The sequence below is a fragment of the Faecalibacterium sp. i25-0019-C1 genome, from assembly GCF_042854225.1.
GTDB classification, from domain to species: Bacteria; Bacillota; Clostridia; order Oscillospirales; family Ruminococcaceae; genus Faecalibacterium; species Faecalibacterium taiwanense.
In genome coordinates this window covers 511384-569054 of sequence record NZ_AP031428.1, presented here as the reverse complement: position 1 = coordinate 569054, position 57671 = coordinate 511384, and the positions used below count along the sequence as shown (strand labels likewise).

Here is a 57671-nt window from a genome sequence, read left to right as displayed (position 1 = left end):
AACGAAGTTTTTTAGTAGGAAATTGCGTTTTTTTATCTTGTGCGCCAGCCGCGGACATGGTAGAATAAGACAGCATTATTTATAAAGGAGGTGCGGCAATGAACAGCCGCGAGGTTTTCCCGGATGAAGAACTGCGCCGCCGCATCATGGATTTTATCATGGCGGCGGGGCAGACACTGCTGGAAAACGGTGCCGAGGTGTTCCGGGTGGAGCAGACCATGGAGATCATGGCCCGGTCGTTCCATCTGCGGGAGTTCCACGTTTATGTGCTGACCAACGGCATCTTTGCCAGTGCGGGCACCGCCGAGATCAGCGAGGTGCGCAACGTGCCCAGCCGTACCACCCATCTGAGCCGGGTGGCGGCGGTGAACGCCCTCTCCCGCGAGATCGCCGAGGGCAATATGACTCTGGACGAGGCCGAGAGCCGCCTTGTGCTGGCACGGCGCATCCCCTTCCCCAAGGACTGGGTGCAGCTGGTCTCCGGCATGTGCGGTGCATTCTGCTTTGCGCTGATCTTCGGCGGCACACTGCGCAGTGCACTGGCGGCGGCACTGGCAGGCTTTCTTGCCAGCGGCTATTTGCTGCTGTGTGAGCAGCACGAGCTGCCCGGCGGCTTTTGCAAGATCAGCTGTGCTGCGCTTATCACGCTGGTGTGCATTCTGGCCTGCCGAGTGCTGGGCACACCGGCCAGTCACTCTATTATCGGCTCGCTGATGATCCTGACCCCCGGCATCGCCTTTACCATGGGCATCCGCGACTTTGTGCACGGAGATTACCTCTCCGGCACCATCCGCATGATCGATGCGCTGCTCATTGCAGCCAGCATTGCCATTGGCACCGGCCTTGTGCTGAGCCTTTATACATTCTTTACGGGGGTGGTCGTGGCATGATGTTGACCAGTACACAAATTGGGGAGCTGGCCGCGCAGTTCTTTATCGCCGGCGCAGGCACCCTGAGTTTTGCCGTTCTGTTCGGCTGTCCGCGCAAAAGCCTGCCCTTCTGCGGGCTGGTGGGTGCCGTGGGCTGGTTTGTCTACGAGCTGGCCGTGATGCTGGGGGCAGACAGTGCCGCAGCCTCCCTGCTGGCGGTGATCCCCCTCACCCTGCTCACCCGCGTGTTTGCCATTGTGCTTAAAATGCCGGTAACGGTGTTCCTGCTGTCCGGCATCTTCCCGCTGGTGCCCGGTGCGGGCATCTACTACACCGCCTACTATTTTATACAGGGCAACAATGCGCTGGCCCTCTCCAACGGCATCAGCACCTTTAAGGTAGCCGTTACGCTGGCCATCGGCATCACGCTGGTGCTCAGCGTGCCCATTCCAAAAAAGCGGCGAAACTGACTATAAGTGTAAAAAGGCGGCAGTTCAATATGACTGCCGCCTTTTTTGTGAACTTAGTTTTTGAGCTGTAAAAGCCAGCTCAAATTATTTGTGCATCTTGATCGTTGCAGTAACAGCAACTTCGCCCTTGCCACCGCCCAGATCATTGATGCCGAACGGGCCATTCGTAGTAGGAACAACATCAAACAGATAACCGCTGCTCTCAACGGTTGCACCCGGCAGCTCAGCCTTGGTCAGAACCTTCTTGCTCATGGGAACGTCAACGGTAGCCTTGGTAATGACCTTATTAGAGCCCTCATAACGATAAGTAACAGTAACGTTTCTCATTTTTCCGCTGCAACAGGCTTAACAGACATCACAACGCGGTTATTTTCGCTGATCTGGTTCTTGCCGTTGTCGATAATCTCGTAGCCGGGCAGAGATTCCTTCAGATCGGTCTTGTAAACAAACTCAGCATCCGATGCAACGTTAATCGTCATGGTGGTGCTCAACATAGCCTTGTTGACGGTATCGTAGAATGCAACCGTAACAGGCTTAGTGGTAGCAATCTTCTTCAGGGTGACAAGCACGCACTCCTTGCCGTCGATTTCCTGAATCTTCAGCTCACCGGTGCTCTCCACAGTATAGCCCTGCGGGATCTGCTCAGCCTTAATCTGGGAGACCAGAACAGTCTTGGCGTCCTTTTTAACAACAACAGAACCATCCTTGCCAGCAGTTGCGCCGTTGCAAATAAAGATGACCTTAACTTCCTTGGTCACTTCGGGAATCACAGGAGCATCCCCATTGGAGCAGCCAGTCAGCACACCGGCAGCAGCAACAGCCAGAGCAGCCACACCTGCACCCTTGAGGAACTTACGACGAGAAATGTTAGACATAAGAATCAACCTCACAATCTTTTTGCATGCCCCCATCACTTTTTTGTGGAGCCTGCTTTTCCTATATAATACCCTCCCCGGTAACTATTTGTCAAGTAAAATTTCAACAAAAAAACAACACCAATAGGGCGGAGACCTTGTTGGCCGCCACCCTGTTGGTGCTATTTGAGTTTTTTCAAAAAACTTCCGTGCCAGGAAATCAGAGCTTGGTCACAATGAAGACAGTCCCGAAGGGACGAACCTTCAACAGCTCTTCCTCCGTGTCGTAGTCGGTGCTCAGCTTGTAGCCGTCCGGCAGCTGAATATCAGCAGCGCTGACGCCAGTTGCATCGACTGCAACCTCAGCCTTAGCCTCAATGAAGTTGTTCGGCAGCTCCAGCAGTTTGACATCGATGGTCTTCTTGGTCGGAGTCACAGTCACATCAGTCACGAAGACGATGATGTACTCACCCTTGCTGTCGTCCTTGCGGACTTCAACAACAGCGTTCTCGTTCTCCAGATGGTAATCTTCGGGAAGCAGCTTCTTATCGATGTCAGCAACCTTCACAGAGTTCTCGGTCTTCAGAACATCAATCTTGGCAGTCTCACCCACAACGTTGGTCTTACCATCGCCTTCATCCTTCATAAAGATAACCAGCACAGGACGAGTGGTCACACCGGGGACATCGGGGACATCGGGGCCAGCGTTGCCAGAGCAGCCAGCCAGAACACCGGCAGCAGCAACAGCCAGAGCAGCAACACCTGCGCCCTTGAGGAACTTACGACGAGAAATGTTAGACATAAGAATCAACCTCACAATCTTTTCTGCATGCCCCCATCACTTTTTTGTGGAGCCTGCTTTTCCTATATAATACCCCCCCCCCCGTAACAGTTTGTCAAGTGGTTTTTGGCATCTTTTTCCGCCGGATGCAGAAAAGCAGGAGCGACCAAGAGAAAATCGTAAGTTCCGTCAAGCCCAGCAAAAAGGGCCGCTGCACAGCATCCCGTACAGCGGCCCTTTTTGTTCTCCGTTATTTTCATTCATTCTCAACATGTCTTGTTTTCATCTTCTGTCTGCTCGTCCTTCTCCTTTGCCGCCCGCATCAGCCCGGCAAACAAAAAACCCAAATTGACCCCCAGAATAAAACCCACGATGCCTGCCGCCAATACCATTGCGCCGCCTCCTTTCTTCTACCATATTTTACCATGTATCATTTGTCGGATGCAATCGCAGCCTGTCGCAAAAGGCAAGATCACTGTCCAACGTGCAAGCTTTTTTGCGCCGGAGCGTTGCAAGACTCTGCCGCATCTGCTATACTTTTGACAACACTTATATAAAGGAGGTGCTCTTTATGTCTGTTATGGATACTCTTGTCAGCCGCCGCACCTACCGCCGCTTTGCACAGAAAGCTGTTCCGCAGGATGTGGTGGATGATATCGTCGAGGCCGTCCGCCTGTCCTCCTGCGGAGCCAACCGTCAGGCTGTGCGTCTGGTGGTGGTGAACAAGCCCGAGGCGGTGGCAAAGGTGCAGCCGCTGGTCAAGTGGGCTGCCTATCTGCCGCCGGAGCAGGGCACGCCCAAAGCCGACGAGCTGCCCACCCTGTATGTGGCCGTGGTGCAGGACACTTCCATCCCCGGCGACCTTGCCACTGATACCGGCATCGCCCTTGCCAACATGACCCTTGCCGCATGGGACAAAGGCGTGGGCAGCTGCATCATGGGCGCGATCAACAAGCCTGCCCTCACTGAACTGCTGGGCATTGAAGAACCGCAGAAGCTGGCATTCATGGTGGCGTTCGGCTACCCGGCCCACAAGGCTCACATTGTGCCGCTGACGGCTGAGACCGGCGTAAAATATTATCTGGACGAGAACCGGGATTACTGCGTGCCAAAGCGGAGCAAAGAAGAGATCGCAAAATATCTATAATTCGTATATATACATTTCTTCAGCGCATTTTTTGTATAATTGTTTTCAATTCGGTTTCAATTGATGAGATTTTTTGCACAAGTATTGACTTTTCAATTTGTACAATCTATACTAAATTCGTTCGCCAGATGTTCGATGAATCGCATCGTTCCGGCGTACCGCAAAAACATACAGTACATTTGAGGAGTGTTTGAATATGAAAAAGATTTCTCGTCGCAGCTTTCTGGCAGCTGCTGGTCTGTCCGTTGCCGCTCTGGCTCTGACCGCCTGCGGTGGTTCTTCCGCAAGCACCGCTTCCTCCGTGGCAAGCTCTGCTGCTTCTTCTGAAGCTGCTTCCACCAGCGCTGCCGCTGGCGAGCTGACCACCGTTGAGGCTGGCAAGCTGACCATGGCTACCAACGCTGCCTTTCCTCCGTATGAGATGACCACCGATGCAGGCGAGTTCGAGGGCATCGACATCGAGACTGCTCAGGCCATTGCTGACAAGCTGGGTCTGGAGCTGCAGATCGATGATATGGACTTTGACGCTGCTCTGCTGAGCGTGCAGCAGGGTAAGGCCGATATCGTCATGGCTGGCGTTACCGTCACCGACGAGCGCAAGGCTGTGATGGACTTCTCCGACAGCTACGCTACCGGCATCCAGTCCATCATCGTGCCCGAAGGCTCCGACATTGCTTCTCCCGACGATCTGGCCGGCAAGAAGATCGGCACCCAGCGCGGTACCACCGGCTACATCTACTGCTCCGATGACTTCGGCGACGACAATGTTGTGGCTTACGACGACGGTCTGACCGCTGTGCAGGCTCTGAACAATGGTCAGGTGGATGCAGTTGTCATCGACAACGCTCCCGCCCAGGAGTTCATTGCTGCCAACCCCGGCCTGAAGATCCTGGATACCAGCTACGCCGAGGAAGATTACGCCATTGGTATGGCAAAGGGTTCTTCTCTGGAAGATGCCGTCAACGCCGCTCTGAAAGAGCTGAAGGCTGACGGCACCCTGCAGTCCATCGTGGACAAGTACATCACCGCTGAATAATCAGCTGGCTGATAATGGAACCACGGGGAGGCAGCCCCCAACTGGGGCACCTCCCCTTTTTTGGAAAAATAAGGTTACAAAATTCTAACAAAACAGGAAAGTGAGGATGCGAATGGCTGCTCAATACGAACTGCTCAAAGAGCTGCTCAACAGCGGCACCAAGCTCAGCTTCGGGCAGGAGTTTTTCTTCAAATTTTATCAGGCCTTCATCCTGAAAGACCGCTGGACGCAGTACATCAACGGCGTGAGCACCACCCTGCTGGTCACTGCCATTGCGCTGGCACTGGGCATCGTGCTGGGCAGCGTGGTGGCACTGGTGCGTGTGGCACACGACCAGCAGCGCCCCGGCCACAAGAACCCGGTGCTGGGCTTCTTCAACATCATCTGCGAAATTTACACCACCATCATCCGCGGCACGCCCATGATGGTGCAGCTGCTCATCATGAGCATGGTCATCTTTGCCAACAGCCGCAACTTTACCATGGTGGGTGCGCTGGCACTGGGCATCAACTCCGGTGCCTATGTTTCGGAGATCATCCGCGGCGGCCTGATGGCCGTTGACCCCGGCCAGATGGAGGCCGGACGTAGCCTTGGCCTGAACTACATGACCACCATGGTGGTCATCATCATCCCGCAGGCCATCCGTGCGGTGCTGCCCGCACTGGGCAACGAGTTCATCGTCCTGCTGAAGGATACCTCCCTGATCACGGTCATCGGCGGCAAGGAGCTGCTGTACGCCGCGCAGGGCATCATGAACCGCACCTACGAACCCATGTTCCCGCTGCTGGGTGATGCACTGATCTACCTTGTGCTGGTCATGCTGTTCACCCGTCTGCTGGCAAAGTTTGAGAGGAGGCTGGCTCAAAGTGACCGATAAGATTCTGGAAGTCCGCGGCCTGACAAAGACCTACGGCGGCGAAAAGAAGCCGGGCGCAAAGCAGCCCACCCCCACTCTGGACGTGCTGAAGGGCATCGATATTGATATTTACCGCGGCGACGTGGTCTGCCTGATCGGCCCCTCCGGCTGCGGCAAATCCACCTTTCTGCGCTGCCTGAACCGGCTGGAGATTCCCTCCTCCGGCAGCATCAAATTTGAAGGCACCGAGGTGGACGAAGCCCACATCGACGCTGTGCGCCAGAAGATGGGCATGGTGTTCCAGCACTTCAACCTGTTCCCGCACTTGACTGTGAAGAAAAATCTGGAGCTGGCCCCCACCCTGCTGAAACTGAAGGATAAGGAAGCCATCTCCGCCAAGGCAGACGAACTTCTGGCCCGCGTGGGCCTGGCCGACAAGGCCGATGCCTACCCCAAGAGCCTTTCCGGCGGCCAGCAGCAGCGTATTGCCATTGCCCGTGCCCTTGCCATGGATCCGGACGTGATCCTGTTCGACGAGCCCACCAGCGCCCTCGACCCCGAAATGGTGGGCGAGGTTCTGGAACTGATGAAGGAGCTGGCCCACACCGGCATCACCATGCTGGTGGTCACCCACGAAATGGGCTTCGCCCGCGAGGTGTCCAACCGCGTCATCTTCATCGACGACGGCAAGATCCAGGAGGACGAGCCGCCGCAGGAACTGTTCACGAATCCGAAGCATCCCAGACTGAAAGCATTCCTTTCCAAGATGCTGTAATACTTTTTCCACAGAGTAAAAGGGGCTGTTGCATGTGCAGCAGCCCCTTTTACTCTGTATTATTCTTTGATGCGGAACACAAACAGCTTGCTGAAAATGTAATTCAGAGCCATGACGATGAACTGTACCGCAAACTTAGAGATCCGGTCATTCCAGTGCAGAATATTTACCAGCAATGTCATGCAGGCCATTTCGATAAGGAGAGTGGAAATCCTCGCACTGAAAAATTTCAGCATTTCGCGCAATTTATCAGTGCTTTTACTTTCAAAAACGAACTTTCGGTTTGTGATATAAGCAAAAGAAACTGCGCAGATCCATGAGAACGTATTGGCAGCCATCAGTTGAAATGGGTCTTGCGGATCCAGAAAGGCTGTAGTGAAAAAATAGTAACTTGTCAGACTCACTACCGTAGTCAGACCACCTACGATCACATAGTTGATCAATTCCTTATAACGAAAATAAAGTTGCTTTATTGTTTGTATCATACGCAGCGCCCGGAATTGATTTCCTTTTCCACAATATAGATCGGACGGTTTTTCAGCTCTGCGAATGCAACGGAAAAATATTCACCCATAATTCCGACCAGCAAAAAGAGAACAGCAAATAAAACATTGAATGCTGCAAGAATCACCTTATACTCGCGGAAGCCGCACAGTGCACTTATAGCAAAAAGCACAGCAGCAAGAAAACTTACAGCACCGGCATAGAGGCCGAGTTTCAGTGGAAAATCAGAAAAACCGACTATGGTGCTGATTGCAAAATTCATCAGTTTTTTTAGCGTATAGTGGCTGGCACCGCCAGCTCTTTCCGCAGCAGTGTATTCCAGCGTTGTTTTCCGGAAACCAACGCTTTGTACATATCCACGTAGAAAACGAGTTTTTTCACGGTAATTTGTACGTAGAACATCTGCCACACGGCTACTGATGGCAAAGAAATCCGATGCATTTTCCTCCAGCTTTACTTGATCAGACAAGGCGTTGATCACCCGGTAGAATGCTCTGGATGTAAAGTTTTTGATGGCACCTGCCGATTTGTTGGAGGTTCGGACCATGCTGATAACCTCATAGCCTTCCTCAAATTTCGCCATGATGGGGGCGATGCATTCCAGAGGGTGCTGCAGGTCGGCATCCATGCAAATGATCACGTCCCCCGCAGCATGATCGATGCCTGCAATCATGGCAGCCTCGTGGCCAAAATTTCGCGAAAAACTGATTACACGGACATTCTTGTTCTGCTGCGCAATCACTTCCAGAATATTCATACTGGCATCGGTACTGCCATCATTTACAAAAATCAGCTCATATCCCCCTCCCCCGTATTCCAAATTCTGTTCGATGGAGCAGAAAGCTTTATAAAACTTTTCCAGAACGGCTTCTTCGTTATAAACTGAAATAATTAACGATAATTTTTTCATTTAACTTCCCTGCTTTTTCGTAGTTCTTACGGCTCATCTGCAAATTTGACAACAATTTTTCCGTTGATGCACCGGATCGAACCCTGATCCGGATAGCAGGGCATAGATGCTACCTCGGCATTACCGTCAAACTCTGCGGCATCTCCTAATTCCGGTGCAAAGCCACACCAAAACTCCATGGCTTCCTTCCATGCGTAATCATTGAAAATAGGTTCTCCTTTATATGTAGCCAGATCCAAATCATCGAAATATTCGCTGATTCCAACAAGATTTTTATCGTGCTTGTCATACTCCCCGATATAAACAACCTGCGCATCTTCAGTATAACCTTCGATACTTTCAATTCGCGTGATCAAAGTTGTGTAATAACTGATCATTTGTGTCTGCATCACGTCTGCTTTTAGGTAGAGGATATTGCTGTAACGAATATTTAGAGTCACAAGTACTCCTAATAGGGCAACAGCGGCTTTACATAGGGCACCTTCTACTTTTGTTCTATCTTCGGGATATTTATCAATAAACCATACAACCAAAGCAAAGGCAAACGCCTGTCCAAAAGTCATTACGGCATGAACATCCCAAGGCTCTACCATCAGGTATACAAAGCATGCTGCAATAGGATATGCGATTAGAATCAATAGGGTTTGACATCCTTTTGGGGTCTTAAGAATATACATTTTCCGGAGCACAAATATGGCAATGATCGCAGTAACAATGATCAACAAAGTATAGACATATCTTGCGCTGAAGTCTTCCACAGCAGTGCTTGGATAAAAGAATGAGCCGTAACCGCACAGTATCCGATAAATATAATTGCTCAGATTTGTTCTTCCAAAATGATTGATACCTTTGTAATCCGTCAAAACAACGCCAAACTGATTCAGAAAATATTGATTGACTAGAAAATATTCTGTAACAAACCCAATGCACACAGTTGCATTACACAGGGCCATTTTCCAAAACGTTTTCCAGTTCATATCAGACTGCCGGATATCTTCCATCATATAAAGCAGCAATGTACAGATGCAGACCGGGATATTTGCCTGGTACACACCAACAGAGCAAGCCATCAAAACCGTGCAGAGTAATAGAGCGACAACATTCTTTTTCTGGTGAAAAATCCATGCTCCAACAACTCCCAGTAGGGATGCAGCATAATAGTATGGTGCAGTAAACATGTAACTGAATGTTCCCGTCACTGACGGAAATGTCACCATACTTCCGCACAGCAGAATAACAAGAGGCTTTGACTGGATCCTCAAACTATCCGCCAGCAGATATACGATTGCTGCAATGCACAAAATCGTAATCGTACCATTTACCACTGGCAGGCTGTAGTTTTTACTACCCAGCAAATTTGCACTCAGACTTCCAAGAATGCCCAGCATCCACCGTCCAGATTCGTAAGTAGCGCCCACTTCATTGAAATACCGTACATCATCATGGAATGAGTATTTGTTGAACAGAACCATACCATGCGCCAACAATCCCCAAAAAGTAGCACTGCACAGTACTGTTTTTAACAGGCTCTCATTTACCTTTAGCTTTTCCGCAGTTTTTTCCATGTCTTTCTCCCAAACAAGGCATCATTCCCGAATTTAGCCAAAACTATACAGTTGTATTATACAATGTCAGCCTATCTCCTGCAACTATTTCTGCAGAAAAACGTGCTCTGTGGTTTCTATTTTCCACAGAGCACAGTTCTCATCATTCTGTTTTGTTGCAACTTTTACAGCGCATTATTCGTACCATCTGTTTCCTGCTCACTGGTATAAAGCACCATCAGATGATTTGCGCTTTCTTCCAGCTGGGTCTTGGCCTGACGGAGATTGGCTTCCTCGTTTTCATTCATCTTTTCGGGCTTATCCTTGCGCAGGCAGCGGCGGAGGTTGGTGAGGTCGGTTTTGATGCGGTTCTTCTCATCCTTGTCCAGCTCCTTTTTGCATTTGGAAAGAGCCTCGTCCACCTTGTAGGCCAGCACCTCGGCCTGATTATGCAGATCCAGCCGCTCCTTGCGGCGGCTGTCCTCGGCCTCGTAGGCGGCAGCGTCTGCCATGGCACGCTGGATCTCATTTTCCGAAAGGTTGGTGCTGCCGGTGATGGTGATGTTCTGCTCCCGGCCGGTGCCAAGGTCTTTGGCAGACACCTTCACCACGCCGTTCACGTCGATATCGAAGGTAACTTCGATCTGCGGTTTGGAGGAGAAGCTTGCCCGAATGCCGGTGAGCTTGAATTTGCCCAGACTCTTGTTGTCGCGGGCAAAGTGGCGCTCGCCCTGCAGCACGTTGATCTCCACGCTGGTCTGCATGGGCCGTGCGGTGGTGAAGATCTGGCTCTTGCGGGTGGGGATCATGCTGTTGCGGGTGATCAGCGGGGTGGCCACGCCGCCCAGCGTCTCAATGGAGAGGGTCAGCGGGGTCACATCCATCAGCACAAGGCCCTGCGCGGCTGCGCCGGTGGCACCGGCCAGCTTGCCGCCGCCCTGCAGCAGACCGCCCTGCACAGCCGCACCCATGGCAACACACTCGTCCGGGTTCAGGCTGTGGCTGGGTTCGCAGCCCAGCAGCTCCTTCACCTGACGCTCCACCGCAGGCATCCGGGTGCTGCCGCCCACCAGCAGCACCTTGCCCAGCTGGCTGGCGGAAATGCCTGCATCCCGCAGCGCATTCTGCACAGGAGCCACTGTGCGGGCCAGCAGGTCGCCGGTCATCATCTCAAACTGCGGGCGGGAAAGCGAGATATCCAAGTGGTGAGGGCCGTCCTTGCCCACTGCAATGAACGGCAGGTTCAGCTGTGCCGACGGCGCGGCAGAAAGCTCCTTCTTTGCCTTTTCGGCTTCCTCTTTCAGCCGGCCCATAGCTGCCGGGTCGCGGGAGAGGTCGATGCGATCCGATTTTTTGAACTCGGCCACGGCATATTCCACGATGCGCTGATCGAAGTCGTCACCGCCCAGATGGGTGTCGCCGCCGGTGGCAAGCACCGTAAAGGTCCCGTCCTCGATCTCGATGATGGACACATCAAAGGTGCCGCCGCCGAGGTCGTAGACGAGGATCTTCTGCGATGCTTCGTTATCCAAACCATAGGCCACAGCGGCAGCAGTAGGCTCGTTGATGATGCGCAGCACGTTCAGGCCTGCAATGCGGCCTGCATCCTGCGTAGCCTTGCGCTGGCTGTCGTCGAAGTAGGCGGGCACCGTGATGACCGCTTCGGTCACCGGCTCGCCCAGATAGCTCTCGGCATCGCGGCGGATCTTGGCCAAGATCATGGCGCTGATCTCCTGCGGGGTCAGGTCTTTGCCGTCGATGTGTACCCGGTAGTCACTGCCCATATGGCGCTTGATGCTGGAGATGGTACGCCCGGAATTTGTGGCGATCTGGCGCTTGGCCGCACCGCCCACCAGACGTTCACCGTCCTTCGTGAAGGCCACAACGCTGGGGGTGGTGCGCTCACCCTCCGCATTGGTGATGACCACGGGCTTGCCGCCCTCCACCACTGCCACACAGGAATTGGTCGTGCCGAGATCGATGCCGATTACTTTGCTCATACTGTCTGTTTCCTCTCCGGTGCTGTGCATCTTGGGCGCAGCTCTTCAAATCATTTCCGAGTATATCTTACCGTCCCGATATGACGATTTTTTAGTCCAATTGTAAAGATTCCATGTCGTAAGCTGTGGCTCGGGCAGGCAGTTCACTGGTCAGTTCCCGGATGAGCTGGTCGGCTTCGGCCAGCCACTGCTCTGCGTCCGGCTCGTGCTCACGGGCCTTGATGGCAAAGCCCTGCCTTGCTTCTGCGGCCAGTGCCAGCGCCTTTTTGCGGCTGGTGTAGCGCGTTTCGGTCTGGGCCACACGCAGGCACACCTGCGGAGTGTACTCGATATCCGGCATATGGGCTGCGTTGGAGCGGGCACGGCGGTAATACAAAAGTGCCCGGCCATTGTCGCCCCGGGCAGCGTAGTCATCGCCCAGTGCAATGTTGGATAAGATCTCGCCGCTGTCTGCTGCTTCCTTCCACATGCGGCGGGCCTTGGCACGGTTCGTGCGGGTGCCGCGGCCCCTATAAATACAGTCTGCCAGCAGGGCAAGTCCCATGGCACTGCCAAGCTCGGCTGCTTTTTCAAAGCATTCCACAGCCTGCGCCCAGTTGCCCTTGCGGGCGGCTTCCTTTCCGGCATCCGCTTTCTCATCACCGGGGTCTTCCGGCGTATGGCCTGCGTGCAGCAAACCGTTGAGCAGAGCGCCGTCCAGCGTAGCCGAGTGGCTCCACGGGTCCAGCACCACGCCGTCGATCCCCTCAGTGGAAAGGGCCAGCTCCATGGCATCCTGCAGGGTGTAATCTGCCATTGGCCGGGCAGAAGTGCTGCGGTCGGCGCAGGCCGCAGCTGCAGAGGTGAACATAGGCAGCCATGTGCGGCCCTTCTCGTTGCGCAGGGTCCACAACTGCAGGTCCTTAGCCTTTGCCGTGGGCACCGGATGCTCCGTCCACGGTGCAGGCGTGTTGTGCACCGTCAGTGCCGTGCGCAGCGGCACCAGAACATGGGTCTCCATTTCCAGTGCATAGTTCAAAGCGCCCATCAGCGTCCAGAAGCTTTCTTCGTTCTGGCCTTTATATAAATTTTCCACTGCCTGCTCAAAGGCCGGGCAGCCGGTGCCCGCCGGGCTGTAGGCCGGAGCGTTCTGCCGATGCTTGCGGGTGCCCACCGGGCGCAGCCGGATGCCGCCGTCTTGTCTTTTTGCCATCTGCTCACCATTCTTCCAGTTTCTAGTCAGTTTTTAGTATAGCAGGAAATGGCTTTGGGTACAACGCCTATCTGTATGTATCCATTTTTCCCTGCTCAAAAAAAGCGGGGTGCCAGATCAGCTTCTTCTGGCACCCCGTTAAAAATACATTTTTCCTGAAACGCCTTATTCCGCGTCCAGATCTTCTTCGGTCTCAGCAGCAATATAGATCGGTCTGTGCTTTGTTTCAAGATATGTTTTGGCAAGGTACTCGCCCGCAATTCCCGTACACAGCAGCTGCACACCACTGCACAAAAGGATAATGCAGACAAGGCTCGGCCAGCCGGAAGTAGGGTCGCCGAACATCAGTGCACGCACCACCACGATTATGATGCCTACAAACGCCAATACGCAAAAGGCAAGGCCAAGGCCCGCCGCCATCAGCAGTGGAGCTGTGGAAAAGCCCACAATGCCTTCGATCGAATATTTGAGCAGACCCCAGAAGTTCCACTTTGTTGTGCCCGCCACACGCTCTACGTTTTTGTAGTCGATCCACTTTGTTTTAAAGCCGACCCAGCTGAAAATGCCCTTGCTGAAGCGGTTATATTCCGTCATGCTCAGCACGGCATCAGTCATTTTGCGGCTCATCAGGCGGAAGTCTCTTGCTCCATCCACGATCTCTGTATCCGAGAGCTTATTGATGATCTGATAAAACTTTTTGGCAAACCAGCTGCGAACGGGCGGTTCACCCTCGCGTGTCGTGCGGCGGGTGGCCGCGCAGTCATATTCGCCGGAGAGCAGCAGCTCCAGCATTTCCGGCAGCAGTGACGGCGGGTCCTGCAGATCCGCATCCATCGTTGCTACATAATCGCCCTTTGCCGCTTTTAATCCGGCATAAATGCCTGCTTCCTTGCCAAAGTTCCGGCTGAAGGAGATGTACCGCACACGGGCATCTTTCCGGTGCAATTCCCGCGCGATCTGCAGTGTGCGGTCTTTTGAGCCGTCATCCACAAAGATGAACTCAAAATCTGCTCCGTGGGATATTCCCATCTGCTGTGCGATCTTACTGGCCTCTTTATAAAAAATGGGAAGTGATTCTTCCTCATTGTAGCACGGAACGACCAAACTTATCAGCATTCCTGTTTCCCCTTTTGTGCAATATTTAAAATTATTGTAGCATACCCCCACCCTGGTTTCAACCGTTTTCGGCATTTTGCCCGGCGGTTTTCAGCACACTTTTGCAATAAAAACATTTTCTATGGCTTTTTAAGTTTTTGTACGCTATAATAAGTAGGATTTCATAAACCTTATAATGCAAGAAAGCAAGAAAGAAGGAGTATCGCCTTGAACAAGATGCTAGGCTATCTGAAGGACTACAAGCGCGAGAGCGTGCTTGCGCCCCTTTTCAAGATGCTGGAAGCCACGTTCGACCTGTTCGTGCCGCTGGTCATGGCGGATATCGTGAACATCGGCATTGCCGCCCACGACTTCCACTATATTCTTGTGCGGTGCGGCATTTTGCTGCTGCTGGCCATGATCGGCCTTGCCTGCAGCCTGACGGCACAGTATTTTTCCGCAAAGGCGGCCGTGGGCTATTCCACAGCTCTGCGCCACGCCCTGTTTGAGCACATCCAGACCCTGAGCTTTACCGAGATGGACACCCTCGGCACCAGCACCCTGATTACCCGTATGACCAGCGACGTGAATCAGGTGCAGAGCGGCCTGAACCTGTTTTTACGCCTGTTCCTGCGCAGCCCGTTCGTGGTGATCGGTGCCATGGTCATGGCCTTTACGGTGAATTCCCGTGCAGCGCTGATCTTTGTAGTGACCATCCCGCTGCTGAGCGTGGTGGTGTTCGGCATCATGGCTGCTACCCGGCCCCTGTACAAGACGGTACAGAATCGCCTTGACCGGGTGCTGGGCCTGACCCGCGAAAACCTGACCGGCGTGCGCGTGGTGCGCGCCTTTGATAAGGAAAAGAGCGAGGTAGAGCGCTTTGAGAATGCCAACGACCTGCTGACCAAGATGCAGCTCCATGTAGGCCATATCTCTGCCCTGATGAACCCGCTGACCTATGTGCTCATCAACATTGCCATTGTGGCGCTGCTATATGTGGGCAGCATTGAGATCAATGTGGGTGGCATGGCTTCCGGCGACGTGATTGCGCTGGTGAACTACATGAACCAGATCCTTGTGGAGCTGGTCAAGCTGGCAAACCTGATCGTGCAGGTGAGCAAGGCGCTGGCCTGCGCAGGCCGCGTGCAGGCTGTGCTGGACACCACGCCCGGCATGGCCTTCCCGGAAAAGCTTCTGGGCGAGGTGCCCGCCGAAAAATCCGGCGATGCTGTGCGCTTTGAGCATGTAAGCCTGACCTATGCGGGTGCCGGTGCACCCAGCCTTTCCGACATCAGCTTCACTGCAAAGCGCGGCCAGACCATTGGTGTCATCGGCGGTACCGGCAGCGGCAAATCCAGCCTTGTCAACCTGATCCCCCGCTTCTACGATGCCACCGACGGCACGGTGGAGATCATGGGCCGCGATGCCCGGAACTATCCCCGCGAAGAACTGCGCAGCAAGGCAGCCATGGTCATGCAGAAGGCCCAGCTCTTTGGCGGCACCATCCGCTCCAACCTGCTGTGGGGCAACAAGAATGCCACCGATGCGGACCTGTGGGCCGCACTGGAAACAGCACAGGCTGCGGAGTTCGTCAAAGCCAAGCCCCTTGGGCTGGACGAGCCTGTGGAGCAAGGCGGTCGCAACCTGTCCGGCGGACAGAAGCAGCGCCTGACCATCGCCCGCGCCCTTGTGGGCAAGCCGGAAATTCTGATCCTTGACGACAGCGCCAGCGCACTGGACTACGCCACCGATGCCGCCCTGCGCAAGGCACTGGCTGCTCTGCCCGGCAGCCTGACCGTGTTCATCGTGAGCCAGCGCGCCGCCAGCCTGCAGCACGCGGATCAAATTCTGGTGCTGGACGACGGCCATCTGGTGGGCATCGGCACCCACGACCAGCTGCGCCAGATCTGCCCCGTCTACGAGGAGATCTACGAGAGCCAGTTCAAGAAAGGGGATGCGCAGAAATGAGTGCAAAAGCAAAAACAAAGCTGACCCCGCAGCAGCGCAAGGCCACCTTGACCCGTGTTCTGAGCAAGATCAAACCTTATTCCCTGTTTGTGGTGTGCAGCCTTGTAGTGGCCGCTGTGAGCGTGGGCGCACAGCTGTATATTCCCATCCTCTGCGGCAGCGCCATTGATATGATGCTGGGCAAGGGTGCCGTAGATTTTGGCGGTGTGATGCGCATTATCATCGAGGTGCTGGTGGTTGCCGGTGTGGCCGCTCTTGCGCAGTGGCTGCTGAGCGTGTGCAACAACCGCATCGCCTTCCTTGTCAGCCGCGACCTGCGCAACGAAGCCCTGCGCAAAATTCAGACCCTGCCGCTGTCCTACCTCGACAGCCACCCCTCCGGCGATATCGTCAGCCGCATGGTGGCCGATGTGGATACCTTTGCGGACGGCCTGCTGATGGGCTTTACACAGCTGTTCAGCGGCGTTCTGACCATCCTCGGCACCCTGCTGTTCATGCTCAGCGAGAATGTGCCCATCACGCTGGTGGTGGTGTGCATCACCCCGCTGAGCCTCGTGGTGGCAAGCTTCCTTGCCAAGCGCAGCTATGGTTACTTCCAGAGCCAGAGCGCCGTGCGCGGCGAGCAGACCGCGCTGGTCAACGAGATGATTGAGGGCCAGAAGGTGGTGCAGGCCTTCGGCCACGAGGCCGAGAGCCTTACCGCCTTTGACGAGGTGAATGGCCGTCTGCAGGACGTGAGCCTGAAGGCCATCTTCTTTTCCAGCCTGACCAACCCCGCCACCCGCTTTGTGAATAACATCGTGTACGCAGGCGTGGGCCTTGTGGGTGCCGTGTACGCGGTGCGGGGCGGCATCACCATCGGCCAGCTGAGCGTGTTTTTGAGCTACGCCAACCAGTACACCAAGCCCTTCAACGAAATTTCCGGTGTAGTCACCGAGCTGCAGAATGCCCTGGCCTGCGCCGCCCGCGTGTTTGAGCTGCTGGATGCCGACGATCAGGTGCCGGAAGTCGAGAACGCCTCCGTGCTGCAGCCGGACGGCCATGTGCAGCTGGAGGATATTTCCTTCCGCTACCTGCCCGACCGCCCGCTGATCGAGGGCCTTTCCCTCGACGTAAAGCCCGGCCAGCGCATTGCCATCGTCGGCCCTACCGGCTGCGGCAAGACCACCCTCATCAACCTGCTCATGCGCTTCTATGATGTGAACGGCGGTTCCATCAAGGTGTCCGGCACCGACATCCGGGATGTGACCCGCGCTTCCCTGCGCGGCAGCTACGGCATGGTGCTGCAGGACACCTGGCTGCGTGCCGGTACCGTGCGGGAAAACATTGCCTACGGCAAGCCGGATGCAAGCCTTGAAGAGATCGTGGCAGCAGCCAAAGCCGCCCATGCAGACAGCTTCATCCGCCGCCTGCCGGAGGGCTACGATACCGTCATCGCCGAGGACGGCGGCAACATCAGTCAGGGCCAGAAGCAGCTGCTGTGCATTGCCCGCGTGATGCTCTGCCTGCCGCCGATGCTGATCCTGGACGAAGCAACATCCTCCATTGATACCCGCACCGAGGTGCGTATCCAGAAAGCTTTTGCCCGCATGATGCAGGGCCGTACCAGCTTTATTGTGGCGCACCGCCTTTCCACCATCCGCGAGGCGGACGTGATCCTTGTGATGAAGGACGGCCACATTGTGGAGCAGGGCAGCCACGACGAGCTGCTTGCTGCAAACGGCTTCTACGCCAAGCTCTACAACAGCCAGTTCGAGGGCGTGGAGACCTGAGAGTTCCTGATAATAATAACAAAAAGGAGCGATGCGCTGCATCGCTCCTTTTTGTTATTATTTGCTTTCAACTTTCTGCACGATGGGTTCATCGGGCGGCGGCGTGAGGGTAGAGTGCTCCACAATGAACTGCTCCGCCCTCTCCCGGGCCAGACGCTGGCGCACCTTGCGTGCATCGTTGGCGGGGAAGGTGCGCTCGCCGTCCAGCTTGGCATCCCAGTGGGCAGCGGCTGCTTCCACCTCGGCGTCCGTGGGTGCAAGGCCCTCCTTTTCTGCCACCAGCAGAAGCCCCAGCCAGCTGCGCAGCTTGCGCTCTGCCTGCGCGTGGAGCCATGCACGGAACTCTTCCACCGTCTGGCCGCGCACTTTAAGGAACTGGTCAAAGTTGATGCCATTGGCCTGCAGGCTCAGGTTGAACTGGCGCTGCTCGGCAAAATAGTTACCGCCCACCAGCTGCTTTGGCAGCGGGCCTTTCACTGCATCGCCCAGCTGCCATACCAGCTCCTTGCGTGCCCGCTGCTCAGCCTGGGCACAGCGCTGTGCCCAGATCTCGCGGGCCACCTGCTGCCGCAGCGCCGCCTTGCCCGCTGCATCGGCTGCACGTTCTTCGTCGCCGTGGTGGCGGTTGATCTCCAGTTCAATGGTCAGCTGCCGGATGGGGTGCGGCTCAATGGGCTGCACGAAACCGGTGTATGCTCCCACTTCCAGCGGCGGCAGCGCGTAGAACTGCGCACCCGCCCGGAAGCCCTCGGCCCGGTTCACCGCCAGCAATTCAAAATCCGGGTCGGTCACCGGCACCACATGGTACTCCTGCACCAGCTGCTCATACAGCGCCGAAAAGCCGCCAAGAATGGTGCGATTCACCGCCTCAGTCAGCAGACCGTCCTCTTCCTGCGGCGCGTCCGGCTCCGCCTGCACCTGTGCAACGGCTGCCGCCAGTTCCTCGGCACCGGCTGTGAATACCAGACGGCAGTCGCCCGGCTCAGCCATGCCAAAATGTTCCAGTTTCATCCTCTTTTCCCCTTTCAGCGGGCAATGCCCACGGTCAGCACCAGCAGGGCCACACCTATCACGGTATACAACACCTCGGCTCCCAGCGTGGCCCGGTCGCCTTCCACGTACATCTTCTCCGGGTCGTCGGGGTCATAATATAAGGTGACGGTATCCCCCACCGCAAAGCTCTTGCCCCGCGCAGGCTTCGGGTAGTGCAGCCGATGGCTGCCGCCTGCGGTGGTAAAGGCCAGCACATAGGCACCGCCATCCCGGCTCCGCACGGTGCCCTCCACCGTGGCTGTGACCTTCTGCCCCTGCGTGCACAGCCTGCGCCGTGCCAGCACACTGCGCAGAGCCATAAAGAACATGATGCCTGCTCCCAGCAGGAAAATAATGATATTGAACATTCTGCATTTCCCTCGTTTTCTCAGTCTGCGCGCAGGACACCCTCCCAGCGCGTCCTGTTTATTGTATCACACTTTGGCAAAAATTTCGCCCTGCAGCCGCCATTCAGAATGCATCAATTTTCAAGCAAAATTTTGTCGAGAAAAATTAAAAATAATGCTTGACATTCTTCGTATATCTGGTATAATAACTATCGTTCCGAGCGGCACAGCTCACGAACACAACAGAATATGCGGATATGGCGGAATTGGCAGACGCGTTAGATTCAGGTTCTAATCGGGGCAACTCGGTGGAGGTTCAAGTCCTCTTATCCGCACCAAGAAAAACCAGTACACATTGTGTACTGGTTTTTCTTTTTATATAAACGATGGAAGGGGCTCGAACAGGGCGGCGGCGCATAGCGCCGCAAGCAATCAGCCCAGTGCAACAACGACGACCGCAGCCTGCGGCTGAAACAGGGAGGAGTTGTTGGGGCCGCGTTCTGATTTTTCAAAGCCCTGCCAAGGGGTTGTAGAAAAATCAGCAAACGCAACCCGTAAGGCCTTGACCGCCAGATTCCGCCGCGGTTCCCAACCCGTAGGAATGTCTATCGGGAGGCTGCCGCTAAAATAGAAAATCCGAACCTTTTCTCGATAGGAGAAGGGTTCGGATTTTTTGTATTCTTCGGAAAATTGAACGAATGCAGTAAAGGTTATCCCATAGTCACCTGCACCTCTACCACAGCGCCTTCTGGTGCCAGCGGCAGCAGGCTGCCCTCAATGGGCTTGCCATCCACAGCGACGCTCTTCACACCGTACTGGACTGCAGCGGTATTATCCACTGCAATGTGATAGGTTGCGCCCCGGTAGCGGCGGGTAACGGTGAAGCCGCCCAGCGTGTGTGGGATACAGGGGTCTACCTTCAGGCCGTCCAGCGTGGGCTGGATGCCAAGGATATACTGGCTCACATTGAAGAAGGTCCATGCGGCAGTGCCGGTCAGCCAGCTGTTCTTTGCTTCGCCAAAGGTGGGGGCATCCTTACCGGCCACCATCTGGCTGTAAACATAGGGTTCGGTGCGGTGGATCTCGGAAATATCCTCGATGTAGGCCGGGCATGTCTTGCGGTACACCTCAAAGGCCCGGTCGCCATGCCCCAGAACGGCTTCGGCACAGCTGATCCACGGATTGTTGTGGCAGAAGATACCGGCGTTCTCCTTGTATCCCGGAGGATAGCTGGAAATTTCGCCCAGATTGAGCTGATAACTGGTGTATGCAGGTTGGTGCAGAACCACACCGTACTTGGTATCCAGCCGTTCCTCTACGCTCTTCAATGCCTGCGCGGCCTGACCGGTCTCCTTGCCAATGCCAGCCATGACGCACATGCCCTGCGGCTCAATGAAGATCTGGCCCTCGGTGCACTCCTTGCTGCCAACAGGCTTGCCAAAAGCATCGTAGGCGCGGCGGAACCATGCGCCGTCCCAGCCAGAGGTCAGGGCCGCCTGTTCCACGCCGTCCACGGCCTTGCGGGCCGCAGCGGCTTCATCGGCAAGGTTCAGGTGGTCGCACAGTTCGGCGTACTCGTGGCCGTACTTGACGAACATGCCCGCAATGAACACGCTTTCGGCCACAGGGCCTTCGCTGGGACCGGTGATCTGGAAGCTCTCGCCCGGGTGCTCCGAGAAACAGTTCAGGTTCAGGCAGTCGTTCCAGTCGGCGCGGCCAATAAGCGGCAGGCCGTGGGGGCCAAGGTGGGTGACGGTAAAGTTGAAGCTGCGGCGCAGATGCTCCATCAGGCTCTGTGCCTTGCTGGCATCATTATCAAAGGGCACCTGCTCGTCCAGAATAGACCAGTCGCCGGTCTCGCGCAGATAGGCGGCAGTGCCGGCAATGAGCCACAGCGGGTCATCGTTGAAGCCGGTGCCGATATCGCGGTTGCCTTTCTTGGTCAGGGGCTGGTACTGGTGGTAGGCGCTGCCATCCTCAAACTGGGTGGCGGCGATATCCAGAATGCGCTCCCGTGCGCGGGACGGAATGATGTGTACAAAGCCCAGCAGATCCTGACAGCTGTCGCGGAAGCCCATGCCGCGGCCGGTCCCGCTTTCAAAGTAGCTGGCCGAGCGGCTCATATTGAAGGTGACCATACACTGATACTGGTGCCAGATGTTCACCATACGGTCCAGCTTTTCCTCGCCGGATTCCAGATGGTAGGTGGAGAGCAGAGCTTCCCAGTGGTCGGCCAGCGCCTTGCGGGCCGCGTCCACCTGTGCATCGGTGGCATAGCGTGCGATCATGGCATGGGCACGCTCCTTGTTGATAACACCGGGAGCCGTGAACTTTTCTTCCTGTGGGTTCTCGATGTAGCCCAGACCGAAGAGGATCTTCTTTTCCTCACCCGGTGCAAGGGTGACATGGATGTGCAGCGCGCCCACCGGTGCCCAGCCGTGGGCGATGCTGCCGGAGCAGTGCCCGGCGCGGACGGCCTGCGGGTCTGCAGGGCCGCCATACACACCGCAGAAGGCATCGCGGGTGGTATCAAAGCTGGTAACGGGCGTATTGCTCCAGAATACCGCATAGTGATTGCGGCGCTCACGGTATTCCGTCTTATGGTAGATGATGGCCGGCTCCACCTCCACCTCGCCGGTGGAGAAGTTGCGCTGGAAGTTGGAGCTGTCGTCAATGGCATCCCACAGGCAGAACTCCACATAGCTGAACACATCCAGCTCTTTTACGGCATCCGTCTTATTTTTCAAAGTCAGGCGGTCCAGCTCACAGGCATCGCCGGTGGGCACGAACAGCTCCTGCGCAGCGGAGACACCGTTCTTCTCACCCTCCAGAATGGTATAGCCCAGACCGTGGCGGCAGGCGTAGCTGTCCAGCTCTGTCTTGGTGGGCTGCCAGCCGGGGTTCCAGACGGTATCGCCATCCTTGATGTAAATGTGGTGGCCGTCCATATCCAGCGGGGAGCTGTTATAGCGGTAGCGGGTCAGGCGGCGCATCCGCGCATCGCGGTAAAAGCTGTAGCCGCCCGCCGTATTTGAGACAAGACTGAAGAAATCCTCGCTGCCAAGGTAGTTGATCCAGGGCAGAGGCGTGCGCGGGGTGGTGATGACATATTCTTTGCGTGCATCATCAAAATGGCCGAATTTCATAAATGCTTCCTCCTTATCAGCTGCCGGTAGCCCCGGCGGCATCGCTTTTGCGAAAACGATTAAGGCAGACGATCAAAGCATTCTCTTTGCTTCTAGCATAGCCCAAGCAGGCCAAAAAAGCAAGAGGATTTTCTAAAAAAATTCTGAAAGTATCTTTCATAAATACGTATGTTTTCATGATTTTCAGAAAATTTATTTCAAGCACGCTTTTTGTGCTTCCTGTAAGCGAAAACGCTGAAACACAATTTATAGGTAATATTATATACGGCGAAAATCGTAACGAAACCGCAACGAAAATCTTTTGATTTTAACCGAAATGTAACGAAACCCATCCAAGATGCACAATTTCGGTTCTTCAGAAACGAACAAAACGCCAAAATTGAGCCAAAAGCAATGAAAGTTATTCTTTTGAGCTTGATTTTTCGTACAAAATACGCTATCATGAAATTGCGAAAACGATTAAGGACTTGACGGAGAACATCCCCCGTAAAACGTTCTTCGGAAGGAGGCAAACGAGCGATGCCGTCCCTGAAAGATCTGGCAAAGGAATGCGGCGTATCGGTGGCAACGGTCAGCAAGGCGCTGAACGACCAGCCGGATATCTCGCCTGCCACACGAGAACGGGTGCGGGCCGCAGCGCACCGTATGGGCTACCTGCCCAATGCTGCCGCCCGTTCCTTGAAAACAAACCGTACTTACAATCTGGGCGTTCTGTTCGTGGATGAACGGCAGAGCGGCCTGACCCACGAATACTTTTCCGCCGTGCTGGATAGCTTCAAGGTGGAAGCCGAGAAACACGGCTACGACATCACCTTTATCAACCACAATATCAGCGGCAAGAGCATGAGCTACCTTGAGCACTGCCGCTACCGCAATGTGGACGGTGTGGTGATCGCCTGCGTGAATTTCTACGAGCCGCAGGTGGTGGAGCTGGTGAACAGCGAGGTGCCGGTGGTCACGATCGATCACGTGTTCAATAACCGCATGGCGATCCTCTCGGATAACGTTTTCGGCCTGAAGGCACTGGTGCGGCAGGCATGGGCCTGCGGCCACCGCCGCATCGCCTTTATCCACGGCGAAAAGACCGCCGTTACCGAGAACCGCGTTGCAGGTTTCTATCAGGCCTGCGAAGAGCTTGGCCTGAAGATCCCGGAAGCTTATGTGCGGGAGGGCATCTACCATGATGCCGACCGCTGTGCCGCCGAGACCAAAGCGCTGCTGGAGCTTCCGCAGCCGCCCACCTGCATCATCTTCCCGGACGATTTCTCCGCGCTGGGCGGCTACAACGCCATCAGCGAAGCGGGCCTTTCGATCCCCGAGGACATCTCGGTGATGGGCTACGACGGCATCTACCTTTCCCGGGTGGTCAAGCCTCAGCTGGTGACTTACCAGCAGAACACCGCCGCGCTGGGCCGCACGGCTGCCGACAAGCTCATTGAGCTGATCGAGCATCCAAGAGTGACCCTGCCCGAACAGATCCGCGTTTCCGGCAAATTGCTGGACGGCGGGTCGGTCAGCATTCTTTAATATGTCTCTAAAGGCTCTTGCTACGGAACCTTTTATGAAGAACACTTTTGTAAATAATGGAAAACCATGAAGGAGGTTTACCCTTATGAAAAAGATCTCTCGCCGTAATTTCCTGCTCGCTTCCGGTGCCGTGACCATTGGTGCAGCTCTGGCTGCCTGTGGTGGTTCTTCTTCCACCAGCACCGCTTCTTCTGCTCCGGCTTCCTCTGCTGCTTCCGCTGCTCCCGCAGCACAGGGCAAGGTGCTGAACATCTGGTGCTGGAATGATGAGTTCCAGAGCCGCTTCAACGACTACTATCCGGAAGTTTCCGAGATCGCAGCCGACAAGTCCACCACCACCCTGAAGGATGGCACCGTTGTGAAGTGGACCATCAATGCCAACGAGAACAACAACTATCAGAACAAGCTGGACGAAGCCCTGCTGAGTCAGGACAGCGCTGCTGATGACGACAAGATCGACATCTTCCTGATCGAGGCTGACTATGCTCTGAAGTATGTGGATTCCGATTACGTTCTGGATGTCAAGGCAGACATCGGCCTGACCGACGACGATCTGGCTGGCCAGTACCAGTACACCAAGGACATCGTTAGTGTGGACGGCAGCCAGCGCGGCACCACCTGGCAGGCAACTCCCGGTCTGTTTGCATACCGCCGCAGCATTGCCAAGGATGTTCTTGGCACCGATGATCCCGCCGAAGTGCAGACCTACCTGTCCGACTGGGATAAGTTCAATGATGTAGCTGCACAGGCAGCCGCCAAGGGCTACAAGATGCTGTCCGGCTTTGATGATGCATACCGCACCTTCTCCAACAACGTGGCAGCTCCGTGGGTCACCGGCACTACCGTTACCGTTGATGAGAACATTATGAAGTGGGTCGATCAGACCAAGGAGTACACCGATAAGGGCTATAACAACAAGTCCAGCCTGTGGGACAGCCAGTGGGCAGCCGATCAGGGTCCCACCGGTAAGGTGTTCGGCTTCTTCTACTCCACTTGGGGCATCAACTTCACCCTGCTGGGCAACTCTCTGGAGACTCCTGTCGCTGAGGGCGGCAAGGAAGAAGTTGGCAACGGTATCTACGGCGATTACGCTGTGTGCGAAGGCCCTCAGCCCTATTACTGGGGCGGCACCTGGATCTGCGGCGCAGCCGGCAGCGACAACATCGAGACCATTAAGGATGTTATGCAGAAGCTGACCTGCGATGAAGCCATCATGAAGCAGATCACCATGGATACGCAGGACTACACCAACAACGAGAAGGCTATGAACGAGATCGCAAACAGCGATTACAGCTCCGCTTTCCTGGGCGGCCAGAACCACATCGCTCTGTTTGCAGAGGCTGCAGCCAAGATCGATATGTCCAACGCCGGTCCGTACGATCAGGGCCTGAATGAGAGCTTCCAGAATGCGTTCAAGGATTACTTCACCGGCAACGTGGACGAAGATACCGCAAAGGCAAACTTCGAGACCGCTATCAAGGAGAAGTATCCTGAGCTGACCGACGTGGTGTGGCCCGCATAATAGCAGCCGACCCTAAAACGGAAAAGTGAATACGCAGGGGCGGGCCGGACGCTGTTCCCGCCCGCCCCTGTTCTTTCCGCAAATTTACCAGGAGGCGATCCTTATGGGAGAAAAGAAAAAGAAAGGGTCGATCAGCTACGCGAAATGGGGCTACATCTTCATTGCGCCGTTCTTCATCATCTTCGCGGTATTCCAGCTGATCCCTCTGGCATCCACCATTTACTACAGCTTTTTTGAATATTACCGCAGCGGCCTGAAGATCATTGGCCCGAACTTTGTGGGCCTGAAAAACTACATTACCCTGTTCGCAACCGATCTGCCCAAGTACTTTGGCAACACGCTGATCCTGTGGATCATCGGCTTTATCCCGCAGATCGCCATTTCCCTGTTGCTGGCAGCATGGTTCACCGATCTGCGCCTGAAGTTGAAGGGCCAGACCTTCTTCAAGACGGTCATCTACATGCCCAACCTGATCATGGCCTCCGCCTTTGCAATGCTGTTCTTCGCGCTGTTCTCGGACAACGGCCCGGTGAACGCCGTGCTGCTGAGCATGGGCTGGATCGATGCACCCATCAGCTTTTTGAACACCGTGTGGGGCAACCGCGGGCTGATCGGCCTGATGAACTTCCTGATGTGGTTCGGCAACACCACCATCATGCTGATGGCGGCCATCATGGGCGTGGATCCCACCCTGTACGAAGCGGCTGAACTAGACGGCTGCACTCCGAACCAGATGTTCTGGAAGATCACCATTCCGCTGATCCGTCCCATCCTTGTTTACGTCATGATCACCTCCATGATCGGCGGCCTGCAGATGTTCGATGTGCCGCAGATTTTAACCAACGGCAAGGGCGGCCCGGACCGCACCTCCACCACCATGATCATGTACCTGAACAACCACCTGTTCAGCAAGAACTACGGCATGGCCGGTGCTGTATCCGTGGTGCTGTTCCTCGTGTGCGCAGTGCTGTGCGTTGTGGTCTACTTCTCCCTTACCAAGGAGGATGACGGCCTGACCCGCGCCCAGCGCAAAGAACTGAACGCCGCCAAAAAGGCAGCAAAAGGAGGGAAATGATTATGGCACACACTCCTAGAAATCAATCGGAAAAAGCAACACTGGCTGCACGCCGCGCATGGTGTTATCTGGTGCTGGTGCTCATCAGCTTTTTGTGCCTGTTCTTCTTCTATGTGCTGGTGATCAACTCCACCCGCACCCACTTCGAGATCCAGAAAGGCTTCTCGATGCTGCCGGGCAAATCGCTCATCACCAACTTCCAGAACGTGCTGGCCGATGCTAACATCCCTGTCATCACCGGCATCCGCAACAGCCTGATCGTCTCCGCCTGCTCGGCGGCGTTCAGCGTGTATTTCTCGGCCCTGACGGCCTACGGCATCTACGCCTATAACTTCAAATTCAAAAAGGCCGCGTTCGCCATTATCCTGCTGATCATGACCATGCCCACGCAGGTGTCCGCTCTGGGCTTTTTGCAGCTCATCACAAAGATGGGCCTGAAGAACAGCTTTATCCCGCTGATTCTGCCCAGCATTGCAGCGCCCACCGTGTTCTTCTTCATGAAGCAGTATCTGGACGCTTCCCTTCCCATGGAGATCGTAGAGGCTGCCCGCATCGACGGTGCAGGCGAGTTCTACACCTTCAACAAGATCGTGCTGCCCATTATGAAGCCCGCTCTGGCAGTGCAGGCCATTTTCTCCTTCGTGGCCAGCTGGAACAACTACTTCATTCCCGCTCTTGTGCTGGACAGCGCCGACAAAAAGACCCTGCCCATCCTGATCGCACAGCTGCGCAGTGCAGACTTCCTCAAGTTTGATATGGGCAAGGTTTACATGATGGTGGCTATCGCCATTCTGCCCGTCATCATCGTGTACCTGCTGCTTTCCAAGTTCATCGTCCGCGGTGTTGCTTTGGGCGGCGTGAAAGGCTGACGGCATTTTGCCGCACACAGCAAAAGGGTCCCGGAGAAAATTCCGGAACCCTTTTGCTGTGTCTAGGATATAAGGAATTTTTAGAAGAGATCAGGAGAAAAAACAAGGCATACACATTCTGTCGGAGGTTTTAAGGGGATAAGATTTACTCGCCGCGGACGGCTGCGAAGCCTGCCTCCAGATCGGCAATGATATCATCGATGTGCTCGGTGCCGATGGACAGGCGGATGGTGTTCTGATAGATCTGCTGCTCGGCCAGCTCTTCGTCATTCAGCTGGCTGTGGGTGGTGGAAGCCGGGTGGATGACCAGACTCTTCACATCAGCAACGTTTGCCAGCAGGGAGAAGACCTTCAGGTTATCGATAAACTTGAATGCTTCCTCGCGGCCGCCTTTGATGTTGAAGGTGAAGATAGATGCACCGCCATTGGGGAAGTACTTCTCGTACAGGGCGTGATCCGGGTGATCCGGCAGGGAGGGGTGGTTGACCTTCTCCACCTGCGGGTGGTTTGCCAGAAACTCGACTACCTTCTTGGTGTTCTCCACATGGCGCTCGATACGCAGGCTCAGGGTCTCGGTGCCCTGCAGCAGCAGGAAGGCGTTGAACGGCGAAATGGTGGCACCGGTATCACGCAGCAGGATCGCACGGATGTAGGTGACAAAGGCTGCGGGGCCTGCTGCATCGACAAAGGAAACGCCGTGGTAGCTGGGGTTGGGGTCAGCAATGTTGCCGAACTTACCGCTTGCCTTCCAGTCGAACTTTCCGCTGTCCACAATGATGCCGCCCAGCGTGGTGCCGTGGCCGCCGATGAACTTGGTGGCGGAATGAACAACGATATCTGCGCCGTGCTCAATGGGACGGATCAGGTATGGGGTGCCGAAGGTATTATCGATGACCAGCGGCAGGCCGTGCTTGTGCGCGATGGCTGCAATGGCATCGATATCGGGGATATCGCTGTTGGGGTTGCCCAGAGTTTCCAGATAGACGGCCTTGGTGTTGGGCTGGATGGCATTCTCCACCTCAGCCAGATCGTGTGCATTGACAAAGGTAGTGGTGACACCGAACTGGGTCAGGGTGTGCTCCAGCAGGTTGTAGCTGCCGCCGTAGATGGTCTTCTGAGCCACGATGTGGTCACCGGCCTGTGCCAGTGCCTCGATGGTGTAGGTGATGGCAGCGGCACCGGAGGCGGTTGCCAGAGCAGCCACGCCGCCCTCCAGAGCAGCGATGCGCTTCTCGAACACGTCCTGCGTGGAGTTGGTCAGGCGGCCGTAGATGTTGCCGGCATCTGCCAGACCAAAGCGGTCTGCTGCGTGCTGGCTGTTGCGGAACACATAGGAAGTGGTCTGATAGATAGGCACTGCGCGGGAATCGGTTGCGGGATCGGCCTGCTCCTGGCCAACGTGAAGCTGCAGGGTCTCAAATTTATAGTTAGACATAGTATTTTACCTCTCCATTTGTACTTTTAGTATAATTTTCTGATACAAAAAAATCCCGATGCGTGATACATAAGCGCACCGGGCAAACACAATTCAAAGCGATTCTGTCAACGTCACATTCGGGTACACATTCGTGCACAGCAAGAGGGCATCGTACAGTTCACAGCAAGATGTTCTGCCCGGTCACCGCACATTCGCCCACAGCGGAAGTTTGCATGCAGCAGGTCGTTCCAAATCAGCTTCATATCCGTGCCCTCCTTTCCCGTAAAACTCTTTCCCACTCATCTACAAACCGGCACCTCTATCTGCTCTGTACCGGGAAGCAAAACCTTTGCTTTCTTTTTCCCACTAGGTTTGTGGATTTGTTGTTTGCATTATATTCCCTCTTACCCAGTTTGTCAATAGGTTAATTCCAGTTTTTTTCAAATTGAGTTTTCTGCACGATGGGCAGCCCGCATTTGCAGCATCCCGTTGTGCAGTTCCAACAGGAGTAACACTTCTGCTTCTTCGAAAATTTTTATTTTTCCATTGATAAAACCTTAAAATTTTATTGTTATACTAAAGCTGTTCCTTGCAAACGCCCTGCAAATCGTTTATTATGGTAGCGTTCTTTTTTATCATCAAAGGAGTTTTTTCGATGCTGCATCGTTTCTTTCATTTTTTAAAGCAGAGCCTGCTCGTTGTTCTTTGCATCCTGCTGCTTGGCGGGCTGCTGGCAGGCGGCTGGTTCTTTTATCAGGGCAGGCAGCTGTACCGCAGTGCCGCCAGCAGTTACCCAGTGGCTTCCATGTACGACACCATCTGTGCCCGCGGGAGCTATACTTCCTACGATGCGCTGCCGCAGATCTATATTAACGCAGTCATCTGCACCGAGGACGAGCATTTTATGACCCACAAGGGCATCGACCCGGGGGCCATTGCACGCGCCCTGCTGGCCGACCTGCGCACCCACTCGCTGGCCGAGGGCGGCAGCACCTTGACCCAGCAGCTTGCCAAGAACGAGCTGTTCACGCAGGACAAGCATCTGGCCCGCAAGGCTGCCGAGATGCTTGCTGCTTTTGATCTTGAAAAGACCTACTCCAAGCAGCAGATCTTTGAGATGTACGCCAACACCATCTATTTTGGCAGCGGGTATTATGGCATTGCAGAAGCTGCCGAGGGCTACTTTGGCAAGGAACCGGCCCAGCTGACCGATACCGAAGCGATCTATCTGGCGGGTATGCCCAACGCGCCTTCCACCTACGCCAGCAGCCCGGAGCTTGCCTTCAAGCGGATGCAGGTGGTGCTCAAGCGGATGGTCAAGTGCCGCGTGCTCACCCAGCAGCAGGCCGATGCCATTGCCGCAGATGCTGAAAACTTAACGGTTTAAACAAGACACCGCGCCCTGTCTGCTGCGGATCAGACAAGGCGCGGTGTTTTGTTTTGCGGTATTTGGTTTGGTAAAGGAGGAATCATGTTACCCGTTCAGGCGGTTGCGGCCCCGCCTGTCGGTAGCATTATCATACCAAAGAATTTCTGCGAAACCATGTTCTTTTTATGAAGGTTTTGTAAACTCACTCCGGCGCTTTCATGCTTTCCACCATGCTGATATGCCGCACATGCCGCCGCATGGCAAAGCACACCACAAAGGTGAACAGCATCGTCAATGCCACTGCCAGCAGATAACTGCTGGGTGCAATGGTGCGAATAAACATCAGCTGATCCATTTCCACGGTCAGGACGATGAACCGGTGCAGCGGCACGCCCAGCAGCAGGCCCACGCCGGAGCCGATGAGGGACAAAAGCTCGATCTCGCGGAAGATGTAGCGGTACACTTCTTTGTCATAGAAGCCCAGCACCTTGATAGTGGCAAGCTCCTTTTTGCGCTCGGCAAGGTTGACGCTGATCAGGTTGTACAGCACCACCGCCGCCAGCGCCGCCGCGCACACGATGATCAGTACCACCACGTAGTTCAGGCTGCCGATCAGGCTGCCGAACATGGAGGTGGTGTCCTCGGTGAAGCTGACGCTGCTCACATAGTTGCAGCCCAGCAGCTTTGTGCGCAGGGCGTTGTACTCCGCCTCGGTGGTACAGCCGGTCAGGCCGTAGACGGTGTTCCACTCCGGCGTGCTGCCCAGCAGGGCCTGCAGCTGCGCATTGGAGAGATACAGCCGGGTGAACATGTAGTTCTCGGTAATGCCGGTCAGCACCAGCGGCACGCGGCTTCCGTCTGCAGCCTCCACATAGAACGTATCGCCCACGCTCAGCTCCAGATTCAGGGCCGTTTTTTCGGTCAGGATCACGCTGTCCTCTTCAAAGGGAATGGGGTCGTGGCCCACCCGGGTGCGGAAGGTGAAGTATTCGGTCATCCGGGCATCGTCCTCCGCGCCTACGATGCTGACATCGGCGCTCCCGCCCTCTTCATTATAAAGGGTGGTGGACTTTGTGTAGAACGCGCCCCAGCTGCGGACCGCACTGCTGCTATCCAGCGTGTCGGCAAGGCCTTGCTCCATGGTCAGCGCCTTTTCATCGCTGAGCGAGATGGTGAGATCGTTGTGGGTCAGCTGCCTGGACTGCTTGTCCACGATGGGCAGGATGGAATCCTGAATGCCAAAACCGATCAGCAGCAGCGCCGTGCAGCCTGCCACGCCCAGCACTGTCATGAAGAAGCGCTTTTTGTAGCGGAACAGGTTGCGGGCTGTGGTCTTTTGGGAGAAGCTCATGTGCTGCCACAGTGGGGTGATGTACTCCAAAAAGATGCGCTTGCCTGCCACCGGGGCCCGGGGCAGCAGCAAAGCTGCAGTCTTTTCCTTCAGGCTGGCACGGCAGGCGTTCCATGTAGCAAAACCGATGACGGCCGCGCTGATGGCTACGCTGGCTGCCGCCATGCCGGGGTAAAAGTGCAGCGTAAAGGTGGACATGCTGAAGATCATCTGGTAAGCATACCAGATGATGAGCGGGAACACCACAAAACCGATGACCATGCCCACGATGCTGCCCAGCACGCTGGCGCTGAGGGCATAGAACAGATACTTTCCTGCGATCTTTGCGTTGGAGTAACCCAGAGCTTTCAGAGTACCCAGCTGCAGGCGGTTCTCGTCCACCATGCGGGTCATAGTAGTAGTGGCCACCAACGCCGCCACCAGGAAGAAGAACACCGGGAACACCCGTGCAATGGCATCCATGCGGTCGGCATACTGCTCAAAGGTGACAAAGCTCACGGTGGAGCTGCGGTCCAGCACATACCACTCGCCGCTCTTGATCTGGCTCACCTGCTCCTCGGCATCGTTCAGCTGGGCAAGGCCGTCGGCCAGCTGCTGTTCGGCATCGGCCTTCCGGCTCTCGTACTCCGCGCGGGAATCGGCCAGCTGCTGCACGCCGTCGTTGTACTGCTGCCAGCCTTCGTCCAGCCGGGTGCGTGCCGCATCAAACTGGGTGTAGGCTGTGGCCGTGCCGGTGGTGAGCTGCAGCTGACCCTGCAGAAGCTTTACCTTCATCTGGCGCAGTGCTGCCTTTGCCTCAGTCACCAGCTGCTCGTTGGAAAGGCTGGACGAAGAGATCAGCCCCTGTGCATACATCTGGCGCTTGCCCGCGTCCAGCTGGGCCTGATAGCCGTTCAGCTGGCCGCTGATGTTGTCGTAAGCATCCTGCGCCTTCTGCAGGGCATCCCGCAGCTCGGTGTACTCTTCATCGGCAGGTTCCGCTTCGTCCAGCGCTTTCTGTGCGTTGTGCAGAGCCGTTTCGGCATAGCCCAGCAGCGGGTCGGCCACCTTTTTCAGGTTCACCAGCATCTCGATCTGTTGCAGCTGATCCTCAAATTCCAGCAGTTGTTCCTCGCCGCTCACCAGCTCGTCCGCACCGCCCTGCATGGTATCCGGCAGGGCCTTTTTGTTGGCGGCAAGCTCCGCTTCGCCCGCGTCCAGCTGGGCTTTGGCGCTGTCCAGCTGTGCCTGTGCATCGGCCAGCTGCTGCTCTGCCTCCGCAAACTGACGGTCTGCTTCGGCTTTTTTGTCGTTGTACTCGGCCCGGGCGTCGGCCAGCTCTGCACTGGCGTCCTCGATCAGCTCCGCCCGCCGGGCCGTGCACTGTGCGCCGCTGATGGCCTTTACCCTTGCGGCTGTGTCATCCACTGCTGCCTGATACGCGTCCGAGTAATTATCATACAGGCCGGCATTTTTCACTTTGAGATAGCACGCCGTATAATAATCCGTGGTCAGGCTGCCCTCCGGCAGGAACACAATATCATCCAGCTGGCCGTCACCGGCGGTGCTGCTCTCCTTGTCCGTGGAAAAATGCTGCGGGTCCTGCACGGTGCCCACTACCGTGAACTGCTTCCGGCTCACATGTTCGGTGTCCTCCGGCAGGGTGAGCACCGTGCCCGGTTCCACCGGGTCGCCGTAGCCCATCACATGCACCACGCACTCGTCCGGGGCCTCAGGCATCCGGCCCGACAGCAGCACCAGACGGTTCATATTTTCTGCCGTGTCGGCCCCGGGGTCGGCGGGCAGCTGCTGCAGGCGCACCACCGCCGTCTCGCTCTGGCCCTGCCACTGGGCCTCCACGTCCTGATATTTCACCGGCTGCACAGCCTCCACGCCGTCCACGGCGGCAATGGCGGCAATGTCCTCCTCCGAAAGGCCCAGCGTGGACAGCACCCGCAGGTCGAACACGTTCTGCTGCACGTAGTATTTCTGCCCGGCGATGCGCATGCTGGGCGCAAAACTCATCAGGCCGGTCAGCATCATCACGCCCAGCGCTACGATGCCGAACAGCGAGACCATGCGGCTCAGGTTGTCCTTCATTTCCCGCAGGATGTTTTTACGATAACTTTTCAGCACAGCTCTCACCACTCAATCTCCTGCACCGGCACAGGGTGCTCGTTGACCTGATTGGAGACGATCTTGCCGCTGCGCACCTGAATGATGCGGTCTGCCATCGCCGTCAGGGCGGTGTTGTGGGTAATAACGATCACCGTGCGGCCGGTGCGGCGGCAGGTATCCTGCAAAAGGGCCAGCACCTGCTTGCCGGTCTTGTAATCCAGTGCACCGGTGGGCTCGTCGCAGAGCAGAAGCTTGGGATTTTTGGCCAGTGCGCGGGCAATGGACACCCGCTGCTGCTCGCCGCCGGAAAGCTGGGCCGGGAAGTTGTTCAGCCGCTCTCCCAGACCCACACCGCGCAGGGTCTCTTTGGGGTCCAGCGGGTCGCGGCAGATCTCGCTGGCCAGCTCCACATTCTCCAGTGCGGTCAGGTTCTGCACAAGGTTGTAGAACTGGAACACAAAGCCCACATCGTACCGGCGGTAAGTCGTCAGCTCTCTGGCGGTAAAGTGGCTCACATTCTGGCCGTCCAGCCAGACGTTTCCCTCGTCGCAGCTGTCCATGCCGCCAAGGATGTTCAGCAGGGTGGTCTTGCCTGCGCCGGAGGGCCCCACGATGATGCAGAACTCGCCCTTATCCACATAGAAATTCAGGTGGTCTGCGGCGGCGATCTTCACACTGCCGGTCTGGTAGTATTTGCAAACGTCCTCAAACTCCACAAAATGCTCCATGGCGTTTTTTCCTTTCTATCGGGAATGCATACTGTTTCAATTTAACTATAACATCTCCCGGCAGACTTTGCAAAGACATCTGCGCAAATTTTCAAAAACTTAACAGAAAAGCGCAAAAAGGGCCGCTGCACATCTCTGCGTGCAGCAGCCCTTTCATCATTTGATCTCAGCGGTCAGCGCCCCACGATCAAATCGCGGCGGCAGCGCAGGCCCACGGTGAGGAAGGTGTTGTTTTCGCCCAGTCGGCGCAGCACCACGCGGTCGGTGCCCTTCTGGCCCTCCACCAGCAGAGACAGGTTCAGGGTGGTGGAGCCCTTCTCAGTCTGGACCACCAGCGTGCTCACGCCCTCGTTCAGCAGGGTCTGCATGTCCTGCACGGTGGTGCGGAAAGTAGCAGAACCGGCGGGCACATCCAGCGTCAGCACACTGTCCTTCTGGCGGGCAGTGTACAGCACTTCTCTGCCGAACAGGCCCTTGACGGTGTAACGGGCCTCGCTCTTTTTCGCCGCTGCATCTGCGGACGGGGCGGCCAGCTCATCGCCGGAGATCAGCATGATATTTCCCTGAATGGGGTTTCCCTCCGGTGCGCCGTAGCCGCCGTAGGTGGGGTCCTTTTCGCCGATCGCCACATCGGCGCTGTGCAGGGCGATATCCCCCTGCACCATCTGCTCCTGCGGGGGCAGATAGCCTGCGGCAGCAGGGTCGTTGATGTCTGCCTCTGCGGCAAATGCGCCCACGCTCAGCATGGCGGCAGCACCCAGCACTGCAGCGGTGGTGGTGACGGTACGGACAAATTTATGGTTCAGTTTCATTTGGAATACCTCCGTTGACGGCGGTTTTGCACCGCACATTTTTGTTTTGTGGAAAACCATGGTCTGCCATGCGGTGTAATACAAAACCGCCGCATCTGTCTTATAAACGGATGCGGCGGCGGGATTATTGCAGCAGGCTAAAAAAAATTTTTGGCAGCTCTGCCGCCGGGGTCACTGGGCCTGTGCCGGTTCCCGGTTCAGGATCTCCATGAACTCCTCGCCGGTGATAGTCTCTTTCTGGTACAAATACTGTGCCAGCTCATCCAGCTTGGCGCGGTTGTCGGTCAGGATGCGGACAGCCTTTTCGTGCTGGGCCCGGACCAGCTCCACCACCTTCTGGTCGATCTCGCGCTGGGTCTGCGCCGAGCAGGCCAGCGAGGTGTCACCGCCCAGATACTGGTTGTTCACGGTCTCCAGCGCCACCATGTCAAAGTCCTTGCTCATGCCGTAGCGGGTAAGCATGGCGCGGGCAAGCTTGGTGGCCTGCTCGATATCGTTGGAGGCACCGGTGGTGATGGATCGGAACACCACTTCCTCGGCGGCGCGTCCGCCGGTAAGGGTGGCGATCTTGTTTTCCAGCTCTTCCTTGCTCATCAGGTAGTGGTTGCCCTCGTCCACCTGCATGGTGTAGCCCAGTGCGCCGGAGGTGCGGGGGATAATGGTGATCTTCTGCACAGGGGCAGAGTTGGATTGCTTGGCCGCCACCAGTGCATGGCCGATCTCGTGGTAGGCCACGATGCACTTTTCCTTGTCGGTAAGGATGGAGTTCTTCTTCTGGTAGCCTGCAATGACCACCTCGATACTCTCCTCCAGATCGGCCTGCGTCACGCTCTTGCGGCCTGCACGCACAGCGCGCAGAGCTGCTTCGTTGACGATGTTGGCAAGTTCCGCACCGGATGCACCGGAAGCCATGCGGGCCACGGTGTTGAAGTCGATGCCCGGGGCCAGTGCCACCTTTTTGGCGTGCACTTTCAAAATCTCTTCGCGGCCCTTGAGGTCGGGCAGCTCCACCGGCACACGGCGGTCAAAACGTCCGGGACGGGTCAGCGCCGGGTCCAGCGAATCCGGGCGGTTGGTAGCCGCCAGAATGATGACGCCGGTGTTGCCCTCAAAGCCGTCCATCTCGGTGAGCAGCTGGTTCAAAGTCTGCTCACGCTCGTCGTTGCCGCCGAGATTGCCGCTGTTGCGCTTCTGACCGATGGCATCGATCTCATCGATGAACACGATGCAGGGGGCCTTTTCCTTGGCCTGTCGGAACAGGTCGCGCACCTTGGACGCGCCCATGCCCACGAACATCTCCACGAATTCAGAACCGGAAATAGAGAAGAACGGCACATTGGATTCGCCTGCCACGGCCTTGGCCAGCATGGTCTTGCCGGTGCCCGGAGGGCCCACCAGCAGGATGCCCTTGGGCATGGATGCGCCAATGCTCTCGTACTTGCCGGGGTCGTGCAGGTAATCCACGATCTCCTGCAGGTTTTCCTTGGCTTCATCCTCACCGGCCACATCCGCAAAGCGGATGCCGTGGGTGGACTGCACATAGACCTTGACGTTGGACTTGCCCACGCCGCCGAACATCATGGACCCCGGGCCGCCGCCGGCCTTTTCCATCAGCTTTTTGTTCATCTGATTGCCGATGAAGCTGAACAACAGGATGGGCAGCAGGAACCAGATCAGGAAATTGAGCATCGGCGACCCCTGCTCCACGATCTCGCTGGAAAACTGTGCTCCGGCATCATACAGGCGCTGGGTAAGCTCCGGGTCGTTCATCAGGCCGGTCTTGTAGACCTGCTTTTCCTCTTTATCGGTAAAAATGATCTGGTTGGATTCGATATCCACACGGCCGATGTTCTTTTCCTCGGTCATGGTCATAAAGGTACCGTAGTCCACTTCCTCCACCTGACGCTCGCTCATCCACGGCAGCAGCACAAGGTTGAGCAGCAGCAGGACCGCCAGCACAATGGCGTAGTAGATCGCCAGCGGCTTTTTGGAAGGTTTGACTTCTTTCATGTGGCAATTCCTCCTTTGGTTCCTGATGCAAGTAGTATAGCACAGTAAAACCGGGCGCAACAGCAATTCGAGCACAACTTTCCAAAAACTTAGCAAATTGTTAACATTAACGCCTCGTGCATAATTTTGGAAAATTCTGCCCCTTATTTTGTGAAATTGTTTCATTTTGAGAATGAGTCAGATTGCTTGACACTGCCCGCGAATCATGCTAAACTTAGTCCACTTTGAAAAAAGCACAAATGCGTTGACGGGGAAAAAACGATTTTCTTCTGCGTACAGAGAGCCGCCGGGTGGTGCAAGGCGGGTGCAGAGGGTTTCGGTTACTGGCCCCTGAGCGGCAGGGCTGAACACACAAGTAGGCTCTGACGGATGTCCACCGTTACAAGGACAGCGATTCGCCGCAAAAAGCCGATCGTGCAAAGCGGCTGTGCCCAAAGGCGCAGCAAAGAGAGTGGTACCACGGGTGCCCTGTAGTTTGAACTTTACAGGCTCTCGTCTCTCAAGGTTTTCGCCTTGAAAGACGAGAGCCTTTTCGTATGTAACTCCTTCAGTCAGCTTCCTCGGGGAGGGAACCTCTGGCGAAACGGGAAGCTTTACCGCACTGCCAAGGGCCCCATCTCAGAGGGGGCTGTCACCGCAGGTGACTGGGGGAGTTGGGCAGGAAAAAACCTCAAAAGTGTAAATTGTTTGGGAGGACGCGCAAATGATGGACGCAACCAAGTACGCTCCGGGTTACTACCCGGTACCCGCAGGCTATGACAGCTGGGTAAAGAAGGATCACATTGAAAAAGCCCCCGCATGGTGCAGTGTGGACCTGCGCGACGGCAATCAGGCACTGATCGTGCCCATGAGCCTTGAGGAAAAGCTGGAGTTCTTCCAGATGCTGGTCAAGATCGGCTTCAAGGAGATCGAGGTGGGCTTCCCTGCCGCCAGCGATACCGAGTACGAGTTCCTGCGCACCCTGATCGAGAAGAACATGATCCCCGAGGATGTCACCGTGCAGGTGCTGACCCAGTGCCGTGACCACATCATCCGCAAGACCTTCGAGGCCGTCAAGGGCGCACCCCGCGCGGTGATCCACTTCTACAATTCCACCTCTGTGGCCCAGCGCGAGCAGGTGTTCCACAAGAGCAAGGAGGAGATCAAGAAGATTGCCACCGACGGCGCAAAGCTGGTCAAGCAGCTCAGTCAGGAGTACGAGGGCAACTTCCTGTTCGAGTACAGCCCCGAGAGCTTCACCGGCACCGAAGTGGACTACGCCGTGGATGTGTGCAATGCCGTGCTGGACATCATGCAGCCCACCCCGGACCGTCCCATGATCATCAACCTGCCCGTTACCGTGGAAATGAGCATGCCGCACGTCTACGCAAACCAGATCGAGTACTGCGACAAGCACCTGAAATACCGTGACAGCGTGATCATCTCCACCCATCCCCACAACGACCGCGGCACCGGCGTGGCCTGCGCAGAGCTGGCCGTGCTGGCGGGTGCACAGCGGGTGGAGTGCTGCCTGTTCGGCAACGGCGAGCGCACCGGCAACGTGGACGCGGTGACGCTGGCCATGAACATGTACAGCCACGGCGTGGACCCCAAGCTGGACTTCTCCGATATGCCGGACATCTGCGCTACCTACGAGCGTGTGACCCAGATGCACATTTACGAGCGCACCCCCTATGCCGGTCAGCTGGTGTTTGCCGCCTTCTCCGGCAGCCATCAGGATGCCATTGCAAAGGGCATGGCCTACCGCAAGGAGCATGGCGAACACCGCTGGACCTGCCCCTACATCCCCGTTGACCCCCACGACATCGGACGCACCTACGATGCCGATGTTATCCGCATCAACAGCCAGAGCGGCAAGGGCGGCATCGGCTTTGTGCTGGAACAGAACTTCGGCTACAACCTGCCGCCCAAGATGCGTGAGGCGCTGGGCTACAAGGTCAAGAGCGTTTCCGACCACAGCCACAAGGAGCTGAGCGCAAACGAGGTGCTGCACATCTTCGAGGATGCTTTCCTCAACCGCTGCAAGCCGCTCAACGTTCTGGAAGCCCACTTTGCACAGGTGGGCGGCATCACCGCCACCGTCACACTGGAGCTGAACGGTCAGCGCAAGGTGGTCACCTCGGTGGGCAATGGCCGTCTGGACGCTGTGGCAAACGCCATCCAGAGCGCCACCGGCATGGAGTTCCACCTCGAGACCTACTCCGAGCACAGTCTGGACGAAGGCTCCACCTCCCGCGCTGCCTCCTACGTCGGCCTTGTCTGGGGCGATAACACCGTCACATGGGGTGCCGGTACGGATACCGATATCATCGTGGCTGGCATCAAGGCACTGGTGAGCGCGATCAACAACAAATAACATCCTCGCCCTCTCAGTCACCTGCGGTGACAGCTCTCCCAAAGGGAGAGCCTCTGGCGAAACCGGTAATTTTGCGTGGACTGCCAAGGCCTCCCACTTTGGGGGAGGTGGATGCGACCAGCGGGAGCAGACGGAGAGGGCGAGCCGCCTATAAGTATAAAAGGAGAGTACCATCATGGGAATGACCCTGACGCAGAAAATTCTTGCCGCACATGCCGGCCTTGCCGAGGTCAAGGCAGGCCAGCTCATCAATGCAAAGCTGGACATCGTGCTGGGCAACGACATCACCACCCCGGTTGCCATCAACGAGTTTGAAAAGGCCGGTTTTGACGGTGTGTTCGACAAAGAGCACATTGCCATCGTGCTGGACCACTTTGTGCCCAACAAGGACATCAAGAGCGCCACCCAGTCCAAGCAGTGCCGCGAGTTCGCCAACAAGTACGACATCCTCAACTTCTACGATGTGGGCCAGATGGGCATTGAGCACGCCCTGCTGCCGGAAAAAGGCATCGTGACCGCAGGCGACTGCGTGATCGGCGCGGACAGCCACACCTGCACCTATGGTGCACTGGGTGCCTTCTCCACCGGCGTCGGCTCCACCGACATGGCCGCAGGCATGGCCACCGGCATGGCATGGTTCAAGGTGCCCTCTGCCATCAAGTTCGTGCTCAAGGGCAAGTTCGGCCCCCGCGTCTCCGGCAAGGACCTGATCCTGCACATCATCGGCATGATCGGTGTGGACGGCGCGCTGTACAAATCCATGGAGTTCACCGGCCCGGGCGTTGCCAGCCTGACGATGGACGACCGCCTGTGCATCTGCAACATGGCCATCGAAGCCGGTGCCAAGAACGGCATCTTCCCTGTGGACGATGTGACCCGCAGCTACCTCAAGGGCCGCAGCCAGCGTGAGCCGGTGTTCTTTGAGGCCGACCCGGATGCCGAGTACGAAAAGACCATTGAGATCGATCTGGACAAGCTGGAACCCACCGTCAGCTACCCCCACCTGCCCGAGAACACCCACCTTGCCAGCGAGGGCAAGGACATCAAGATCGATCAGGTTGTGATCGGCAGCTGCACCAACGGCCGTCTGGAGGACATGGAAGCCGCCTACAACGTGCTCAAGGGCAAGCACATTGCCAAGGGCGTGCGCGGCATCATCATCCCCGCCACCATGGCCGTTTACAAGGAATGCATCCTGCGCGGCTGGACCACTGCCTTTATTGATGCAGGCTGCATCGTGTCCACCCCCACCTGCGGCCCCTGTCTGGGCGGCTACATGGGCATTCTGGCCGAGGGCGAGCGCTGCGTTTCCACCACAAACCGCAACTTTGTGGGCCGCATGGGCCATGTGAAGAGCGAGGTCTACCTTGCTTCTCCCGCCACTGCCGCCGCCAGCGCACTGACCGGCTGCATCACCGACCCCCGCACGGTCTGATCGGAAAGGAGCACAACAATGAACGCAAAAGGTTCTGTTTTCAAATACCCGGACAACGTGGATACCGATGTCATCATCCCGGCCCGCCACCTGAACACGCAGGATGCCAAAGAGCTGGCCAGCCACTGCATGGAGGACATCGACAAGGACTTCGTCAAGAAGGTGAAGGACGGCGACATCATGGTGGGCGGCTGGAACTTCGGCTGCGGCTCCTCCCGTGAGCACGCACCGCTGTGCATCAAGACCGCCGGCATCTCGGTCGTGATCGCCAAGAGCTTTGCCCGCATCTTCTACCGCAACAGCATCAACATCGGTCTGCCCATCATGGAGTGCCCGGAGGCTGTGGATGCCATCAATGCGGGCGACACCGTGAGCGTGGACTTTGACACCGGTGTCATTACCGACGAGACCAACGGCAAGGTGTTCCATGCCGAGCCCTTCCCGCCGTTCATCCAGGAGATCATCTCTGCCGGTGGACTGATGAAGTCCATCAAGGCGAAGCAGCAGTAACCCTCTCAGGCGCTTCGCGCCAGCTCTCCCAAAGGGCGAGCTTTTTGCCATCTTCCCGAATGTATTTTCTTCTAGGATAAACAACGAACAATATCTTACCCGCCTGAAAAGCTCCCCCTTCGGGGGAGCTGGCAATGCCGCAGGCATTGACTGAGAGGGTTCAAACCGATAGAAGGAGTTTCCCATGGAAAAAAACATTGCTGTCATCTGGGGCGACTGCTCCAGCCCGGAGATCGTCAAGCAGACCATCCGTGTGCTTGACAAGGTGGCCGAAAAGTACGGCCACACCTTCCACTACACCGACGCTGCCATGGGCGGCGAAGCCATTGACAAGTACGGCGACCCGCTGCCCCAGCACGAGCTGGACAAGTGCCTTGCCGCGGACAGCGTCCTGCTGGGTGCCGTGGGCGGCCCCAAGTGGGAGGGCCTGCCCGGTGAGCAGCGCCCGGAGAAGGGCCTGCTGCGTCTGCGTGCAGGCATGGGCCTGTACTCCAACAACCGCCCGGCCAAGATCTGGCCGCAGCTGGCTCCTGCCAGCCCCCTGAAGCCCGAGATCGTGGCACAGGGCATCGATTTCATCATCGTGCGTGAGCTGATCGGCGGCGTATACTTTGGCAATCACGAGACCCACACCCTCGCCAGCGGCGAGAAGCAGGCCATCGACTCCATGCCCTACGCGGAGCACGAGATCGAGCGCATCGGCCGCATCGGCTTTGAGACCGCACGCAAGCGCCGCAAGAAACTGTGCTGCGTGGACAAGGCAAATGTTTTGGACACCAGCCGTCTGTGGAGAAGCGTGATGCACCGCCTGCAGGCCGAATACCCGGATGTGGAATACAGCGAGATGTTCGTGGACAACTGCGCCATGCAGATCGTCAAGAACCCCGCCCAGTTCGACGTGATCGTTACCGAGAACATGTTCGGCGACATCCTGTCGGACGAGGCTTCCATGATCACCGGCTCCATCGGCATGATCCCGTCCTCCTCTCTGGGCGACGGCACCCGCGGCCTGTACGAGCCCATCCACGGCTCCGCCCCGGACATTGCGGGCAAGGACATCGTGAACCCCACCGCCTGCATCCTGTCTGCCGCCATGATGCTGCGCTACTCCTTCGGCATGGCCGAGGAGGCCGATGCCATTGAGACCGCCGTGAACAAGGTACTGGACAAGGGCCTGCGCACCGCCGACAACATGAGTGAGGGCTGCACCTGCCTTGGCTGCACCGCCATGGGCGACGCCATTCTGGCCGAGATCTGAGTTTTTCCATAACGCACAAAGGGGAACGACAGCCGTCGTTCCCCTTTTCGTCTGCACAAAAAAGAGCAGCTGTTCCCAGCTGCCCTTCTGCGATACAGTTTTTTACTTGGTGCCGTAGATGCGGTCGCCGGCGTCGCCCAGACCGGGAACGATATAGCCGTTCTCGTTCAGGTGGTCGTCCTGTGCGCCGAGGTAGATATCCACATCGGGGTGTGCCTCGTGCAGGGCCTTGATGCCTTCGGGAGCGGCGATCAGACCGATGAACTTGATGCGCTTTGCGCCATGCTTCTTGATCTGGGTGATGGCATCAATGGCACTGCCGCCGGTAGCCAGCATCGGGTCCAGAACCAGAACGTCACGCTCTGCGATATCCTGCGGCAGCTTGCAGAAGTACTCCACAGGCTGCAGGGTCTCCTCGTCGCGGTACAGGCCGATGAAGCCCACCTTTGCAGCGGGCAGCAGGGTCAGCATACCGTCCAGCATACCCATGCCTGCGCGCAGGATGGGCACCAGAGCCAGCTTGCGGCCAGCCAGCACCTTGGTCTTTGCCATGGTGATGGGTGTTTCGATCTCCACCTCTTCCAGAGGCAGGTCACGGGTCGCTTCGTAGCACAGCAGGGTCGCGATCTCGCCAACGAGGTCACGGAACTCCTTGGTGCCGGTCTGCTTGTTGCGCAGAATGCTCAGCTTGTGCTGCAGCAGCGGATGCTCAACGATCATCGGGGTCATAAAAACACGCTCCTTATTTTAAATAGATAACTCTATCGGGTCCAAGATTACGATTTAAAACAGCTCCGCATACGCTTCGCCATGATCAGCGGTTCTCCAGTGCGGTCAGCTTGTCGATGCGGCGCTGATGGCGGCCGCCCTCAAACTCCGTATTCAGGAAGAGATCCACCAGCTGGCAGGCAAGGCCGGGGCCGACCACGCGGCCGCCCATGCACAGAGCATTGGCGTCGTTATGGCGGCGGGTATACTCGCAGCTGAAGCTGTCAGAGCAGCAGCAGGCACGAATGCCCTTGATCTTGTTTGCTGCCATGCTGATGCCCACTCCGGTGCCGCAGAACAGCAGTGCCTTGCTGCACTCGCCGCTCACAACTGCATCGCAGGCGGGCACGGCCATATCGGGGTAATCCACGCTGTCGGTGCTATGGGTGCCAAAATCGATGTATTCCAGCCCCAGCTCCTTCAGATGCGCCTTGACAGCTTCTTTCAGTTCAAATCCGCCGTGGTCAGCGGCCAGTGCAATGGGTTTTGCCATGGAAATGTTCCTTTCTCTCAGTCACGCAGGGTTTTATGCCTGCTCCTTGTTTTGGGCGGCATTGGCTGCAGCTTCTGCTGCAAGGCGCTCTGCGCGCTCCCGCTCGGCCTGACTCAGGCGGTGGTAGTCCGGCAGCAGAGCCTCCGGCAGCACAGCCTTTCCGGCTTCGGCCATCTGCTTTGCCACAAGGGCCACTGCAGCAGCACGCCCGCCGCGCAGGGCCGCAGGTGCCTGCAGCACGCCCGGCACACTGCCGTATTTATTATAGCACAGAGATGCGCCATCACCAACAAAAAACAGGGGCTTTTTGCAATTTTCTACAAAATCGGCCAGATCTGCCACCGCCCGGGCATCGTCTTCCAGCAGGCGGCTGTGGGTGGCAAGGTCGAACGCGGCACTGTATACCTGCGCACGGCGGGCATCCAGTGCGCACAGCACGGTGCCCTCGCCCGTGTGGGCTGCGGCCAGTGCTTCCAGCGTGGAGACCGGTGCGCACAGCGTTTCCCGCGGGAAGGCCAGACCCTTGACCGCCGCCAGACCGATGCGCAGCCCGGTAAAACTGCCGGGGCCTGCGTTGACACCGTACAAGTCAATATTTGCACAGGTCATGCCGCACATCTTCAGGCAGGTGTCGATCATGGGCATCAGCGTTTCGCTGTGGGTCATGCCTGCGTCCAGATACACCTCGTACAGCAGGCGGTCACCCTGCAAAAGAGCCACACCAGCCGTTTTGCCCGCTGTATCCACAGCTAAGATGTTCATAGCGTTACCCCCTCAATGGTGATCCTGCGGGTGTTCTCGTCCACGCGCTGGATGTCCACCCGGATGGGGTTTTCCAGTGCCAGCAGGTCTGCAAAGTTCTCGCTCCACTCTGCTGCCACAATGGCCCCCTGATCCAAATAATCGTAAAAGCCTGCAGCACACAGGTCGTTCTCAGTGGAAATACGGTACAGGTCAAAGTGCGCCAGCGGCTTTGGGCCGCGGTAGTAGTTCACAATGGCAAAGGTTGGGCTGGACACCGGGTCGGTGCAGCCAAGGCCCTCGGCAAGGCCCTCGGTAAAAGCGGTCTTGCCCGCGCCCAGCCCGCCGGTGAACGCAACCAGCGAACCCGGTGCCAGCACTGCGGCCATACGGGCACCCAGCGCCACCGTCTCGGCGCGGGAGTGGGTGATATATTCTGACATGAAGCTTACCTCATTTTATAAAGCAAAAGGGACGGCAGAATGCTCTGCCGTCCTTTAGTATAATATACTTTGTGCAAAAGTGCAATGCCGTGTGTTGCTTACGCCGCCGCATCCACATCCGCTGCCGTGTAGGGGTTGGGCAGTGCAGCGCTTCGGTCTCCGCTGAGCATCGCATAGGATGCCGCCGCATGGGACCGTCTGCCGCCCTGCTCGTTGTACCAGATGATATCATCGGTGCCGTAGATGCTCTTGGCATAGTCCACGGCCTGTTCCAGCGTTTCGCCCTCGATCATCCGGTTTACAGCGGCCCACAGCATACTGCGGGAATACACCGAGTAGACATTGTTCACATAGCCCATCACCGCCTTGGCACCGCCTGCCATCAGGCCGTCTGCCATAGAGGTGTCCACATGGCCGTTCTTGCCGTAGAACTCGCAGGTCTCGCTGAGCACGATGCCATTGCCGCGGTAGGCACTGCGGAAGAAATCGCCGTTGACGGCATACATACCGTTCACCTTGACCACGCGGTGGGCCAGCAGGTCAAAGCCATAGCGCAGATCGCTCCAGAAATCCGATCTCTCGGTCAGCAGGATCAGCGGTTCCGTGGTAGTCTTCTTGAACAGCCAGCCGTATTCATAGGTGTAGTACGCGCCGTGGGTGCTCAGGATGCACAGGTCGTAACGGCCCATCCTGCGCAGGTCGGATACGGTAACGGTGGTATCCAGATCCGTCTGCAGGCCCACCGAATCCCAATAGGTCTGCATGTAGGCATAATACGGGTAGCGGGTGCTGTTGATCGTGTTGTCAAACGCATAATAGATCGCCGCCGTGCCCACCCGCTTGTTCTCTGCCAGCTCCTGCAGCTGGCTCTCGTCCAGCTCCGGCAGGGCTGCGGTGTTCTCCTCCTCCGGGTCGGTAAGCAAGATGCCGCCCAGCGCGCCGCAGCTGTAGGTAAAGCTGATCATGCCGTTTTCGGCATCGGTGTAGACAGACCCCTGCTTCACAAGGCCCTGTGCGGTCAGCGCATCCAGCTGCTGCAAAGCAGCATCTGTGCGCTCGTCCTCGGTCATCTGTGCATAGTCGCTGCCTCCGGTCAGTGCGGTCACAGCAGCATCTGCCTGCTGCATCTCGCGCACATCTGTGGCCGAAAGGCTCTGCTGCACAGCCGCCTGTTCTTCCGGCTGCTGTGCAAAAGCCGCTGTGGGCAGCGCTGTGAGCGCGAAAGCCAGAACGCACAGTGCACACCCAAAACGGCGGAGCATATCGTGTTCCATTCCCATTTCCTCCGGGCATATCTGCCGCCCAATGCGGCACGCCGCCCTTTTCCAGCAGGCATCTTCCTGCCATTTTCTTTGCGCGGCAGACGCTCTGCAAAGGAGCTTTCTGCTGCACCTTCATTGTAGATGGTGCGGTCTGCTTTGTCAAGCATTCGTGCGGATTTTGCAAAGCTGTCACACCCGGTGGATTGCAAACGGTGTGCAAGCTGTGTATAATAGGATAAACTGGGTTGGTATTGCCCGCTGCAGCGGCAAAACCCGGTGTGCATCTGGGAACGAAAGGTGGTGCTTTCTTGGAAAGCATTCGACAATATTTTAAACGAACGGATAAGATCTATCTGCTGCTGTGCATCTTCAGCAGCACCATGGCGGTGGTGGCTCTTGCCTCCTGGGCCGCAAAGCAGGGCAACGGCTTTGCCACGGACGAGATCACTGGTGCCATTACCGGCATCGGCGATTACCGCCGCGCGCTGGTGCAGGCCGGTGCGGCGGTGCTTGGCATCGTGATCGCGCTGCTGCTCTCCTGCATCGACTACCGCAGCCTTGTCAAGGTGTGGCCGGTGCATGTAGCCCTGACATGGGGTCTGGTGCTGCCCACGCTGTTCATCCGCAATGTGGCCATCGGCCCGCTGACCATCGGCTTCAACGCCGGTGACACCGACAACTACTCCTGGTACAAGCTGGGCGGCTTTACCTTCCAGCCCACGGAGCTGGCAAAGATCAGCTTTATCCTTACCTTTGCCATGCACCTGAACAATGTGCGCAGCCGCATCAACGAGCCAAAGGAGCTGGTAAAGCTTCTGCTGCATCTGGCCGTGCCCATCCTTATCATCCACATTCAGGGCGACGACGGCACCGCCATCATCTACGCCATCATCGGCTGCTGCATGATGTTTGCAGCGGGCTTGAGCTGGAAGTATATCATCGGTGCCATTTCGGCAGCAGCTGTGGCCGTGGCGGCGGCGTTTGCCTTTTTCAGCGATAAGATTGGCAAGGGCTACCAGTGGTACCGCATTCTGGCCGTTATCGACCCGGAGAATTCCACCGGCTGGGCACCCAACGAAGCCACTTGGAAAAACATCATCTACCAGCAGCAGCGCGGCGAGATCGCCATCGGCTCCGGCGGCATCTTCGGCAACGGCCTGTTCAGCGGCCGGTACTACAGCGTGCCCAATGCCCACAACGACTTTATTCTCAGCTGGATGGGCAATGTCATTGGCTTTGTGGGCCTGTGCATCGTGCTGGGGGCACTGCTGGCACTGGTGATCAAGACCTTTGCCACCGGTGCGCGCAGCGAGGACCTGCTGGGCAGCTATATCTGCGCCGGCATCGGCGGTGCTCTGATGGCGCAGATCGCAGTGAATGTAGGCATGAACCTGCGGGTGCTGCCGGTCATCGGCGTCACCCTGCCCTTTTATTCTGCGGGCGGCAGCTCGGTGCTGATGCTGTATATCTGCGTGGGGCTTGTGCTGTCGGTCTATATGCACAACACAAAGAGCCTGTTCGGGTAAGGCTCTGACGCACCGGTCTGTCTGTTCATCGTTTTCCACCTCTGTGATCCGGTTTTTTCTGATATACCAGACAAAAAATGGTTCAACTCTCTTGCAATCCGCCTGTACACATGGTAAAATTGTACAGAAGTTTGTAGTTTTATTGTGCAATAGGTGCAATAACTGTGTGGGAGAGTTTGGGGCTCTCCTGTTTTCATGTTATAGGATCAATGGAGTGAATCTAAGTATGACAACTGTAACCACTGCGCCAGAAGCGGAATACTGGCTGCAGACCGGTTGGATGGAGGAGCCCGGCGCAGAGCTTGGCATCCACAAGCCGATTACGATCGATCGTAAGACGAATCTTCACGAGCACCGCGCCTACTGGTGTGTGCGCCGCGCACAGGATATCTTCTTTTCTCTGCTGGCGCTGATCGCGCTTTCCCCGCTGATGCTCCTTACCTGCATTGCAGTCTGGATCGACAGCCCGGGTGCAAGCCCGGTGTTCAGCCAGCTGCGGGTGGGCCGCAACGGCAAGCTGTTCCGGCTGTACAAGTTCCGTTCCATGTGCCCGAACGCCGAGAGCAAGCTCAACGATCTGCTGCAGGACAACGAGATGGACGGCCCGGTGTTCAAGATGAAGGACGATCCCCGCATCACCCGGGTGGGCCATTTCATCCGCAAGACCAGCATCGACGAGCTGCCTCAGCTGGTGAACATCCTCAAGGGCGATATGAGCATTGTGGGCCCGCGCCCGGCTCTGCCCCGTGAGGTGGCCCAGTACACCCCTTATGAATGGCAGCGGCTGTACGTGACACCGGGCCTTTCCTGCTACTGGCAGATCGCGCCGCACCGCAACCAGCTGAGCTTTGAGGAGTGGATGGCGCTGGATGTGAAGTATGTCAAGGAGCGCAGCTTTCTGGTAGACTGGAAGATCATCTTTGCAACCTTCCGTGCGGTGCTGTTCGGCCACGGAGAATAATTCGGATCACAGATCGGCAGAGCCTGCGGGCTTTGCCGATTTTTTTACAGATAGCCTTCAGGAAACAAAAAACAGAGGAACGACGCGGGGTCGTCCCTCTGTTTTTGCTTAGATCATCAAATCACTTCAGCACAGCGCCCAGATTTGCACTGGTGACCATGCGTGCGTAGCGGCTCAGCCAGCCTGTCTTGATGTTGGGTTCGGGTGCAACATACTTTGCCTTGCGCTGGGCCAGAACTTCGTCGCTGACCTCCAGCGTGATGGAGGCATTGGGGATATCAATGTTGATGGTATCTCCCTCCTCGATCAGGCCGATGGGACCGCCGGAAGCAGCCTCCGGGCTCACATGGCCAATGGCCGCACCGCGGCTTGCGCCGGAGAAGCGGCCATCGGTGATGAGGGCCACGGTCTTGTCCAGCTTCATGCCGGCCAGTGCGGAGGTGGGGTTCAGCATCTCACGCATGCCGGGGCCGCCCTTGGGGCCTTCGTAGCGGATGACCACCACATCGCCCGGGACGATCTTGCCCGCATAGATGGCGGCAATGGCCTCGTCCTCGCTGTTGAACACGCGGGCCGGGCCGGAATGCTGCTGCATCTCGGGGGCTACGGCGCTGCGCTTGACCACACAGCCGTCCGGTGCAATGTTGCCCCACAGGATCTGCAGACCGCCGGTCTGGGAGTAGGGGTTGTCGATGGGACGGATGGCCTTGTCGTTCAGGATGTGTGCGCCCTTGATGTTCTCGCCCAGCGTCTTGCCGGTAACGGTGGGCACATCCAGATCCAGCAGGCCCTTCTTGGCCAGCTCTGCCTGCACGGCGGGGATGCCGCCTGCGGCGTACAGGTCCGGCATGTGGGTGGGGCCGGCCGGTGCCAGATGGCACAGGTTCGGGGTCTTGGCGCTGATCTCATTGAACAGCTTCAGGTCGATGGGCACACCAGCCTCATAAGCGATGGCCAGCAGGTGCAGCACGGTGTTGGTGGAGCAGCCCAGAGCCATATCGCAGGTCAGAGCGTTGCGGATGGAGCGCTCGTTGATGATCTGGCGTGCGGTGATGCCCTTCTTGACCATATCCATAATGGCCATACCGGCGTGCTTTGCCAGCTGCAGACGCTTGGAGTAGACGGCAGGAATGGTGCCGTTGCCGGGCAGTGCGATGCCGATGGCCTCGCACAGGCAGTTCATGCTGTTGGCGGTGTACATGCCGGAGCAGCTGCCGCAGCTGGGGCAGCAGTTGCAGGTGCAGTCTTCCAGCTGATCCTCGGTGATCATACCGGCCTTGTAGGCACCCACAGCCTCGAACATCTTGGAAAGGCTGACCTCTTCGCCGCCGTAGGTACCGGCCAGCATGGGGCCGCCGGAGCAGACCACAGCGGGCACATCCATGCGCACCGCTGCCATCACCATGCCGGGCACGATCTTATCGCAGTTGGGCACCAGCACCAGACCGTCCAGCTGGTGGGCCATGAGCATGGTCTCAACGCTGTCGCAGATCAGCTCACGGGATGCAAGGCTGTACTTCATGCCCACATGGCCCATGGCGATGCCGTCGCACACGCCAATGGCGGGGATCAGGATGGGCGTGCCGCCTGCCATCTCAACGCCGGCCTTTACGGCATCGGCGATCTTGTCCAGATTCATATGGCCGGGCACGATCTCGCTGTAGGCGCTCACCACGCCGATCAGCGGGCGCTCCAACTCTTCCTTGGTGTAGCCCAGTGCGTAGAACAGGCTTCGGTTCGGGGCGCGCTCCGAACCCTTGGTCACGTTGTCACTTCTCATTTCAAATCCTCTTTTCTGACAAAAACCCTCTCCGTCACGGCTGCGCCGTGCCACCTCTCCCGAAGGGGAGAGGTTTTTGCGGAGGATCTATAAGGTTCCCACTTTCAACAAAAACTCCCCCTTTCGGGGGAGCTGGCCGCCGAAAGGCGGCCTGAGAGGGTTTTCCCCTTACTTCTTCAGCCAGCTCATCATGCCGCGCAGCTCTGCGCCGACCTTCTCGATGGGCAGCTCTGCTTCCATGCGGCGCTTTGCCAGGAAGTGCACCTTGCGGCCGCCGTTGGGGCTCATCTCGGTCAGGAATTCGGAAGCGAAGGTGCCGTCCTGGATCTCGGTCAGAACCTTCTTCATTTCCTTGCGGGTCTCGGCGGTGATCAGGCGCTTACCGGTGCGGTAGTCGCCGTACTCAGCGGTGTTGGAGATGGAGTAACGCATCTTGGAGAAGCCGCCCTCGTTGATCAGGTCAACGATCAGCTTCATCTCGTGGCAGGTCTCAAAGTATGCCATCTCGGGCTCGTAGCCAGCTTCCACCAGCGTATCGAAACCGGCGTGGATCAGCTCGGAAACGCCGCCGCACAGCACTGCCTGCTCGCCGAACAGGTCGGTCTCGGTCTCCTCCTTGAAGGTGGTCTGCAGGATGCCTGCACGGCCAGCGCCGATGCCGGAAGCGTATGCCAGAGCAATATCCTTAGCCTTGCCGGTGTAGTCCTGCTCCACGCAGATCAGAGAGGGGCAGCCCTCACCCTCGGTGTACAGGCGGCGGACGATGTGGCCGGGGCCCTTGGGAGCGATCATGATAACGTCCACATTCTTGGGAGCAGTGATGGTCTTGAAGTGGATGTTGAAGCCGTGTGCAAAGGCCAGTGCCTTGCCCTCGGTCATGTAGGGAGCCACCTGCTTGTTGTAGATGTCAGCGCACAGCTCATCGGGCACCAGCATCATGACAACGTCGCCGGCCTTGGCAGCTTCTTCCACTTCCATGACCTTGAAGTTCTCGTGAGTTGCTGCGAACTCAGAAGCCTTCTCCCAGTGAGCAGAGCCCTTGCGCAGGCCGACGACGACGTTCACGCCGCTCTCGGCCAGGTTCTCAGAGTGTGCGTGGCCCTGGCTGCCGAAGCCGATGACAGCGACGGTCTTGCCGTCCAGCACGCCGAGGTTGCAGTCGGAATCGTAGTATTTCTTGATAGCCATGGTAGTTGTTCTCCTTTTTTGTTTTGTGTTTATTCAGTGGCTGATTGTAAACATTTTATTTTTTCGCTCACTGTGGAGCGGAAAAGCGAAGTTTTAACCCTCTCAGTCATCTCGCTTTGCTCGATGCCAGCTCCCCCGAGGGGGGAGCTTTTATCATACCTTCTCTTTTGATGATGCATAAAACCTCGCCCTTCGGGAGAGGTGGCACGGCGCAGCCGTGACGGAGAGGGTTCGTTCTTACTTTCTCTCCGGGCAGTGGGTCCCCGGCAGAGGCAGCTGTGCTTCGCGCACCTCCTGCGGAGGCTTCTGCATATGCTGATGCATCCCGCCGCGCTCCAGTGCGGTAACACCGGTGCGGCACTGCTCCAAAATTTTGTAATCTGTAAACATTTTCAGGAAGGCATCGATCTTATCCGGCTTGCCGATCAGCTCGAACACCATGCTGTCCGGCGAAAGGTCGATGATCTTGGCCTTGTAGATGCTGGCGATCTCCCGCAGCTCGCTGCGGTTGTGCACATCGGATGCTACCTTCAGCAGCAGCAGTTCCCGTTCCAGAGATTTTTCGCCGTCCAGCACGAACACCTGACGGGTGACCTCCAGACGCTCGGTCTGCAGGATCAGCTGGCTGAGTGCCTTTTCGTCGCTGGTGATGGTAACGGTGATGCGGCTGACCGCCGGGTCGTTGGTAGCCGAAACGGTCAGGCTGTCAATGTTGAAGCCGCGGCGGCAGAACAGGCTGGACACACGGGCCAGAACACCGCTCTGGTTGTCCACCAGCAGGCTGATGACCCTGCGCTTGTTGGATTCCATATTGCTGTGCCCTCCTTATTCCATGATGATATCGTTGATGTCGCCGCCGCCGGGGATCATGGGCAGCACCTTTTCGTCCTTATCGATGATGCACTCGATCCAAGTAGGGCCTTTCTGCTTCATTGCATCGGCAAAGGCAGTCTGGAACTCCGGCAGGTTAGTGCAGCGGTAGCCCTTCAGGCCAAAGCCGTCTGCCAGCTTGACGAAGTCCGTCTTGCGGTGGGGGTCGGTCTGGCTGTAGCGCTTTTCGTAGAAGGTGGTCTGCCACTGGCGCACCATGCCCAGCACCGAGTTGTTAAAGATCACAGTGATGATGGGCAGCTCATAGCTCACGGCGGTGCAGGCCTCGTTCAGGTTCATGTGGAAGGAGCCGTCGCCGGTAAACATGACCACCCGCTGGTCGCGGCCCAGAGCCATCTGTGCGCCAATGGCGGCACCGTAGCCAAAGCCCATGGTACCCAGACCGCCGCTGGTGATAAAGCCGCGGCTCTTGGCGTGGCGCAGGTACTGTGCCGCCCACATCTGGTGCTGGCCCACATCGGTCACATACACGGCTTCGGGGCCGCACTGGTTGCACACCTCGCCGATCACCTGATGGGGCATCAGGCGGGTGGGGTCGGACACCGGGTGGTAATCCTGTGCCTGCCACTCATGGATCATCTTCATCCAGTCGGGATGCTTCTTTTCCTCGATCTGCGGCAGCATGGCGTTCAGCACGTAAGCGGCATCGCCCACGATGGAAAGATCGACCTCCACATTCTTGCCCAGCTCACTGGGGTCGATGTCGATCTGGATGATGGTGGCGTTCTTTGCAAAGGTCTTGGGGTTCAGGGCCACACGGTCCGAGAAGCGGGTACCCACTGCAATCAGCACGTCGCAGTCGGCCACGGCACGATTGGAGGTGTAACAGCCGTGCATACCCACCATGCCAATGTTCATCGGGTCGCCGTAGGGCACAACGCCTGCGGCCATCAGGGTGTAGGTGGCCGGGATCTCTGCCTTGTGCAGCAGATCACGCAGCGGCTGGCAGGAGGCTGCGCTGCGCACGCCGCCGCCAAAGTAGACCAGCGGTCGCTGGGCCGCATTGATAAGATCCGCTGCCCACTTGACCTGCTCCGCGTTGAAGGTGGTAACGGTACGGATGGGCTCCGGCTTTTTGGGGGTGAACTCGCATACCGCCGCTGTCACGTCCTTGGGGATATCCACCAGCACCGGGCCCTTGCGGCCGCTCTGTGCAATACGGAAGGCAGAGCGCATGGTATCGGCCAGCTCTTCCACCCGGCGCACCGTGAAGTTGTGCTTGGTAATGGGCATCGTGATGCCCTCAATGTAGGCTTCCTGAAAGCCGTCCTTACCAAGGCCCGCCGTGGCTACGTTGCCGGTGAAGGCCACCATGGGCACCGAGTCCATATAGGCCGTGGCAATGCCGGTGACCAGATTGGTGGCACCCGGGCCGCTGGTGGCCAGCACCACACCGGTGCGGCCGGTGGCACGGGCATAACCGTCTGCCGCGTGGGCCGCGCCCTGTTCATGTGCCGTCAGCACATGGGTGATGCGGTCCGTATTTTTGTACAGCTCATCGTAAAGGTTCAGCACTGCGCCGCCGGGATAACCAAAAAGGGTGTCCACGCCCTGCTCGCAGAGGACCTCCACAAAAATCTGAGAACCATTCAACTGCATGGTGAGTTTCTCCTGTTTTCCTAACCTTTTTCCACTTTTTACACGTTCCCGGGGAGCTTCTTTTTAAAAGAAAAGGCCTTTGTCCCCTGTTATCAAGAGACAAAGACCTTGTGATCATCAAGCTCTCTGCGGTACCACTCTCGTTGGCGTGCTGTGCACACCCTCTCACGGGCTTCCAACAAAGCCCTGCACGGTAACGGCTGCAACCGGCGCTGCTTACAAGGGTTTTGCACCCGTTGGGCAGGCTGCTCCGGGATGATTTTCCGCACGAAGCACTGACTGCCTTGCACCAGACGGCAGCTCTCTGAACAGTGGGGATCGTGTGGTACTTTTTCCCATCTGCGCATTTGTTGATGTAAATTATACTATAAATCGGCCTTTTGTCAATCGACAATTTGTAACCTGAATCACCCCAAACATGAAGTTAATTGAACACCTCTTGCGCCATAGCACAATGCGCTGTATACTTCTGATATGCGCGCCTGCGCGTTTAATTTAAGACCAACTAGAGGACAGGAATATGAAATTGAGAGAATGGAATGCCCGGCTGCACGGGCTTGTTGTTTTCCGCAGCCTGCTGGACGACCCCGTTGTGGCAAAGCTTGTGGACCTGACCGACCGCATGGAAGCCGGTGCGCCCGGCTATGGCCCGGTGTGCGACGCTGTGGCCCAATTTGAAGCCGCACTGTTCGAGCACACCACCAACTGGGGCAGCTACCTCAGCGCCGCTGTGCTGGAAGCCGAGACCGTCTGCGTGCGTCAGGCTGCATCGGGCACCCTTGCCCCTGCACTGCAGACCGCGCTGGACAGTGAACTGGCTTTTCTGCAGGCTCTGTGCGGCCTGACGCTGGACGAACTGCTGGCCGCTGCCGGTTCTGCCACAGGGCAGGCGCAGGAGCTGGCTTTCCTGCCCCGGTGGGAGACCTCCGGCATCGACCTGCCTGCCGCCTACGCCCAGCGCATGAGCGAAGTGGGAAAAAAGGGCTATGGCATGTTTGCCAAGCACCATGTGTTCACGGTGGAGAACGGCCAGCTGGTGCCGGTGAAATACCCGGACCCTCAGCGCCTTTCCGAGCTGCCCGGCTACGAGAAGGAGCGCGAAAAGGTCATTGCCAACACAAAGGCCCTGCTGGCCGGGATGCCCGCCAACAATGTGCTGCTGTACGGCGATGCAGGCACCGGCAAGTCCAGTGCGGTGAAAGCCATTGCCAATGAGTTTGCACCTGAAGGCCTGCGGCTGGTGGAAGTGAAGAAGAACCAGCTCTACCAGATCCCGGATCTGATGGACAAACTGGCCGCGAACCCGCTCAAATTCATCCTGTTCATCGACGACCTGAGCTTTACCGCCAACGACGACAACTTTGCCGCGCTCAAGGCCATTCTGGAAGGCAGCGTGGGCGGCCGGGCCAAGAACATTGCGGTATATGCCACCTCCAACCGCCGCCACCTTATTAAAGAAACACTGACCGACCGCACCGGCGACGACATCCACGAAGCCGATACCCGGCAGGAGCTGATGAGCCTTTCGGCCCGGTTCGGCCTGACGGTCACTTTCCAGCGGCCGGAGAAGGCCCGGTTTGAGACCATTCTGGCCGAACTGGCAAAGCAGCACGGCATCGACATGCCGATGGATCAGCTGCTGGTCAAAGCCGAAGCCTTTGCCATCCGCGCCGGCGGCCGCAGTCCCCGCGTGGCAAAGCAGTTTATTGAGCAGTGCGAGGCGGGCGTGCAGAAGTAATTAGTTTGTCTTTATTTTAACATCAAAGTCTCTGACAAATCTTTCACAAAATGCCGAGAAGTCGTGAATTTTTTCACCTTCTCGGCATTCTTTGTCTATTTTTTATTTATCGGTAAAAAGCCTTGCATTCTATTGAAATTCAGGCTATAATATGGCCAACATCAGCCAATTGAGCACTTCTGGAGGGCAACTATGGGCTTTTTAACGGGTAAGACCGCTATCATCACCGGCGCAGGCCGCGCCGTACTTTCCGATGGCAGCTGCGGCTCCATCGGCTATGGCATTGCCACCGCCTTTGCAAAAGAGGGCGCAAATCTGGTCATCACTGGCCGTAATGTAAAAAAACTGGAAGAGGCAAAAAACGAGCTGGAAGCCAAGTATGGCATCCGTGTTCTGCCGGTGCAGGCAGATGTGTGTGCAGGTACCGACAACGAAGCCACCGTGCAAAATGTCGTCAATCAGGCTGTGGATACCTTTGGCGGCATTCAAGTGCTGGTGAACAACGCACAGGCATCCGCTTCCGGCGTGCCGCTGGCAGAGCACACCACCGAGCAGTTTGATCTGGCCCTTTATTCCGGCCTGTACGCTGCATTTTACTATATGAAGGCCTGCTATCCCTATCTGGCCAAGTCCAAGGGCAGCGTGATCAACTTTGCATCCGGTGCAGGCTTGTTTGGCAACTTTGGCCAGTGCTCCTACGCTGCCGCCAAGGAGGGCATCCGCGGCCTGTCCCGCGTGGCCGCTACTGAGTGGGGCAAGGATGGCATCAATGTCAACGTGATCTGTCCGCTGGCCTGGACCGCCAAGCTGGAGCAGTTCCAGCAGGCATACCCGGATGCGTTCAAGGCCAACGTCAAGATGCCGCCCATGGGCCACTACGCCAACCCCGAGACCGAGATCGGCCGGGTATGCGTGCAGCTGGCCATGCCGGACTTCAAGTATCTGTCCGGAGAGACCCTCACGCTGGAGGGCGGCATGGGTCTGCGCCCGTAATTGCTGTTCTCATTCTTCCTCATACATGCAAAAGGGGCTGTGCCACTGGCACAGCCCCTTTTGTGTTTAGGCCTGATCATTCGCGCACGGCGATGCACTCGATCTCCAGCTTTGCACCCTTGGGGATGGCGGCCACCTGCACGCAGCTGCGGGCAGGGAACGGCTCAGCAAAGGCCTTGGCATACACGGCATTCACAGCGGCAAAATCGTTGATATCGGCCAGAAAAATGACAGTTTTGACCACATTTGCCATGGAAAGGCCAGCCTCGGCCAGAATGGCCTTGAGGTTTGCAAGGCTCTGTGCAGCCTGCTCTTCAACCGTATCGGCCATCTTGCCGGTAGCAGGGTCTACCGGGATCTGGCCGGAAACAAACACCATATTGCCCAGATCGATCGCCTGGCTGTAAGGGCCGATGGCTGCGGGTGCGTTGGAAGTGGAAACGACTTTCATGATAAAACGTTCCTTTCTTTTTTCTTCTATTATACTCTTTCGCTCACAAGCTGGAAACCCTCTTTTGCAAGCTCTGCGCGGATCTGCTCGATCTGCTCGGCATCGCGGGTCTCAAGGGTGAGCTTGAGGAAGCAGCTGGAAATGGGCATGTTGGGATCGGAGCCATCGTGCTGCACCGACACCACATTGCTGCCGCAGCGGGA

The 57671-nt window shown here is 57.0% G+C and carries 51 protein-coding genes, 1 tRNA gene and 2 other annotated features (1 of these 54 running past the window's edge); of the genes, 22 read left to right on the top strand and 30 right to left on the bottom strand.

Annotated elements, in window-relative coordinates; translation table 11 throughout:
* Positions 1-98: 98 nt before the first annotated feature.
* Together ACGHUK_RS02690 and ACGHUK_RS02685 are read left to right on the top strand one after the other, a co-directional pair.
* A complete protein-coding gene (locus ACGHUK_RS02690; RefSeq protein WP_390574897.1) occupies positions 99-890 on the top strand; it encodes a threonine/serine exporter ThrE family protein in 792 nt (263 codons plus the stop codon).
* Positions 887-1339 carry a threonine/serine exporter family protein gene (locus tag ACGHUK_RS02685; RefSeq protein ID WP_390574895.1) on the top strand — a complete coding sequence of 151 codons (453 nt, stop codon included), beginning with the start codon at positions 887-889 and terminating at the stop codon, positions 1337-1339. Before ACGHUK_RS02690 ends, ACGHUK_RS02685 begins: the two co-directional genes overlap by 4 nt.
* A gap of 84 nt (positions 1340-1423) precedes the next feature.
* On the opposite strand, the gene ACGHUK_RS02680 is transcribed toward ACGHUK_RS02685, so the two are convergent.
* From ACGHUK_RS02680 to ACGHUK_RS02665, 4 genes are all read right to left on the bottom strand, one after another.
* On the bottom strand, positions 1424-1666 hold the full coding sequence (locus ACGHUK_RS02680; protein ID WP_390574893.1) for a hypothetical protein: 243 nt from the start codon (positions 1664-1666) through the stop codon (positions 1424-1426).
* A complete protein-coding gene (locus tag ACGHUK_RS02675; RefSeq protein WP_390574891.1) occupies positions 1663-2214 on the bottom strand; it encodes a twin-arginine translocation signal domain-containing protein in 552 nt (183 codons plus the stop codon). Before ACGHUK_RS02675 ends, ACGHUK_RS02680 begins: the two co-directional genes overlap by 4 nt.
* A gap of 199 nt (positions 2215-2413) precedes the next feature.
* Positions 2414-2995, bottom strand: coding sequence for a twin-arginine translocation signal domain-containing protein (locus tag ACGHUK_RS02670; protein ID WP_390574888.1), 582 nt, complete (start codon positions 2993-2995; stop codon positions 2414-2416).
* Positions 2996-3240: 245 nt separating this feature from the next.
* Positions 3241-3366 carry a hypothetical protein gene (locus ACGHUK_RS02665; protein ID WP_005946513.1) on the bottom strand — a complete coding sequence of 42 codons (126 nt, stop codon included), beginning with the start codon at positions 3364-3366 and terminating at the stop codon, positions 3241-3243.
* Positions 3367-3545: 179 nt separating this feature from the next.
* On the opposite strand from ACGHUK_RS02665, the gene ACGHUK_RS02660 reads away from it, so the two are divergent.
* The 4 genes from ACGHUK_RS02660 to ACGHUK_RS02645 all read left to right on the top strand — a co-directional run bounded on the left by ACGHUK_RS02660 (position 3546) and on the right by ACGHUK_RS02645 (position 6788).
* Positions 3546-4121, top strand: a complete 576-nt coding sequence (locus ACGHUK_RS02660; RefSeq protein WP_044954313.1) for a nitroreductase family protein — start codon at positions 3546-3548, stop codon at positions 4119-4121.
* 196 nt (positions 4122-4317) lie between these two features.
* A complete protein-coding gene (locus tag ACGHUK_RS02655) occupies positions 4318-5157 on the top strand; it encodes an amino acid ABC transporter substrate-binding protein (protein ID WP_338427577.1) in 840 nt (279 codons plus the stop codon).
* A gap of 112 nt (positions 5158-5269) precedes the next feature.
* Positions 5270-6034 (top strand): amino acid ABC transporter permease, encoded by a 765-nt coding sequence (locus tag ACGHUK_RS02650; protein WP_223388126.1) that lies wholly within the window; start codon positions 5270-5272, stop codon positions 6032-6034.
* Positions 6024-6788 (top strand): amino acid ABC transporter ATP-binding protein, encoded by a 765-nt coding sequence (locus ACGHUK_RS02645; protein WP_097773991.1) that lies wholly within the window; start codon positions 6024-6026, stop codon positions 6786-6788. The genes ACGHUK_RS02650 and ACGHUK_RS02645 overlap by 11 nt, the downstream gene beginning before the upstream one ends.
* Before the next feature lie 59 nt (positions 6789-6847).
* Here ACGHUK_RS02645 and ACGHUK_RS02640 read toward each other — a convergent pair whose 3' ends face one another.
* From ACGHUK_RS02640 to ACGHUK_RS02615, 6 genes are all read right to left on the bottom strand, one after another.
* The gene (locus tag ACGHUK_RS02640; protein WP_337679552.1) at positions 6848-7219 is read right to left on the bottom strand and encodes a GtrA family protein; all 372 of its coding nucleotides are present in this window, start codon (positions 7217-7219) and stop codon (positions 6848-6850) included.
* Between the two features lie 50 nt (positions 7220-7269).
* The gene (locus ACGHUK_RS02635; protein ID WP_337679553.1) at positions 7270-8202 is read right to left on the bottom strand and encodes a glycosyltransferase family 2 protein; all 933 of its coding nucleotides are present in this window, start codon (positions 8200-8202) and stop codon (positions 7270-7272) included.
* A 26-nt stretch (positions 8203-8228) separates the two neighbouring features.
* Positions 8229-9767 carry a glucosyltransferase domain-containing protein gene (locus tag ACGHUK_RS02630; RefSeq protein ID WP_390574883.1) on the bottom strand — a complete coding sequence of 513 codons (1539 nt, stop codon included), beginning with the start codon at positions 9765-9767 and terminating at the stop codon, positions 8229-8231.
* Between the two features lie 164 nt (positions 9768-9931).
* Positions 9932-11746, bottom strand: a complete 1815-nt coding sequence (dnaK, locus tag ACGHUK_RS02625; protein WP_390574880.1) for a molecular chaperone DnaK — start codon at positions 11744-11746, stop codon at positions 9932-9934.
* 91 nt (positions 11747-11837) lie between these two features.
* Positions 11838-12938, bottom strand: a complete 1101-nt coding sequence (locus ACGHUK_RS02620; RefSeq protein ID WP_390574877.1) for an SseB family protein — start codon at positions 12936-12938, stop codon at positions 11838-11840.
* Between the two features lie 165 nt (positions 12939-13103).
* Positions 13104-14054, bottom strand: coding sequence for a glycosyltransferase family 2 protein (locus tag ACGHUK_RS02615; RefSeq protein ID WP_390574875.1), 951 nt, complete (start codon positions 14052-14054; stop codon positions 13104-13106).
* Positions 14055-14261: 207 nt separating this feature from the next.
* Here ACGHUK_RS02615 and ACGHUK_RS02610 point away from each other — a divergent pair, with 207 nt between their 5' ends.
* A complete protein-coding gene (locus tag ACGHUK_RS02610; RefSeq protein ID WP_390574872.1) occupies positions 14262-16001 on the top strand; it encodes an ABC transporter ATP-binding protein in 1740 nt (579 codons plus the stop codon).
* Complete coding sequence (locus ACGHUK_RS02605) at positions 15998-17773, top strand: ABC transporter ATP-binding protein (RefSeq protein WP_390574869.1); 1776 nt, start codon at positions 15998-16000, stop codon at positions 17771-17773. Before ACGHUK_RS02610 ends, ACGHUK_RS02605 begins: the two co-directional genes overlap by 4 nt.
* 57 nt (positions 17774-17830) lie before the next feature.
* On the opposite strand, the gene ACGHUK_RS02600 is transcribed toward ACGHUK_RS02605, so the two are convergent.
* Positions 17831-18784, bottom strand: a complete 954-nt coding sequence (locus ACGHUK_RS02600; protein ID WP_005946538.1) for a hypothetical protein — start codon at positions 18782-18784, stop codon at positions 17831-17833.
* Positions 18785-18798: 14 nt separating this feature from the next.
* Positions 18799-19173: a DUF3592 domain-containing protein gene (locus ACGHUK_RS02595; protein ID WP_207699128.1), complete on the bottom strand. Its 375-nt coding sequence runs from the start codon at positions 19171-19173 to the stop codon at positions 18799-18801.
* 230 nt (positions 19174-19403) lie between these two features.
* Between ACGHUK_RS02595 and ACGHUK_RS02590 the strand changes: the two genes are divergently transcribed.
* Positions 19404-19490: transfer RNA gene (locus tag ACGHUK_RS02590), tRNA-Leu, on the top strand.
* 372 nt (positions 19491-19862) lie between these two features.
* Here the strand turns inward: ACGHUK_RS02590 and ACGHUK_RS02585 are convergent.
* Positions 19863-22298: a GH36-type glycosyl hydrolase domain-containing protein gene (locus ACGHUK_RS02585; RefSeq protein WP_349935878.1), complete on the bottom strand. Its 2436-nt coding sequence runs from the start codon at positions 22296-22298 to the stop codon at positions 19863-19865.
* Between the two features lie 16 nt (positions 22299-22314).
* Complete coding sequence (locus ACGHUK_RS02580) at positions 22315-22503, bottom strand: hypothetical protein (protein ID WP_337680103.1); 189 nt, start codon at positions 22501-22503, stop codon at positions 22315-22317.
* A 314-nt stretch (positions 22504-22817) separates the two neighbouring features.
* Between ACGHUK_RS02580 and ACGHUK_RS02575 the strand changes: the two genes are divergently transcribed.
* The 4 genes from ACGHUK_RS02575 to ACGHUK_RS02560 all read left to right on the top strand — a co-directional run bounded on the left by ACGHUK_RS02575 (position 22818) and on the right by ACGHUK_RS02560 (position 27291).
* Positions 22818-23825, top strand: coding sequence for a LacI family DNA-binding transcriptional regulator (locus ACGHUK_RS02575; RefSeq protein WP_120081372.1), 1008 nt, complete (start codon positions 22818-22820; stop codon positions 23823-23825).
* Positions 23826-23910: 85 nt separating this feature from the next.
* A complete protein-coding gene (locus ACGHUK_RS02570; protein ID WP_005942293.1) occupies positions 23911-25347 on the top strand; it encodes a twin-arginine translocation signal domain-containing protein in 1437 nt (478 codons plus the stop codon).
* Between the two features lie 103 nt (positions 25348-25450).
* Positions 25451-26422: a sugar ABC transporter permease gene (locus ACGHUK_RS02565; protein ID WP_291014852.1), complete on the top strand. Its 972-nt coding sequence runs from the start codon at positions 25451-25453 to the stop codon at positions 26420-26422.
* Between the two features lie 2 nt (positions 26423-26424).
* On the top strand, positions 26425-27291 hold the full coding sequence (locus tag ACGHUK_RS02560; RefSeq protein ID WP_044953743.1) for a carbohydrate ABC transporter permease: 867 nt from the start codon (positions 26425-26427) through the stop codon (positions 27289-27291).
* Positions 27292-27436: 145 nt separating this feature from the next.
* On the opposite strand, the gene ACGHUK_RS02555 is transcribed toward ACGHUK_RS02560, so the two are convergent.
* Positions 27437-28726, bottom strand: a complete 1290-nt coding sequence (locus ACGHUK_RS02555) for an O-acetylhomoserine aminocarboxypropyltransferase/cysteine synthase family protein (protein ID WP_390574864.1) — start codon at positions 28724-28726, stop codon at positions 27437-27439.
* 637 nt (positions 28727-29363) lie between these two features.
* Between ACGHUK_RS02555 and ACGHUK_RS02550 the strand changes: the two genes are divergently transcribed.
* Positions 29364-30095 (top strand): biosynthetic peptidoglycan transglycosylase, encoded by a 732-nt coding sequence (locus ACGHUK_RS02550; protein ID WP_390574862.1) that lies wholly within the window; start codon positions 29364-29366, stop codon positions 30093-30095.
* Between the two features lie 184 nt (positions 30096-30279).
* On the opposite strand, the gene ACGHUK_RS02545 is transcribed toward ACGHUK_RS02550, so the two are convergent.
* The 4 genes from ACGHUK_RS02545 to ftsH form a co-directional block, all read right to left on the bottom strand.
* Positions 30280-33552 carry an FtsX-like permease family protein gene (locus ACGHUK_RS02545; protein WP_390574859.1) on the bottom strand — a complete coding sequence of 1091 codons (3273 nt, stop codon included), beginning with the start codon at positions 33550-33552 and terminating at the stop codon, positions 30280-30282.
* Complete coding sequence (locus ACGHUK_RS02540; protein ID WP_223388165.1) at positions 33549-34253, bottom strand: ABC transporter ATP-binding protein; 705 nt, start codon at positions 34251-34253, stop codon at positions 33549-33551. The genes ACGHUK_RS02545 and ACGHUK_RS02540 overlap by 4 nt, the downstream gene beginning before the upstream one ends.
* Before the next feature lie 173 nt (positions 34254-34426).
* Positions 34427-35065: a transcriptional regulator, IclR family protein gene (locus ACGHUK_RS02535; RefSeq protein ID WP_390574856.1), complete on the bottom strand. Its 639-nt coding sequence runs from the start codon at positions 35063-35065 to the stop codon at positions 34427-34429.
* A gap of 171 nt (positions 35066-35236) precedes the next feature.
* Entirely contained in the window at positions 35237-37075 is a 1839-nt protein-coding gene (gene ftsH, locus ACGHUK_RS02530) for an ATP-dependent zinc metalloprotease FtsH (RefSeq protein ID WP_390574855.1), read from the bottom strand.
* 235 nt (positions 37076-37310) lie between these two features.
* Positions 37311-37578: a binding site (T-box leader), on the top strand.
* Between the two features lie 200 nt (positions 37579-37778).
* On the opposite strand from ftsH, the gene ACGHUK_RS02525 reads away from it, so the two are divergent.
* The 4 genes from ACGHUK_RS02525 to leuB all read left to right on the top strand — a co-directional run bounded on the left by ACGHUK_RS02525 (position 37779) and on the right by leuB (position 42634).
* A complete protein-coding gene (locus tag ACGHUK_RS02525; RefSeq protein WP_390574852.1) occupies positions 37779-39431 on the top strand; it encodes a 2-isopropylmalate synthase in 1653 nt (550 codons plus the stop codon).
* A 175-nt stretch (positions 39432-39606) separates the two neighbouring features.
* Positions 39607-40866 (top strand): 3-isopropylmalate dehydratase large subunit, encoded by a 1260-nt coding sequence (gene leuC, locus ACGHUK_RS02520; protein ID WP_005942255.1) that lies wholly within the window; start codon positions 39607-39609, stop codon positions 40864-40866.
* A gap of 18 nt (positions 40867-40884) precedes the next feature.
* Complete coding sequence (gene leuD, locus ACGHUK_RS02515) at positions 40885-41376, top strand: 3-isopropylmalate dehydratase small subunit (protein ID WP_005942253.1); 492 nt, start codon at positions 40885-40887, stop codon at positions 41374-41376.
* A gap of 184 nt (positions 41377-41560) precedes the next feature.
* Entirely contained in the window at positions 41561-42634 is a 1074-nt protein-coding gene (gene leuB, locus ACGHUK_RS02510; protein ID WP_097774027.1) for a 3-isopropylmalate dehydrogenase, read from the top strand.
* Between the two features lie 102 nt (positions 42635-42736).
* On the opposite strand, the gene upp is transcribed toward leuB, so the two are convergent.
* The 5 genes from upp to ACGHUK_RS02485 form a co-directional block, all read right to left on the bottom strand.
* The gene (gene upp / locus ACGHUK_RS02505) at positions 42737-43363 is read right to left on the bottom strand and encodes a uracil phosphoribosyltransferase (protein WP_005942246.1); all 627 of its coding nucleotides are present in this window, start codon (positions 43361-43363) and stop codon (positions 42737-42739) included.
* Positions 43364-43448: 85 nt separating this feature from the next.
* Positions 43449-43895 (bottom strand): ribose 5-phosphate isomerase B, encoded by a 447-nt coding sequence (rpiB, locus tag ACGHUK_RS02500; RefSeq protein WP_005942243.1) that lies wholly within the window; start codon positions 43893-43895, stop codon positions 43449-43451.
* A 33-nt stretch (positions 43896-43928) separates the two neighbouring features.
* Positions 43929-44657, bottom strand: a complete 729-nt coding sequence (gene tsaB, locus ACGHUK_RS02495; RefSeq protein WP_390574850.1) for a tRNA (adenosine(37)-N6)-threonylcarbamoyltransferase complex dimerization subunit type 1 TsaB — start codon at positions 44655-44657, stop codon at positions 43929-43931.
* On the bottom strand, positions 44654-45079 hold the full coding sequence (gene tsaE / locus ACGHUK_RS02490; RefSeq protein ID WP_005942237.1) for a tRNA (adenosine(37)-N6)-threonylcarbamoyltransferase complex ATPase subunit type 1 TsaE: 426 nt from the start codon (positions 45077-45079) through the stop codon (positions 44654-44656). Before tsaE ends, tsaB begins: the two co-directional genes overlap by 4 nt.
* Before the next feature lie 98 nt (positions 45080-45177).
* On the bottom strand, positions 45178-46353 hold the full coding sequence (locus tag ACGHUK_RS02485; protein ID WP_390574847.1) for a hypothetical protein: 1176 nt from the start codon (positions 46351-46353) through the stop codon (positions 45178-45180).
* 296 nt (positions 46354-46649) lie between these two features.
* On the opposite strand from ACGHUK_RS02485, the gene ACGHUK_RS02480 reads away from it, so the two are divergent.
* Together ACGHUK_RS02480 and ACGHUK_RS02475 are read left to right on the top strand one after the other, a co-directional pair.
* Positions 46650-47867 (top strand): FtsW/RodA/SpoVE family cell cycle protein, encoded by a 1218-nt coding sequence (locus ACGHUK_RS02480; protein WP_223388173.1) that lies wholly within the window; start codon positions 46650-46652, stop codon positions 47865-47867.
* Positions 47868-48147: 280 nt separating this feature from the next.
* On the top strand, positions 48148-48828 hold the full coding sequence (locus tag ACGHUK_RS02475) for a sugar transferase (RefSeq protein ID WP_390575756.1): 681 nt from the start codon (positions 48148-48150) through the stop codon (positions 48826-48828).
* Positions 48829-48949: 121 nt separating this feature from the next.
* Here ACGHUK_RS02475 and ilvD read toward each other — a convergent pair whose 3' ends face one another.
* The 4 genes from ilvD to ilvB all read right to left on the bottom strand — a co-directional run bounded on the left by ilvD (position 48950) and on the right by ilvB (position 54286).
* Positions 48950-50608: a dihydroxy-acid dehydratase gene (gene ilvD, locus ACGHUK_RS02470; RefSeq protein WP_097774031.1), complete on the bottom strand. Its 1659-nt coding sequence runs from the start codon at positions 50606-50608 to the stop codon at positions 48950-48952.
* 168 nt (positions 50609-50776) lie between these two features.
* Complete coding sequence (gene ilvC / locus ACGHUK_RS02465) at positions 50777-51796, bottom strand: ketol-acid reductoisomerase (RefSeq protein ID WP_097774032.1); 1020 nt, start codon at positions 51794-51796, stop codon at positions 50777-50779.
* A 237-nt stretch (positions 51797-52033) separates the two neighbouring features.
* On the bottom strand, positions 52034-52606 hold the full coding sequence (gene ilvN, locus ACGHUK_RS02460; RefSeq protein WP_337680090.1) for an acetolactate synthase small subunit: 573 nt from the start codon (positions 52604-52606) through the stop codon (positions 52034-52036).
* Between the two features lie 15 nt (positions 52607-52621).
* A complete protein-coding gene (gene ilvB / locus ACGHUK_RS02455) occupies positions 52622-54286 on the bottom strand; it encodes a biosynthetic-type acetolactate synthase large subunit (protein ID WP_390574844.1) in 1665 nt (554 codons plus the stop codon).
* Positions 54287-54378: 92 nt separating this feature from the next.
* Positions 54379-54637: a binding site (T-box leader), on the bottom strand.
* Positions 54638-54806: 169 nt separating this feature from the next.
* On the opposite strand from ilvB, the gene ACGHUK_RS02450 reads away from it, so the two are divergent.
* Both ACGHUK_RS02450 and ACGHUK_RS02445 read left to right on the top strand, forming a co-directional pair.
* Positions 54807-56024, top strand: coding sequence for an ATP-binding protein (locus ACGHUK_RS02450; RefSeq protein ID WP_390574842.1), 1218 nt, complete (start codon positions 54807-54809; stop codon positions 56022-56024).
* 192 nt (positions 56025-56216) lie between these two features.
* On the top strand, positions 56217-57017 hold the full coding sequence (locus tag ACGHUK_RS02445) for an SDR family NAD(P)-dependent oxidoreductase (RefSeq protein WP_044953736.1): 801 nt from the start codon (positions 56217-56219) through the stop codon (positions 57015-57017).
* Between the two features lie 76 nt (positions 57018-57093).
* Here the strand turns inward: ACGHUK_RS02445 and ACGHUK_RS02440 are convergent, their stop codons facing one another.
* Positions 57094-57468, bottom strand: a complete 375-nt coding sequence (locus ACGHUK_RS02440; RefSeq protein ID WP_097774035.1) for a RidA family protein — start codon at positions 57466-57468, stop codon at positions 57094-57096.
* A gap of 29 nt (positions 57469-57497) precedes the next feature.
* Positions 57498-57671, bottom strand: the 3' end of a protein-coding gene (gene ilvA, locus ACGHUK_RS02435; RefSeq protein WP_154260834.1) for a threonine ammonia-lyase. 1032 nt of this gene lie beyond the right edge of the window; only the last 174 of its 1206 coding nucleotides appear in the window; its start codon lies beyond the right edge, outside the window — the gene reads right to left on this strand; it ends in the stop codon at positions 57498-57500.

Bases quoted from the DNA above. Each gene is read 5' to 3' on its own strand.
- ACGHUK_RS02605 (WP_390574869.1), top strand. From the start codon at position 15,998: ATGAGTGCAAAAGCAAAAACAAAGCTGACCCCGCAGCAGCGCAAGGCC.
- ACGHUK_RS02525 (WP_390574852.1), top strand. From the start codon at position 37,779: ATGATGGACGCAACCAAGTACGCTCCGGGTTACTACCCGGTACCCGCA.
- tsaE (WP_005942237.1), bottom strand. From the start codon at position 45,079: ATGTCAGAATATATCACCCACTCCCGCGCCGAGACGGTGGCGCTGGGT.
- ACGHUK_RS02450 (WP_390574842.1), top strand. From the start codon at position 54,807: ATGAAATTGAGAGAATGGAATGCCCGGCTGCACGGGCTTGTTGTTTTC.
- ACGHUK_RS02565 (WP_291014852.1), top strand. From the start codon at position 25,451: ATGGGAGAAAAGAAAAAGAAAGGGTCGATCAGCTACGCGAAATGGGGC.
- tsaB (WP_390574850.1), bottom strand. From the start codon at position 44,657: ATGAACATCTTAGCTGTGGATACAGCGGGCAAAACGGCTGGTGTGGCT.
- ACGHUK_RS02555 (WP_390574864.1), bottom strand. From the start codon at position 28,726: ATGTCTAACTATAAATTTGAGACCCTGCAGCTTCACGTTGGCCAGGAG.
- ACGHUK_RS02535 (WP_390574856.1), bottom strand. From the start codon at position 35,065: ATGAAACTGAACCATAAATTTGTCCGTACCGTCACCACCACCGCTGCA.
- ACGHUK_RS02620 (WP_390574877.1), bottom strand. From the start codon at position 12,938: ATGGCAAAAAGACAAGACGGCGGCATCCGGCTGCGCCCGGTGGGCACC.
- ACGHUK_RS02670 (WP_390574888.1), bottom strand. From the start codon at position 2,995: ATGTCTAACATTTCTCGTCGTAAGTTCCTCAAGGGCGCAGGTGTTGCT.
- leuB (WP_097774027.1), top strand. From the start codon at position 41,561: ATGGAAAAAAACATTGCTGTCATCTGGGGCGACTGCTCCAGCCCGGAG.
- ACGHUK_RS02560 (WP_044953743.1), top strand. From the start codon at position 26,425: ATGGCACACACTCCTAGAAATCAATCGGAAAAAGCAACACTGGCTGCA.
- ACGHUK_RS02650 (WP_223388126.1), top strand. From the start codon at position 5,270: ATGGCTGCTCAATACGAACTGCTCAAAGAGCTGCTCAACAGCGGCACC.
- ilvC (WP_097774032.1), bottom strand. From the start codon at position 51,796: ATGGCTATCAAGAAATACTACGATTCCGACTGCAACCTCGGCGTGCTG.
- ACGHUK_RS02595 (WP_207699128.1), bottom strand. From the start codon at position 19,173: ATGTTCAATATCATTATTTTCCTGCTGGGAGCAGGCATCATGTTCTTT.
- ACGHUK_RS02680 (WP_390574893.1), bottom strand. From the start codon at position 1,666: ATGAGAAACGTTACTGTTACTTATCGTTATGAGGGCTCTAATAAGGTC.
- ACGHUK_RS02685 (WP_390574895.1), top strand. From the start codon at position 887: ATGATGTTGACCAGTACACAAATTGGGGAGCTGGCCGCGCAGTTCTTT.
- ilvN (WP_337680090.1), bottom strand. From the start codon at position 52,606: ATGGAATCCAACAAGCGCAGGGTCATCAGCCTGCTGGTGGACAACCAG.
- ACGHUK_RS02445 (WP_044953736.1), top strand. From the start codon at position 56,217: ATGGGCTTTTTAACGGGTAAGACCGCTATCATCACCGGCGCAGGCCGC.
- ACGHUK_RS02575 (WP_120081372.1), top strand. From the start codon at position 22,818: ATGCCGTCCCTGAAAGATCTGGCAAAGGAATGCGGCGTATCGGTGGCA.
- ACGHUK_RS02585 (WP_349935878.1), bottom strand. From the start codon at position 22,298: ATGAAATTCGGCCATTTTGATGATGCACGCAAAGAATATGTCATCACC.
- ACGHUK_RS02540 (WP_223388165.1), bottom strand. From the start codon at position 34,253: ATGGAGCATTTTGTGGAGTTTGAGGACGTTTGCAAATACTACCAGACC.
- ACGHUK_RS02690 (WP_390574897.1), top strand. From the start codon at position 99: ATGAACAGCCGCGAGGTTTTCCCGGATGAAGAACTGCGCCGCCGCATC.
- ACGHUK_RS02600 (WP_005946538.1), bottom strand. From the start codon at position 18,784: ATGAAACTGGAACATTTTGGCATGGCTGAGCCGGGCGACTGCCGTCTG.
- ACGHUK_RS02665 (WP_005946513.1), bottom strand. From the start codon at position 3,366: ATGGTATTGGCGGCAGGCATCGTGGGTTTTATTCTGGGGGTCAATTTG.
- ACGHUK_RS02660 (WP_044954313.1), top strand. From the start codon at position 3,546: ATGTCTGTTATGGATACTCTTGTCAGCCGCCGCACCTACCGCCGCTTT.
- dnaK (WP_390574880.1), bottom strand. From the start codon at position 11,746: ATGAGCAAAGTAATCGGCATCGATCTCGGCACGACCAATTCCTGTGTG.
- leuD (WP_005942253.1), top strand. From the start codon at position 40,885: ATGAACGCAAAAGGTTCTGTTTTCAAATACCCGGACAACGTGGATACC.
- ilvB (WP_390574844.1), bottom strand. From the start codon at position 54,286: ATGCAGTTGAATGGTTCTCAGATTTTTGTGGAGGTCCTCTGCGAGCAG.
- ACGHUK_RS02675 (WP_390574891.1), bottom strand. From the start codon at position 2,214: ATGTCTAACATTTCTCGTCGTAAGTTCCTCAAGGGTGCAGGTGTGGCT.
- ACGHUK_RS02570 (WP_005942293.1), top strand. From the start codon at position 23,911: ATGAAAAAGATCTCTCGCCGTAATTTCCTGCTCGCTTCCGGTGCCGTG.
- ACGHUK_RS02485 (WP_390574847.1), bottom strand. From the start codon at position 46,353: ATGGAACACGATATGCTCCGCCGTTTTGGGTGTGCACTGTGCGTTCTG.
- ftsH (WP_390574855.1), bottom strand. From the start codon at position 37,075: ATGAAAGAAGTCAAACCTTCCAAAAAGCCGCTGGCGATCTACTACGCC.
- ACGHUK_RS02655 (WP_338427577.1), top strand. From the start codon at position 4,318: ATGAAAAAGATTTCTCGTCGCAGCTTTCTGGCAGCTGCTGGTCTGTCC.
- upp (WP_005942246.1), bottom strand. From the start codon at position 43,363: ATGACCCCGATGATCGTTGAGCATCCGCTGCTGCAGCACAAGCTGAGC.
- ACGHUK_RS02440 (WP_097774035.1), bottom strand. From the start codon at position 57,468: ATGAAAGTCGTTTCCACTTCCAACGCACCCGCAGCCATCGGCCCTTAC.
- ACGHUK_RS02475 (WP_390575756.1), top strand. From the start codon at position 48,148: ATGGAGGAGCCCGGCGCAGAGCTTGGCATCCACAAGCCGATTACGATC.
- ilvD (WP_097774031.1), bottom strand. From the start codon at position 50,608: ATGAGAAGTGACAACGTGACCAAGGGTTCGGAGCGCGCCCCGAACCGA.
- ACGHUK_RS02550 (WP_390574862.1), top strand. From the start codon at position 29,364: ATGCTGCATCGTTTCTTTCATTTTTTAAAGCAGAGCCTGCTCGTTGTT.
- ACGHUK_RS02635 (WP_337679553.1), bottom strand. From the start codon at position 8,202: ATGAAAAAATTATCGTTAATTATTTCAGTTTATAACGAAGAAGCCGTT.
- rpiB (WP_005942243.1), bottom strand. From the start codon at position 43,895: ATGGCAAAACCCATTGCACTGGCCGCTGACCACGGCGGATTTGAACTG.
- ACGHUK_RS02615 (WP_390574875.1), bottom strand. From the start codon at position 14,054: ATGCTGATAAGTTTGGTCGTTCCGTGCTACAATGAGGAAGAATCACTT.
- leuC (WP_005942255.1), top strand. From the start codon at position 39,607: ATGGGAATGACCCTGACGCAGAAAATTCTTGCCGCACATGCCGGCCTT.
- ACGHUK_RS02630 (WP_390574883.1), bottom strand. From the start codon at position 9,767: ATGGAAAAAACTGCGGAAAAGCTAAAGGTAAATGAGAGCCTGTTAAAA.